Genomic DNA, 57671 nt, shown 5'->3' with positions numbered 1-57671 from the left:
CCAGATGTGAAATCAGTGCGCCTTCAATTGACTTTTTTGGTTATTTCGGTAGTATTTTTATCAATGTTTGTGAAAAACATCGGTGCTTTGGCTATCATGCTTCCTATTGCTTTTCAATTTGCTCGCCGTTCTCAAGTTTCACCTTCTGTTTTTTTGATGCCTATGGCATTTGGTTCCTTGTTGGGTGGTCTTATGACACAGATAGGAACTTCTCCCAATGTTGTTATTTCAGCGATGCAAGAGCGTTTAGCGGGGGTTCCTTTTACTATGTTTGATTTTACGCCGGTTGGTGCAGCGGTTGCCACTGTTGGAGTATTATATGTGGTATTTTTTTCTTGGCGTTTACCTGTTCGTGTTCGTTCCGGTGTATCGTTTGATGATGCTATTGATATTCGTAACTATGTTTCAGAAGTACATATTCCCGCAAATTCACCGATTGTAGGAAAAACCATCGTTGATTTGGTTAAGCCATCAGGTGGTGATGTCATGGTGCTTCAAATCATCAGAAACAAAGTATCTATTTCACCACTACCAGATTTTGTTTTGTCTGAAAACGATATTGTTTTGCTGGAAGGTTCGCACACAGGGTTAGATAGTGTGATGAATTCTGCTCGTTTAGAATTTTCTACGGATAGAACTCTTTCTACGGGAGATAAGGACAGTGACATTGATATTATTGAGGCAGTCATCACACATAATTCTCCTCTTATTGGTTTCAGTACAAAAGAGTTTTCACTCTTTGATCGCTATAATGTCAATTTTCTTGCGTTAAGTCGTCAGCATGAAAGGATACGGGGAAGGCTTAGTGATATTGTTTTTCATTTTGGTGATGTGATTGTTTTGCAAGGGCAAGATATGATTATTCCAAATTTGTTACGGGAATTGAAATGTTTGCCCTTAGCCAAACGTAATATTGTGTTTGGTAATTTGCGACATGGTTTTATTTCTTTAGCTATTCTGTTTATAGCGATTATTTTTACAGCTTTTCATATCGTTCCTGTTGCCTTTGCCTTTTTTTCTGCTGCTGCAGCAATGGTTATCTTTCGTGTTTTGCCAGCCCGTGATTTGTATCAAGCATTAGATGGCCAAATATTAGTCTTATTAGCAACTCTTATTCCAGTAAGTGAGGCGCTAGAGAAGACAGGATGTACAGATCTTATAGGGCAATGGCTCAGTGAATTGGCAGTATTTTTTCCACCATCTGGTGCTTTAGCACTTATGCTTGTTACAGCTATGTTGGTAACACCATTTTTGAATAATGCAGCCACAGTCATGATGGTAGCACCAATCGCCTCAAGTTTTGCTCATTCTCTTCATTATAAGCCTGAAGCTTTTCTGATGGCAGTTGCCATTGGTGCAGGGTGTGAGTTTCTTACACCTATTGGACATCAAAGTAATATGCTGGTGATGGCGCCAGGGGGATATCGTTTTAGTGATTACCCACGCTTTGGGGCACCACTAGCGGTCTTGATAGTCATTGTTGCTGTTCCAATGCTGATGTGGATTTGGCCATTACAATGAAATGCTTTTAGAAATTGTAAGTATCAAACACAAAATTTTATCAATCGGATGAAGATTAAGTTGAAACAATATCATGTACATAAAGAGCTTTATGTGAAGTTTAAATCTTTAGTGAACTTCTCTTATGGGCTTCCAATATTTTTTATCTTGGATAACAGAATTTGTTTATCGGGTTATTAGTTTTTTCAAACATGAAAATAAAACAATGTTTTGTTCAGGATTTTGTAAGAGATTGCTTTCCCATTATCATTGTACAATCAAGAGTTTTGAAAAATGTAATAGAACTGTTGCTTTGAAGTTTTTAAAGTGGTCGTATATATAGGGAGGGAGATACAAATAACTCTTGATATAATGGGCGAATATAGAATGATGGTTAAGGTAATCATCATTTCTCTAAAAAATTTAAAGAGGCAAAAAAACGTAATATGAACGAAAAGGCAGTTACAGTATTTTTTATTGAGACCGTTGCAAAAGTCCAAATAATTCGGATAGATATTGTTTTGAGACTCATGGGTGGGAAATTTTAAATTTTTTAGCTAATGAGGGCTATTATCTTTAGTTTATTTATGCGTAAAAGCACAAAGAAGGTAATTTTCCAAGGTATGATATATGTCGTATGATAGTTTTATTGCTGAAGTTAACGCGGAATTTCGTCAGGAAAAGGCGCTTGCCTTTTGGAAACGTTATGGTTTCTGGATTATTGGGACGGTTATTCTTTTTATACTCATGATAGTTGCTTATCAAGTTTATCATCATGAGCAAATAAAAAAAGCCGGTTATATTGGTGATGCATTTGTAAAAAGCCTTGATTTTGCAGATACACGTCAATTTGATGAGGCGATAAAGCAATTGGAGGATGTTAAAGTCTCTCACTTTGGAGGATATCCTTTTCTTGCTCGTTTGCATGAAGCTTCTTTATTCATGGAACAAGGCGATGTTGTTAAATCGGTGGAGGCTTTTGATTCTGTTGCAGCTGATGAAAGAGCACCGCAAATTTTGCGGAAAGTTGCAAAAATTCGTGCTGCCTATATTTTAGTCGATACAGGAACCTTAGAGGATGTCAAAAAGCGTGTCAAAGATATGGCAAATGATATTGATCCTATGCGTATGACAGCAAGAGAGGCTTTAGGGTTAGCCGCATATAAAGCAGATAAGATGGATGAGGCAGTTGATTATTTTCGGAAAATTTCTGCAGAGGGTGCGCTGGGATCAAAAGTAACGGATCGGGCTCGAATTATGCTTGAGCTTATACAAGCTGAGGGCAAGGCAAATAAGGAATAAATTCTATGAGCCTTACCATTGCTATCGTTGGTCGCCCTAATGTTGGGAAATCAACGCTCTTTAACCGGTTGGTTGGGCAGAAATTGGCGTTGGTTGATGATAAGCCAGGCGTTACCCGTGATCGGCGTATTCATGCGGCGAAACTTCAAGATTTGCGTTTTGATGTGATTGATACAGCTGGGTTGGAAGAGGCAGCTGATCATACCCTTGAAGGGCGTATGTGTTCTCAAACAAAAGTAGCTATTGATGAAGCAGATCTTATTTTATTTATGTTTGATGCGAAAAGTGGAATAACACCGACTGATTTAAATTTTGCTTCGTTGGTGCGCAAATCGGGAAAACCAATTGTACTTGTTGCCAATAAGTCTGAGGCAAGAGCGGCAAAAGGGGGGGAGTATGAAGCATGGTCATTAGGTTTAGGGGAGCCTTGTTCAATATCTGCTGAACATGGTGTTGGGCTTACAGATCTTCGTGATGCAATTGTAGACGCTGTCGGCACAGAGCATTCTTTTAAAAATAATAACGAAGAGGAATCTATTGCTGTCGCGCCAGCATCTGTTGGTGATGATGTGGAAGAGTTGGAGGAAGAGGGGGGTATTTACGATGAAAATAAGCCCATTCGGATTGCAGTTGCAGGGCGTCCCAATACAGGAAAATCAACCCTCATCAATGGTATGTTAAAACAAGATCGGTTATTAACAGGACCTGAAGCGGGGCTTACGCGTGATTCTATTTCTGTAGATTGGCAATGGCGTGATCGACATATTAAACTTTTTGATACTGCAGGTTTGCGTCGAAAATCAAAAATTCAAGAAAAATTAGAAAAACTTTCTGTCGCTGATACTTTACGTGCTATTCGTTTTGCAGAGGTAGTCGTGATTGTTTTTGATGCAACGGCACCTTTTGAAAAGCAAGATTTGCAAATTACTGATCTTGTGATTCGTGAAGGACGTGTTCCGCTTATTGCTTTTAATAAGTGGGATCTTATCGAAAATAGTCAAGAAACACTAATTGATTTGCATGAAAAATGTAGCCGTCTTCTCCCTCAGGTTCGTGGTTTAAGAGCTGTTCCTTTATCAGGTCAATACGGTCAAGGTATTGATAAACTTATGGAAAATGTCATGATGATGCATCGTGTATGGAATCGTCGTATTTCTACAGGTAAATTGAATCGATGGCTTGAGACTGTCGTTGCGCATCATCCTCCACCAGCCATTTCAGGGCGTCGACTTAAGATTAAATATATAACACAGGTTAAGACACGTCCTCCTGGATTTATGATTGCCTGTTCGCGACCAAAGGTAATGCCTCAATCATATTTACGTTATCTTTCCAACGGATTACGCGATACGTTTGATATGCCTGGTGTTCCAATTCGCATATCGTTACGAGCAGCTGATAATCCTTTTGCAGAACGTTCTAAAAAGAAATAATCCTTCTTTGAGTTAAGTAAAAACACATTGAAAAGTTAATTTTTTCATAAATTATAATGTGTTAGGATCAATAATGAATTGATCAATTTAACAGATAACCGCGTTATTTTTAATAAAAGAAAAAATATTTCTTTATTGAGAAATAGATTGATTCAGTTTGTTGTAGCGCAAAACGTCAGCCTTTAGGATGGTGATATAAGGTATATAAAACTGTAAATATGTGAGTTTTTTTGTTGTGTGACGAATATTCAGAGCAGAGTTTATTCAAAGAGCCTATAAGGAATCGTGTGCGTGGTCAACAATAAGCCACTTTCGAGAAATGTCAGATTGTTTACAGATAGCTACTTGTAAGAATCCTCGTATTTTAGGGAAGTAAAAATTAATTTATCATGATAGTGACGTATCGTAATATTCCTATTTCAACTGTTCTTACTTAGAAAAAAGAAAATTGTTTACAGATATTATTGTGAGAGGAAGAAATCTGTAAAACAAAATCATTTTTGGAAAACATGTCATCCTTTTAATAAATTATTTCTAAGGCAGCATAAGTATGATAGCAGAATAAACGCAGTAATGAGAGGTGGAAAGGCATATTACAGTGTCGGTTTGTGTAAAGCGAACTGCTAACATTTATCATTGTTGGATGGAAAAACATATTTACAGCGGTCTATTCAAATAAAAAGCAAAAATATTTTTTAGTTTGTTACTCCAACTGTAAAGAGATCATAAAAGAAGCGGTTACAGCTGTAGCCGTTATATTGAAGGTTCTGTTTTATAGTCCTAATTTACGCAATAGTTCATAATTATTGTCGAAGTATTATATCTTTAAATAAGAAATTTCTAGACTATGTTTTATTTGCTAATGACAGATGAAATGCACAATAAATTTATATTTGAAGGTTGTGCTATAAGAAGGGATGAAGTTCGTTTAGGTGAGGTAGAAACGCATTATTCGCAGATGAGAGATCATTATTTTAAGATGTACAAGTGATTGAGATTGATAAAACGGGAAGGCATATCATTTATTACGATAAATTGTGATAGATTTCTTTTAGCGTCTTGACGAATAAATTCGCGAACAATATGATGCTCACAATTTTGTAGAGTGTGTTTTAACTTTGCTTTTTAACGAAGGAGCTGATGATGGCAAAGGGCGACAAACCCGTCGTGCCAAGAGAGGAAGCTGAAGGAAAAAAGCAAGGAGATTGTTTTCATTCAGAGGATTTGGGATGTCGTAGTCAGAAGTTAGGTTTAGCTTTAATGCGTAAACAGGCATTAAGGAGACGAGAGTATCAGAAAAAGGGGGAAGAGAAGCAAAGTGGGATTGCACGTGCAGTTAAGCTTTCCAGTGAGTTTTTGGCGAGTATTATTGTAGGTGTTGTTTTGGGGTTGGGGTTTGATAAGATAGCAGGTTCATTGCCATGGGGGTTGGTATTTTTTCTTTTTCTTGGATTTGCTGCTGGTATATTAAATATTCTTCGGTCTGTGGGTTATATCTCCCCCAGTCAATTAGAGCAAAAAGGCGGATTGCGCCAAGATAAAGGGACCAATAAAAGGTCAGATAAATGAGGTTGAAGTGACATCGCACGCTCCAGATCCTATTCATCAGTTTGAGGTTTCGCGACTGATTAAGATTTCCATAGGAAATATGGATTTTTCATTTACAAATGTATCACTTTTTACAGTGGCGACGGTTGTTGTAACGTCAATTTTTCTTTTCATGTCATCATCAAGTCGTGGATTAGTTCCAACACGGATACAGTCTCTTTCAGAGATGGCGTATGAGTTTGTTGCATCAACTTTGCGAGAATCATCTGGGGTACAGGGAATGCAGTTTTTTCCTTTGGTTTTTTCCCTATTTAGTTTTATTTTGGTTGCTAATTTTATTGGTCTTTTTCCTTATTTTTATACGGTTACTTCTCAGATTATGATCACGTTTTCACTGGCGATGTTGGTTATTTTGACGGTGATAGGTTATGGCTTTTATAAACATGGGATTGGTTTTTTAAAGCTGTTTGTTCCCAGTGGTGTTCCTGTTATGATTTTGCCTCTTGTGACAATGATTGAGGTTATTTCTTTTCTCTCTCGTCCTATCAGTCTTTCGCTTCGTCTTTTTGCTAATATGCTTGCTGGTCATATTACTCTCAAAGTATTTTCTGGTTTTGTAGTTTCAATGATTGGGGTAGGAGTCATAGGCATTGGCGGTTCGGTTTTACCGCTTATTATGACCGTAGCGATTACTGCTCTTGAATTTTTAGTTGCATTTCTTCAAGCTTATGTCTTTACAGTTTTAACTTGTATGTATCTTAATGATGCAGTTCATCCAGGACATTAATAAAACTGGCGGTTTTCCGTCGAATGGTATAATTTCGCTTTAAAGGAGAATAACATGGAATTGGTGCTTGCAGCAAAATATATTGGTGCTGGTCTTGCTTGCTTTGGTATGGCGGGCACAGCTTTAGGTCTGGGTAATATCTTTGGTAGCTATCTTTCTGGTGCGTTACGCAATCCATCTGCTGCCGATAGTCAGTTTGGCCGCCTCGTTTTTGGTTTTGCTGTAACAGAGGCTTTGGGTATTTTTTCATTGCTCATTGCTTTGTTGCTTCTTTTTGCAGTTTAATTAGCTTAAAGGAGGGTGTGTCGGTTTTTCTTAAAAGGCAGACATACCCTTTTAGCTTTTAGCAGAAGGAATATGGATGAATTGTCGTCAGTATCAAGAGCTTTTAAGTAAGTTGTTTGAAGGATAAAAGAGGATGTTTTTTTCCAGCGCTTATGCACAGACCACTGAAACATCGATAGAGCATATCAAGAATGCAGCAGGGCATGGAGATCGTGTATTCCCGCCTTTTGATTTTGTGCATTTTGGTTCACATCTTTTTTGGTTGGCAATTTCTTTTGGGCTTTTTTATCTCTTCATCTCTCGTGTGATTGTACCGCGTATTGGTGGGGTTATTGAAACACGTCGAGATCGAATCGCATCTGATTTGGATCAGGCCATGCGTATGAAGCAAGAAGCAGATACCGTGGTTGAAACTTACGAGCGCAAATTGGCAGAAGCACGTTCAAAGGCGTATGTTATTGCACAGGCCGCTAGTGAGGAGATAAAGGAAAAGGCTGAACTTGAACGAAAAGAAATTGAAGCAAGCTTAGAGAAAAAGCTAGCAGATGCTGAGAGAAAAATAGCAAAAATACGAGATAAAGCTATGCAAAATGTTGGCTCAATTGCTGAAGAAGTGGCTTCTGAAATTGTGAAAAAATTGATTGATGTTGATGTTAACAAAGAGGTTATTCATTCAACTGTTAAAGCTGCGGATTGCTAAAGGATACAGAGATGACTGATACTTTTTGGGCTTTTGTTGGATTAGTTCTTTTTTTGGCTCTTTTGGTCTATTTCAAAATTCCGCAGATGGCTGTGAGCCATCTTGATGCACGCGCAAAACGTATCAAAGATGAGCTTGATGAAGCTCTACGCCTTCGTGAAGAAGCGCAGGAATTGCTGGCTGAATATCAGCGCAAACATGCGGAAGCAGAGAAGGATGCACAAGAAATTATTGCAGCAGCCAAGCATGAAGTTGCATCTGTGGTTGCTGAGGCGCGTGCAAAAGCCGAAGAATATGTGAGAAACCGCAATAAGTTGGCAGAGCAAAAAATTGCTCAAGCAGAAGCCGATGCGATAAGGATGGTTTCTTCATCTGCTATTGATTTAGCCGTTTCTGTTGCTCGTATGCTTATCGTCAAAGAATTAACTTCTAGCAAAGAGAATGAACTTATTGAAGAGGCTCTTTGTGAAGAATCCCTTACTAAAATGAAAACATATCTTAATTAATAGCTAGAGGTTTTTAGAGAATTGGTTCGTTGCAGTGCAATTACTTTTGAGGAATTGAGTATTTCGTGCCTTTCGAATTTATTTGGCGGTATTGATGAATATGCTTTATTGAGGAGTGTCTCTGCAGCTTTCAGGCTTATTTTGGAATGCTGCTCATGAAGGGGATAACATAACGATCTATAAGGGACTGTTATCTTTACCTTTATGAAAACACCGAGATTTTTTTGTTTTGTTTATAATCTCAGGATGCTGCAACTGTTCTTGTATTAAGACGCTTATAAGAAGCATATTTATCTTCTTATCAAAGAGTTTTTTCCGTATATTTATTTTCTTTGTGAAGGATAAGAAAGTCTCTTTTCATCATGAAGAGAGATATTCTTACTTGTTTTATATTTTCATTTAAATATCTAAAATATTATTATTATTAATTCATTCGTTGTCTTTTGAAGAATTACTAAAATTTTTAATCAATTGTATTCTCTTATGCTATCAAACGCTATCATTTAAGGCTGTAATATAATGTATATGAAATTTTATACATGAGATGTTTGTATGAGGTATAGAGATGAATGTTCAGTATGTAGATTGTTTTGTAGAACTTATGAAGTGAATCGCTAAGTGAAATTCGTCAAAAGAAGCTGAAGTGTTGACAGATAGGCACTGATAAAAAACTTGGTCGTTTAAAGCATAAAATAGGTCAAAGGTTCATTTCATTACAAATTTTACAATGAATGAAATTTTCTCAAACCTTATACTAAAACTTTTCCATAATATTTTTTTGAATGTTTAATAAAAAAACTCTTCAAAAAGAGGTAAGCTTTACTTTAGCATTTTCTCAGTTGAGAAAGTGTTTAAATTTTAGACTACAAGTTTTGAAAAGTCCACGACCGCTTTTGTAGTGGTATAGATACGTCCAAGAAGGGCGAGGCGATTAGTACGAATATTGGGATTTTTATCATTCACCAATACTTTTTCGAAAAATCTATCAATCAATTTTCCTAGTGGCGTTAGTATATTGAGTGTGTGTGATAAGTTTGTTGCACTAATGTCATCACAAATTTTATCTTCTATTTCAGTGATTGCTTGATAGAGTTGTCTTTCTTCTGTTTCAATAAAGAGTTCAGGGTTAATTTCATTTGTTATGATTGTATTTTTTTGAAATTCATTCTCAAGAATGTTTACGGTGCGTTTCATAGCGGCTAAAAAACTGCTTCCATGACTTGTATTGATAAAAACGATGAGTGCTTCAACACGACGTGTGACGCACAAAAAATCATCAGCACCTTTACTTAAGACTGCTTCGATAGCATCATAGCGCGCACCTTCCTCTTTGAGATAGATTTTCAAACGCTCATGAAAAAAGACCAACAGATCTGATAAAATATATTCTACTTTTTCTAGAAAGTGAATTGGTGATTGTGTATCTTCCCTTTGAAATATTGCATATTTGTTTTTTTGTTGTAAAAAAAGATTTGCAGCCAAATGAAACAATGGCATAAGATTAATTTTCCAGTCATGCAAAAGAACAAGTCTAATAATTCCCAATGCCGCTCGTCTTAATGCGTAGGGATCCTTCGATCCAGTTGGTTTTTCATGAATCAGCCAAAAACCAACCAGCATGTCAATTTTATCAGCCAGTGCAATTGTTATAGCAAGAGGTTCTTGCGGAATACGATCTGTTGGACCAAGAGGTTTGTAGTGGTCTTCAATTGCTTCAGCTACGCGGGGATTTTCTCCTTGAAGAAGAGCGTATTTATGTCCCATGATACCTTGTAGTTCAGGAAATTCGCCAACGATTTCTGTTTGCAAATCAGCTTTTGCAAGTACTGCTGCTCGTTTCGCTAGCAAAGGATCTGCTTGCATCAAAGGGGCAATTTTTTGTGCGAGTGCAGCAATACGTTCGACTCTTGCACCTTGCGTACCCAATTTTGCATGGAAAGTTACATTTAAATGATCGAGTCGTGCCATTCTTTGGTCGAGAGGCTTTTGTAAATCAAGATCAAATTTTTTTACAGAAGCTTCTAAGTTTTTAATATCAGGTAAATCATGCTGGTCTGTTTGCCAAAAATAGAGGGCATCAGAAAGACGAGCACGAACAACTTTGCTATTTCCTTTGGAAATTTCCTTACCCTCATCACGAGCAAGGATATTAGAAACAAGAATAAAATGATGAGAAAGCTTGTTTGTTTCACCTTGTTTTCGAGTTACAAAACATTTTTGATTAGCCCGAATGGTTAAGCGAATAATTTCTGCAGGAATATCGAGGAAAGATTTGTCAAAATCCCCCATAAGCACCACAGGCCACTCAACGAGTCCTGCGACTTCTTCTAAAAGGGCACTATCCTGAACCAGTTCTAAGCCATTTGCAAAGCAAAGATTTTGGGCATCTGCCAAAATAATATTCTTTCGCCTTTCAGCGTCAAGGATAACTTTATGAGCCTCGAGCTTGGCGATATAATCTTCAAAGCGGCGTATTTGGATTGGTTTCTCATCACTTAAAAAACGATGCCCGTAGGTCAGATTATTGCTTTTAAGGGAACCAACAGTAAAGGGAACAACATGTGTTTCACCAATTTCTGGTCCAAAGATGCAAAGGATATTCTGTAAAGAGCGAATCCATTTCAATGCACCACTTTTTTCTGAATCTTTTCCCCAGCGCATAGATTTCGGCCATGGGAAGTTGCGAATAATATTCGGTACAATATCAGCAATAATTTCCTCTGCATTCCGGCCTTTTTTTATGATTTTAGCAATATAAAAATCACCTTTTTTACTATCATGCGCAATATGTGCTTCAGAAATATCACTTAGTCCTGTTGAGCGTAGAAAGCCATCAATCACATGTTGTGGTGATTTTGTACTGGGTCCTCTACGTTCTTCATGGATATCTTTTGAACGCAGTGAAAGACTACGGATGTCTAATGTTAACCGACGTGGGGTCCAATATTCACGGGCCGCTTTATAGGTTAAGCCTGCATTGACAAGTTGATCTGTTACAGATTTCTTGAGATCAGTGGCAGCTTTTTGTTGCATACGTGCAGGAATTTCTTCGCTGAAAAGTTCAAGAAGAAGATCAGACATCAGGCTTCTCCTTTGATATGGCTTGTCCTGCTTTAGTGCATAAAAAGGCTTCTCCACAGCGGCGTGCGAGATCACGAACACGCAATATGTAGCTTTGTCGCTCAGTTACAGAAATAGCGCCACGTGCCTGTAAAAGATTAAAGATATGGCTTGCCTTAATACATTGATCATAAGCTGGAAAAACACACAAGTGCAAGCCGTTTTCACAATTTGGTTTTCCTGCCTCAAGAAGTGCAATACATTCGCGTTCTGCATCGATAAAATGTTGATGGAGGAGATTGGTATCAGCAAATTCGAAATTATAGTATGAATATTCTTGTTCTGCTTGTAAAAAAATATCTCCATAACTTATTTTGTCTTTTCCATCTAAGCCATTAAAGTTGAGATCATAAACATTATCAACACCTTGGATATACATTGCTAAGCGCTCAAGCCCATAGGTGAGTTCTCCTGAAACTGGAGCGCATTCAATCCCGCACACTTGTTGAAAATAAGTAAATTGAGAAATTTCCATTCCATCACACCAACACTCCCATCCAAGTCCCCAAGCTCCAAGCGTTGGACTTTCCCAATCATCTTCAACAAAACGAATATCATGAAGTTTTGTATCAAGACCAATAGCTTGTAGCGACTTGATATAAAGTTCTTGTAAATTGGCAGGAGAGGGTTTTAGAAGGACTTGAAATTGATAATAGTGCTGTAAGCGATTTGGGTTTTTACCATATCGCCCATCTGTTGGGCGTCGAGAAGGTTGGACGTAAGCCACTTTCCAAGGGCGTGGTCCAAGAGAGCGCAGTGTGGTGGATGGATGAAAAGTTCCAGCTCCAACTTCCATATCGTAAGGTTGCAAAATTGCGCATCCATAATGAGCCCAATAATTTTGCAAAGCTAAGATAAGTCCCTGAAAAGAACGTTTTGGATTAAGATGTTCAGGCAGTTTCACACTTTATACTCTTTAAAATACTTTATACTCTCTAATATTTAAGCAATAGACAGAAATCAAAAGAATTTCAGCCTCTGTTATTGTCTATTATTTCATGAGCTTGTGGTCAAGCATCGTTGTTTATTGCAAGCCAAATTTCAATTTTTTTTCGATTTTTTGGGAGTCTTTTGCTTCGCTATCAATTGCATGATTCCACTGAAAGATTGCTTCACGTTTTCTCCCCACTTGCCAATAGGCATCGCCTAAATGATCATTTAATGTTGGATCTTCAGGTTGTAATTTAACAGCATTTTCTAATATTTGCACAGCTTTGTTATATTGCTTAAGCTTGTAATAGGCCCATCCTAGAGAGTCTAGAATATAACTATTTTGCGGCTGTAAAGCAGAAGCTTTCTGTAGCATGTGGAGCGATTCTTCAAGTTTTTGACCACGATCAACAAGGGAATAGGCTAGATAATTAAGAACTTGTGGTTGATTTGGAACAAATTCAAGTGCTTTTCGCAGGTCAATCTCAGCTTTTGGCCATTGATCTAGATGCTCAAAGGCAATACCACGCTGATAAAAAAGCTTCCAATCATCTCGTTGAAAATTTTTTATCTGCGCAATAGCATGATTTAGAACTTGAGTAGCTTCTAAAAATTTATGATCTTGCATATAGAAAGCAGCCAACGTTATCAGCATGGCACGATCATTGGGGAATTTTTTATTTAACGCGTTAAGTAATTTGATAGCTTCATTGTAATTATTATGATTTGCCAGAAGAAATGCAAGATGGAGCTGTCCATCTTTATAATAAGGGGACTTAGGCGGTAAGGCGCGGTAAAGTTTCATTGCTTGATAAGGATTATCTAATTTAGCAGAAATATGCGCAAGTTGAAACAACGTTGCATCATTTTGAGGATATAAGGTAAAAGATAACTGTTTGAAAATACGTGCAATTTGTCCTGAGTTTTTGTAATTGAGAGCTGTTCCAAAGTTATACAATACCTCACCAGCTCCTTGTTGAGGTGTTTTAACTAACCTTTCTAAAGAAGCGCCTTTTTCAATTTTTTTTCGGATATTTGTAAGGGCCTCTCGGCCAGACAACATTTGTTCTCCATATTTGATAGTTTGAAGAGCCTGATTGCGCATATTATGGCGTAATTGAAATGAGGCGTAGGCTATAATAATACGCTCATAGGTATTAGGGGCTATAAGATTCCCTTGTTTGTTATTGAGTGCTCGTATGAAATATTTTTTTGCTTCTTCTCTACGTTCTGCAAGGTCGTTCATAAGCGCAAGATGATAATGTATAAAAAGGTCATACCAGACAGGTCCTTTGATTTTTTCAAGATGAGCAATCGCTTGAGTTTTTTGTCCAGAACCGAATGTGACCCATGCACCGATGAGTTCAGGTATTGGATTATTGAGTGCAGGAGGTTCTTTCAATTGCAAAAGAAGTTGGGCATTTTTGTAATCTTTTTTGATAAGACTTTCTATCGACAACGTCAAAGAAACAAAGGGAGTTATAATGTTTTTATCTTTAAGCTTTATTGCTTGCTGAACAGCTTCTTTAAAGTTTCCCACAGAGAGCATAGCCTCAAGGAGCTCTTTTTGTGTTTCAATGTTATCAGGTTTATAAGAGAGTGCTTGTTTAAAATAATTGATGGCAAGATCTATTTGATTTTCATGATTTGCGACCCTTCCAGCTAAATATGCTCCTGTAAACGATGTCGCATTTATGGTGGTGTTTATTTTGCTAAAGGTGGCTGATGGCACCAGCATGATACCCGCGATGATAAAGAACGTTAAAAAGCGGGATATTTTTGCATTGCACATAGAGCTAATCCTTTTCAAGATAATCGATGGATTGTATGGTTTATAGATCATGTCCAATTACTTTGTTGAAAAATATTATGTTTCTTGCGAACTATCAGTTTACACGTGCAATACAAAAATCAACAGCCTCAACGAGAGCATTGTGAGCAGGATTTTTGTCTATGGAAGAAAGAGCCTCAATTGCACGGGTTCCATAAAGACATGCTTGTTCTATTGTGTCTGTAAGGCTATCATATTTTTCGATCAAGTGCCGTGCGTGTGAAAAGGATTCATTATTATTATTACCATCTTCAAGAGCTTGTTTCCAGAATGTTTTCTCTACCGTATTACTCCGTGCATATGCGAGGATAACAGGCATTGTGATTTTTCCTTCTCTAAAATCATCTCCTATATTTTTTCCCAAATTTTGAGCAGAACCACCATAATCAAGTGCATCATCAATCAATTGGAAAGCTAGTCCTAGCAATGTTCCATATTCGCGCAATGCAGAACGCTCTTTATCTCCGTAGCCAGCAATAATTGGTCCGACTTCAGCGGCAGCTGAAAAAAGTGCGGCTGTTTTCGCATTGATGACTTTGAGATAGTCTGAAGCACTGGTTTCGATATTTTTTGCAGCAGAAAGTTGCATTACCTCTCCCTCAGCAATAATTGCAGCAGCATTTGCAAGGACAGAGAGTGCTTTTATAGAACCAACATCAACCATCATTTTAAAAGCTTGTCCCAATAGAAAATCACCAACAAGTACGCTTGCTTGATTTCCCCAAATCATTCGCGCAGTAGACTTCCCTCGTCGTAACTCACTCTCATCAATTACATCATCATGTAATAAGGTTGCTGTATGCATAAATTCAACGGCTGTTGCAAGTTTTATATGCCCATCATTTTGATAACCAAACAGATGAGCGGAAGCTAATGTGATCATTGGACGTAACCGTTTTCCACCTGATGAAATAAGATGGTTGGAAATTTCAGGGATCATTTCAACCTCTGATTTTGCCATAGAGAGGATCAATTGGTTGACGCACTCCATATCATTTTGAGTAAGACTCATGAGAGATTGAAGGGATATTTGATTATTTTTTGTTTGATCTAGTTTTGTAGCTACACGCAATATGTTTACTCCCAGAGTATTGCAATGGACATATATGAATTCTATTTTGCCCCCTAACATAAAGGGGGTTTTGTTTTGACACAAGCTTTGGATGATATTGCAAGAAATGTTTTTAAGTTTGTGTAATGTTGTTGTGATGAGATTCAAGAGTAAAAGTTGGCGACAGCTTTGTTTAAAGCACTGAATAAGAAAAATGCAATTTAATAAACCTTAGGCTTTAATAAATGGATAAAACAACGAATCAGAATGATGAAACCATAGACAGTTTTCATCGTGGGAAATTTTATTTGGTTCAACCACGCATCCAAGGTCATCGTTCAGGGATGGATGCTATGTTATTAGCCAGTTTGGTTCCCAGTAATTTAAAGGGCAAAGTTGTTGATTTAGGAGCGGGGGCTGGTGCAGCAGGGTTAGCAGTTGCGGCGCGTTGTCCACAAGTTCATGTTACATTGGTTGAACGCTCAGCTTTTATGGTATCTTATGCACACAAAACGCTTATGCTTAAACAGAATGAAAGACTAGCTGAGCGAATTTGTTTATTAGAAGCAGATGTTACTTTGAAAGGGAAGAATCGTTTAGAAGTAGGATTGGTGGACAATTCTTTTGATTTTGCGATTATAAATCCACCTTTTAACAATCCTGCCGATCGTAAAACACCTGATAAACAAAAGTCTGAGGCACATGTTATGTCTGAAGACATGTTTGATCATTGGTTACGAAGTGCAGCAGCAATTGTTAAGCCAGGTGGATATTTAGGGTTAATTGCACGTCCGCGATCACTAAATGATATTCTCTACGCTTTAAAAGGACGCTTTGGTGGTATCTGTATCATTCCCGTTCATGCACGTGCAACAACACCAGCAATTCGTGTTTTATTTTATGCAAAACGAGGAAGTAGAGCGGCTCTGTCTATATTACCAGCATTGATTATGCATGAGGATAACAGACACGCTTTTTCACCGCAGATTGATGCAATCAATAATGGATGTATAAGTTTTTGGGAACTTTTTAAATGATATCTTGTATTTTTCAAGTTATTATTTAAATTCAAACTTAACCTTTAACCCTCTAAAGGAGATTTAGATTTTGAGTGAAGTGGGATGTGATACTATATTTTGGACTTGTGTAGCCAATTTTGTGTTTAGTTATGTTGTTCCCTTTTTATTACTTTATCTTTTCTCCTAGCTTATAAGGAAGTTTTGTTTTGATGGAAGTTATCAAAAATCTTATTCCGCATCGTTTTTATTCTAGTAAACTTGAAATCCCTGTGGTGCGCCTTCATGGGGCGATTATGGATTCAACGACACTGATGTCACGGACGCTTTCCTTGGGGAGGTGTGCGAATCTTTTAGACAAAGCTTTTTCATACAAAAAAGCACCAGCTGTTGCACTTGTTCTTAATTCTCCTGGTGGTTCTCCTGTGCAATCACGTTTTATTTTTAAGCGTATCCGTGATTTAGCAGAGGAAAAAAAGAAACAGGTTTTTGTATTTATTGAAGATGTAGCTGCATCGGGTGGCTATATGATTGCTTGTGCGGGGGATGAAATTTTTGCTGACCCTTCTTCGATTGTGGGCTCTATAGGGGTTGTTTCAACATCCTTTGGTTTTCCTGAACTTTTGAAGAAAGTTGGTATTGAGCGGCGTGTTTATACGGCAGGAAAGAATAAGGTTACGTTGGATCCATTTCAGCCTGAAAAGAAAGCAGATATTGAGCATTTGAAATCTCTACAGCTCGAGGTTCATCAAACTTTTATTGATTTAGTCAAAGAGCGGCGTGCAGCGAAGTTATCAAATGATCCAGATATTTTTACAGGAATGTTTTGGAGTGGAAAAAAGGGAGTTGAGCTTGGCCTTGTTGATGGATTGAATGATATACGATCTGTTATTAAGGAACGATTTGGGGATGATACAAAACTTCGATTAATTACACCTCCAAAAAGTCTTTTGGGACCTAAAGCGCCTGCTGGAGTTACAGCACATGCGGTTTCTACCGCAGTTGATTGTGCTTTTATAGCAGTACAAGAGCGTGCACTTTGGCAACGTTATGGTTTGTAATGAGGGAGGTAATTTAAAGAGAGACTTAAGAGAGGTAGTAATTTTGTCTAAAGGCAGTTGTGAGAAAGAACAAACTTGAAATGATACGAATGATTGCATTCAGTTTATTATTTATGGCAGCGTTTCATATTTATTATTTAATGAAGAAGCGATTGCAGAAAATATTACGAGGGGGGGAAATAGAAGAGGCTGAGTCTAGTGCAAAAAAACGAGGCACATTGGTAAAGAATACCTATACCGGTGAATATTACGTCAGATAATATTGGATGTGCGAGCTTTTTCAAAGGTCATTTGTATTTACCCCCATTAAGCTAAATTTAGCTTTGCATGTTGTTGGACAGCGTACGGATGGTTATCATTTAATAGAAAGTTTGGTTTATTTTAGTCTTAGTGGTGATTGTTTAAGTTATGTCCCATGTGAAAAAGATCGCTTTGTTTTATCCGGTCCGTTTGCAAAAAGACTTATTGCTGATTCAGACAATTTGGTTATTCGTGCACGTGATTTTATGCGCAATACATTTCCTGAAAGTGCTAGACCAGCTTTTTTAAAACTTGTTAAAACATTGCCTGTTGCTTCAGGTATTGGAGGTGGTTCAGGTGATGCAGCTGCTGTTGTAAGTATATTGCGTCAACAGTGGAATGTTGATTTTTCTTATGAAAAATTAGCAGAAATGAGCTTAGTTCTTGGTGCTGATGTGCCAATGTGTCTTTTGGCATTGGAATATCAGCAGCCACTTTTTGTAAAAGGAATTGGTCAGGATATTACACGAATAAAGGAAGCTTGCGCTCTTGCAATGGTGTTAGTGAATCATGGCCAACAGATTGAAACGAAAGCTGTTTTTAAGGCTTTAGAAAAGCGCAACCATTCTCCTTTGAAAATTGATCCAGCAGCTTTGAAGACAGTTGAAACATTGGTTGAGGCTTTACAAGAAACGCGCAATGATCTTTTGGCTCCTGCCTTAAAAATTGCACCTCAATTAAAGGAGGTGTTATCTATATTAGATGAGTGTGGGTCTCTTTTTTCTCGTATGTCGGGGACGGGGGCAACTTGTTTTGGTATTTTTAAGAATCAGCAAGCAGCACAAAAAGCAGCTGTTTTTATCAAATTGATGCATCCAAATTGGTTTGTGCAACCTCTTATGACATTAGGAAAGATTTAAGAGATAAAGGTAAAGAGGGATTTATTTGATAAAGGTTTTATCATGTACAATGGAAAGATGAGGTAAGAAAATAGGTATTTTTTGTTTTCTCGCTCAGATAAGCACATGCTAGACTAGTATTTCAGCGAAGGAATTAGAGAGTAGTGCAGAAGATTCCATAATTAAGCTCTGTTATTTTTGTATTTGCGCAAGAGTTTACGGTGATGATTGGAAAGTTATTTTTACTATAAGGTGTGCAGAAAAAGCAGGCTGTAAAATCGATATGTTTCTTTGTATTTGTGATTTATAAAAAATGTCTAATCTATCATTTCAACCAGATTTTTCATATGAGCTAGCTTTGCAAAGCCGAGGTTTTTTTCATATTGCGGGTGTTGATGAGGTAGGACGTGGACCTCTTGCTGGTCCTATAGTAACTGCGGCAGTTATTTTGGATAAAGATCATATTCCTCATGGGCTAAATGATTCAAAAAAACTATCTTTTCTACAACGTGAGAGATTGTACAATGAGATTTTACAAAATGCATTAGCAATTTCAATTGCTAGTCTTTGCGCTCATACGATTGATCAGTCTAATATTAGAAAAGCAACTTTAGAAGCAATGCGTCGCTGTCTTACAGGATTAGCAGTTCAAGTTCATTATGCACTCATTGATGGACGCGATACTCCTTCTGAGTTACCATGCCCAGCAACTGCTTTGATTAAAGGCGACCAACGTTCGGTTTCAATTGCAGCAGCATCTATTATTGCTAAAGTAACACGGGATCGGATGATGGAACAGGCAGGGCAAATTTATAAAGGCTATGGTTTAGAAAAGCATGTAGGTTATGCAACGCTAGCTCATCGTACTGCTCTTGATAAATATGGGCCAATTGTAGGATTGCATCGTTATAGTTTTGCACCTCTCAAGGGGCGTTATAGGAATGATGTTTTATGACAATTCTACCTCTCAATAGCGCTTCAATAAAGGAGGCTGTTACACTTCTTAAACAGGGAAAGTTAGTCGCTCTACCAACAGAAACGGTCTACGGATTGGCAGGTGATGCAACCAATGGGAAGGCAGTAGCTTCTATCTTTTTGACGAAGAGGCGTCCGCAGTTTAATCCTCTTATTGCTCATGTCAGTAGCATTGACATGGCACAACACTATGTTGAAATTGATTGTCTTTCGCGTCGATTAATGGAGGTATTTTGGCCAGGACCTTTAACATTCGTTCTCCCTTTAAAGGCACAGCATAATATCCATCCTTTAACGACTACTGGTTTGGATACACTGGCTATTCGTTTTCCAAATAGTCGTTTTGCAGAGATTGTAGAATATGTTGGTCGACCTCTTGCTGCTCCTAGTGCAAATCAATCAGGACGTCTTAGTCCCACGTCTGCTGAAGCTGTTTTTGCATCTTTAGGGACATCTGTTCCTTTGATACTTAACGGAGGATTTTGTAAAATAGGGATTGAATCAACAATTATTAAGGTTTGTGATGAAAATATTTACCTTTTGCGTCCTGGCGGGCTTGTGGCGCAAGAGATTGAAGAAGTTGCTGGAAGATCGTTAAAACGAATAGATCAGCGGGCTGCAATTGAAGCACCAGGCATGTTAAAGTCGCATTATGCGCCAAACGCTGCAATTCGTTTAAATGTGGATAAGGTTGAAAGTGATGAAGCCCTTTTAGCATTTGGTAAAAAACGTATTATGGGGGCTGAAAATGCTATTTCTGTTTTAAATCTGAGCGAGAGTGGGCAGTTGGAAGAGGCTGCCTCACATTTATTTCAGTATATGAGGGAATTGGATTCATTAAGGGTGAGATCTATTGCAGTAGAACCTATTCCAGCACATGGATTAGGTGAAGCTATTAATGAGCGTCTCATGCGTGCAGCAGCTCCAAGGGAGGAATGAAGATGGAGCACGAGTTAATTGAGAAATTTACAAAAATTGTTGGTATTGGGCATGCTATAACGGATCAGGCATTGATTGCACCCTATTTACTTGAAGAACGCGGACGATTTCATGGAAAGACCCCATTACTTTTACGGCCATCTTCTATTACAGAAGTATCGACGATTATGCAGCTTGCTAGCCAATCACGTACACCAATTGTGCCTCAGGGGGGAAATACAGGTCTTGTAGGCGGTCAACAACCAGATGAAAGTGGGAACAGCATTCTTTTATCGATGGAACGAGTAAACAAGATAAGATGCATAGATCTTGAGGGAAATTTTGCTGTGGTGGAGGCTGGAGTTATTTTACAAGACTTACAGAAAAAAGCAGATGAAGCAGATCGTTTTTTCCCTCTTTCTTTGGCTTCAGAAGGTTCTTGCCAGATAGGGGGAAATCTTTCATCTAACGCTGGAGGGACAGCTGTTTTAGCTTATGGCAATATGCGTGAACTTTGTCTTGGTTTGGAAGTTGTTTTGCCTGACGGTCGTATTTTGGATGATTTGCGTTTTGTTAAGAAAGACAATAGTGGTTATGATTTAAAAAATCTTTTTATTGGTGCCGAAGGTACTTTAGGAGTTATAACAGCAGCAGTCTTAAAACTTTTTCCAAGACCTAAAGGAAAAGCAGTTGCTTTGGTTGGTTTATGTAGTCCAGCTAAGGCTCTTGAGTTTTTATCTCTTGCGCAATGTCATGGAGGGAGGATGTTGACGGGTTTTGAACTCATGGGAAAACTAAGTTTACAGATGGCTTTAGACTACAAGATGTGTGAGAGGTCTCCTCTTGAACATGAGTATGAATGGTATGTATTGATTAATATTTCATCATTACAGGGTGATGATGAGGCATCATCAGTGCTTAGCATTATTTTGGAAGAGTCTTTAAAGGATGCTGTGATAGAAGATGCAGTTGTTGCACAATCATTAAAGCAGCAAGATTTTTTTTGGCAATTGCGTGAAAGTATATCACCTGCACAGAAATTAGTGGGAGCATCCATTAAGCACGATATTGCGGTACCTGTTGCGTCCATTCCTCATTTTATCTCCGAGGCAGCACGTATTGTTGAAGAGATCGTTCCAGGTGCGCGGGTTGTTTGTTTTGGTCACATGGGCGATGGAAATTTGCATTATAATATTACCCAACCTATTGGATCTGATCCTGCAGTATTTTTGCAATTATGGTCACCAATGAACCATAGGATTCATAGTTTAGTGATGCACTATCAAGGAGCATTTTCTGCTGAGCATGGAATTGGGCAACTTAAGCGCGAGGAACTTCGCGCTTTCAAATCACCTATTGCTTTGGATATTATGCGAGGGATTAAGAAAATACTCGATCCTTTAGGAATTATGAATCCTGGAAAAGTCTTATAATTCAAAAGAAGTGAATTTTATCATGTGGGTTTATTTAGATTTCAATAACCAAAAAAGAAACCAGTTGTTTTTTATTCAATCTTTTAATAATCCAATGAGAAAAAGCTGTTAAAGGGTGTAATATTATTAAAATAAATTGGGACACTATGTATGGCTAATCAATGCTTTAATCAGGCAAAAGCGGTGCTTGAATTTCGATTGGATCCGTGCCATTTGCCACAAACAACAACATATTTGTCATCAAAAACGGGCAATAAAATAATTTGTTCGTTAAGTGAGCGCGGTGTTTTCTTTAAAACAGACACTCCTTCAAGCTTATCGCATTTAATGCCATCCTATCATTTCAAAGGAATTGCGGCACGCACTGTAAAAACCCATTCAGGAGAGAGAGCTGTTACATTAGAACTGCTTCATACAGATGAGGAAGTTTGCATTCCACTTTTAGTTTCTAGAGATTTAAATAATGTTCTTCTAGATTGGCGATTATGGGCAGATACTTATGATCTTCCGATGCTTATGATCAATGAGGATCGTCGTGTTATGGTTGTTAAAGATCGTTTTGATTTACGCCGCTTCTTTTATACAACACTGCATTCTAAGAAAAAGCGTTTTTCACTTCGTTATAGTCATCCGTTAGGTTTGCGTTTGGTGATCGCGAATCGAATTGCACTACAGTAGATTTTATGTGCTTTTATTGTTTATAATCGTGCTATCATAGGTATTTATTCTGCTGTATTTTGCACTTTATTGATTACTAATGGGAGATTTTTTGATAACATTTATTTATAGTGGATATTTGCATTAGATATTTTTACCATTTTGTTTACAAAAACAAGTTTTTTCCAAAATGATTGCGTTATTGGTCTTAATGACAACAACAACCTATTGATAAATATAAACTTTGATTTTACGGTAACTATTAAAACATATTGTTAAGTGAAAAGAGAAAAATTTCAGGGCTTTTTTGTACAAACCAATGATAAGAGATGATACTTTTTATGCTTTGCTACAAGGTTATTTATAAAAATGGCTGGCAAGTGAATTTCAAATAAACACAAACATTAAGATAATGATATAATTCCAATCATAATTTCATAAAGGGGATTCTTGCTCTATCTATTTTGCGATGGGAGCGAGTTTCTTATTTATAATTTTTATTTTTCAAAAAAACTGATATTTTTTTAATCACGAGAGACGTGAAACGGTTTGCGGGTTTATACTTCATGTTATCTACGTGAAATTATGAAATCATAAAAAGGAACTCTCAAAGGATTAATCTTTGTGTGCAATGGCTCTCCATCCAATATCGCGGCGAACAAAGCCTTCGGGCCAATCAATACAATCGACAGCTTCATAGGCACGTTTTTGCGCATCCATAACGGTTTTGCCCGTTGCTGTTATATTTAAAACACGTCCACTATTGGCAATGAGTTCTCCATTGTGCAATAGAGTACCGGCTTGAAAAACTTTCACATGAGGGAGAGCATTTACCTTATCAAGATTGCGGATAACAGTACCTTTTTGGGGAGATTCTGGATAACCTTTTGCGGCCATAACAACAGTTAGAGCAGTTTTTTCAGACCATTGAAGAGATTTTTGTTCAAGATTTCCCTGAGCAGCGGCAAAAAGAATCGGCAGAATATCATCTTCAAGACGCATCATTAGCACTTGGCATTCAGGATCGCCAAATCGTACATTAAATTCAATGAGTTCAGGACCTTTTTGTGTTATCATCAATCCTACAAAGAGAATACCTTTAAAGGGAGCTCCCATTGCATTCATACTGTGTAAAGCTGGTTCAACAATCTCTCTAAGGGTACGATCAACCATTTCTTTGGTCATGATAGAAGCTGGCGAATAAGCTCCCATTCCACCGGTATTTGCTCCAGTATCACCATCACCTACACGTTTATGATCTTGTGCTGATCCAAAGGGCAGAGCAATTTTACCATCACAAAGACAAAAGAAGCTTGCTTCTTCACCTTCAAGAAAAGACTCTATAACAACTTTTTTTTCTGTATTGCAGGAGGTATTTGGGAAGCAGGCATCAACAGCATTCAATGCTTCTTCCATGGTTGTTGCAACAACAACACCTTTACCAGCAGCTAAGCCATCATCTTTAATAACAATGGGAACACCTTGTTGATGAATGTAGGCTTTAGCTTTTGCAGAATCATCAAAGCATTGATAGGAGGCTGTAGGAATGTTATTTTTACGGCATAGATCTTTTGTAAAAGCTTTTGAACCCTCTAACTGAGCAGCTTTTTGAGTCGGTCCAAATACACAGATATCAGCCTTATTAAGGGCATCTGTTATACCAGCAACAAGCGGTGCTTCTGGTCCAACAACCACAAGATCAATAGAATGCGTTTTACAAAAGTCAACGACGAGAGAATGATCATCAATGTTTAAATCAATATTTTCACCAAGTTCCATTGTTGCAGGATTTCCAGGAGAACAATATAATTTTGTTAGCAGTGGTGATGCTGCTATTTTCCATGCTAAAGCATGCTCTCGTCCGCCTGAGCCGATAAGAAGGATGTTCATAGCTTGCTCCTATCATAGAAGATAATTAAATTGATTCTTGTCATAAGAATGAAATGCCTCTATCGCAAGACTAAAGGTAAGATTATTTGATGAAAAAAAATAAAAATATTGCACATATTCAATCCAGCGAAAGTCAGGGACGGGTGATGGATGCGTCTTCTAAACAGTGGGTCTATCGTTTTTTGCCGCCTTCTGTGTGGTTCTATGCTCAATTAGCACGTTGGGACCGTCCTATTGGGTGGCAGTTGTTGATGTGGCCTTGTTTTTGGTCAACAACAATGGCTTTTCTCTCTTATGAAATGCACCAATTACCTCTTTTATCAATGTTGTTTCATTGGTGTTGGTATCTCTTTCTTTTCTTTTTAGGTTCTGTCGCCATGCGAGGAGCAGGATGTACTTGGAACGATCTTATCGATCATCAAATTGATTCTCAGGTAGAGAGAACACGTTCTCGTCCATTGCCAACAGGCCATGTGAGTCGGTTTCAAGCAAAGCTTTTTATATTGGTGCAATGTTTGGTTGGTTTGGGCATTCTATCACAGTTTAATAGCTACAGCTTTTTTCTAGGTATCTCGTCATTGGTAGCGGTTGCACTTTATCCTTTTATGAAACGAGTAACATATTGGCCCCAGTTTTTTTTAGGTATTGCCTTTAATTGGGGGGCATTATTGGGGTGGGCTGTTGTATATGGAAGTCTGAATTGGTCACCAATTTTACTTTATATAGGATCCATCTTATGGACTATAGGATACGATACAATTTACGCGCATCAAGATAAAGAGGATGATGCTACAGTTGGAGTACGTTCTACAGCACTGCTCTTTGGTGAAGGAACCAAGGTTGCTTTAGTATTTTTATATAGTGGTTTTGTGATACTCATCAGCTTGGCATTTTATTTAGCAGAAGTCCCTCTTATTAGCTTTTTGGGGATTTGGGTGGCTAGTGTCCACATGTTTGTTCAAATCAAAGTCATTGATATCAATGACAGTTCACAGTGTCTCAAGCTATTCAAATCGAATTCGTTTATTGGTTTTGCGGTTTTCGCTGGTTTAATATGTGGTGTTATATGGATGGTACTTTATCCTGCAATTTAATAGCATTAAAAAGTAATATCATCTGTTATGTAATGCTACCATGAATGTGTGTTGTATGATCTTTATAACATAATGATTTATCATGATAAAGCATTGTTATTCATATTGAATAACAACTCTGAATACAATAGGATTGTCTTATCTTAAACCCTTTCATATTAAAACAATTAGAATCATTTCCTTGCATGTTTATAAAAGTGGCTCGTGTGTAGGTAAAAGCATTTAAAAAGAGGAATAAAAGTATTTCTTAAAACACTCTTCAATGTAAGAGTTGTCGTAACCTTGAGAGTTAGAAAAAAGTATGATGTTGTTAAAGCGCATCTTACATAAGTGTAAAGATAATGGTGCATAATGTTTTTTTACATTACATTCATGGGAACTGTCGCGAAATGGGTTTGAGTGCATTGAGGAGAATTTCTTTAAAGACAGTGCCTGAATCTGCAATACAATGGCATTCTGTTTTGCATGAGAGGCGTGATGCTATTAAAGAATGAGAGGAACAAAAAGCGTGAAGCAATGCGTAATCGTCATGATTTAAAGTGAAGGAAACGAAAATTGAAGGGTTCTTTCTTTGATTTTAAAATTTCTTGTCCTTTACAATTTTTCTACTTTGTCAGCATCTCCTAGTTAAGCTTTGTTTTTCCAGTCTTAGAAATCTTTCCCATATAAAACTACAACTTTGTCGGATTTTACTTCTTTTTATGATAAACTGAAGACAGATTTAAATGAGGATATTCGAATTAATTTCTTTTGTCTTGATATAAATTGTATATTCTAATTTACGTCATTGAAGTTGAAATATGCAAAATTATTTCATCTTACTATACTCCATTTGAGTATTACTGATAAGCTCATTTAAGGTTAGTTGAATAGAGCTCTTTATGCTTGAATAAATTTTTATCACTGTAACTTTTTTCAAGTTATGCCGTAAGAAAGAGATTGTTATCAACCAAGTTTTTCAGTGAAGATGTGATCTTCTAATTTAAATCAATGATCTCATCTTCAATTTTGCAAAGGATTATTTCATGATGTAGGAAGAAGTATGAGGATAAAATACGCATAACGATGTTTGGATGAATTAAGGATAAAGTTTTTGCTTTTGCCAATTATCATGTTCAACGGAATCGCGTGTAAAGAGTAAGCGGTCATGTAAACGAAACGGGCGATCACGCCAGAATTCGATAGAAAGGGGTTTAACACGAAATCCAGACCAATAAGAAGGCCGTGGGATATTCCCTATCGCATAACGTGTTGTATATTGGGCAATGGATTTTTCGAGGACAAAACGATCTTCTAATGGTCGAGATTGTTTGGATGCCCACGCCCCAATTCGGCTACCACGTGGACGAGATTGAAAATAGGCATCTGCTTCTTGAACACTGACTTTTTCAACAATGCCGCGAATTCTGACTTGCCGGCGCAGCGACTTCCAATGAAAACCTAAAGATGCTTTCATTGATTTTAAAATTTCTTTTCCCTTTTGGCTTTCATAGTTGGTATAGAAAACAAAGCCTTGAGAACTGTGATCTTTGAGAAGCACCATACGAACATTAGGTAATCCTGTTTCATCAACTGTTGCTAATGCCATAGCATTAGGATCATTTACTTCACTCATGGTTGCTTCTTCAAGCCACTTTGCAAAAAGTGCAAAAGGTTTTTGCATTTGGATAAGATCGTCATCTGTTTGTACTTTAGTGCTCATAATATCTCCGGATCCATGAGTAGGAGTAAAAAACGTTATCATTAAAAAATAAAGTGCTATTTTTTCCTATTTCAAAAAGCCAATGCCGTCATGTACTATTATGGTACTTTAATCATTTTTATCTTTAGCATAGACTGCCATGAGCTATATCAAATAAAATATCTCTTTTATCTGGTATTTTGGTTTCTTTATAGACATATAAAGAAATGAAAAATCATTCTTGAGAAAAGATTGATGAAGCTAAGAGGAATATTGAACAACCTATCATTTGATGTTTTGAAAATAGAAAAATTGAAAAGAGGGCAATATGCGTGATCCCTACACAATTCTGGGTGTGGCACGTACCGCAAAACCGCAAGAAATTAAATCGGCATTTAGGAAATTAGCAAAGAAATATCATCCAGACCACAATATGGATGATGCAAGGGCTAAAGAGAAGTTTTCTGAAATTAATCAGGCTTACGAGATCATAGGTGATAAAGATAAAAGAGCACAATTTGACCGTGGTGAAATTGATATGGAAGGAAAACCACTTTATCAAGCTTATGGTGCTGGTGAAAATTTTGGCAATAGTCACAATCCTTTTTCAGGGAGGGCAAAAGGTTTTGATTTTGCTTCTTCAGGAAGCACAGGCTTTGACGCGAGTGATATTTTTCGAGATTTGTTTGGGAGAGGAGGGGGATTTTCAAATTCTGCACGGTATAATCGACCACAACAAGGGGCGCATGTTCGTGCCAATCTTTCTATCACATTGGAGCAGATGGTTGGTGCAGAAAAGGTTGAAGCCGTTTTCCCTAATGGAAAAAGATTAAAAATTAAGCTTCCAGACTATGTTGAAGATGGTCAAACCATTCGTTTAAAGGGCCAAGGAGAAGAAGTGACTTATGGGCAAGCAGGGGATGCGTTGATAACCATCCAAATTCAAAAACATTCTCGTTTTCGGGTTGAAGGAAGAGCGCTCCATCTTGATTTACCAGTTTCCTTAAAACATGCTGTTTTGGGAGCAAAAGAAGAAGTTGAGACTTTAGAAGGGCGTGTGGTTTTAACGATTCCTGCGTGGTCAAGCTCTGATCGTGTTTTACGGTTGAAGGGAAAAGGCCTTCGTTTAAAAAATGGTACAAGAGACGATCTTTATGTGCATGTTCGTATTATGTTGCCAGAAGGTGGAGATGCTGGGTTAGAACAGTTTTTACAAATGCAGAAAAGCTAATATTTAAGTGATATAAAAGCATAGTTTTTGTTTGATTTGAAAGCAATTGCTTGAAGAAAAAGTTGACCTATGCCATAGGCAGATAAATAATATTAATTTTAAGTAACAATGGGGCAGTGCTAATGGCTAAGGGTAATGGTTTATTGTACGGCAAGCGTGGTTTAATTTTGGGATTGGCCAATAATCGTTCTATCGCTTGGGGGATAGCTAAAGCGGCGAGTAATGCAGGGGCGGAGCTTGCTTTTACCTATCAGGGTGAGGCGATGAAAAAACGTGTTGAGCCTTTGGCTGAGGAAGTAGAAGGGTTTGTTTGCGGTCATTGTGATGTTTCTGATAGTGCATCTATGGATGCGGTTTTTAGCGAAATAGAGAAGAAATGGGGCAAACTCGATTTTTTAGTTCATGCTATTGGTTTTTCTGATAAAGATGAATTAAGCGGTCGTTATATTGATATAAGCGAATCGAATTTTATGATGACCATGAATATTTCTGTTTATTCTTTAACGGCTTTGGCAAAGCGTGCAGAGAAATTAATGCCAGATGGTGGTTCAATTTTAACACTGAGTTATTATGGTGCAGAAAAGGTTGTACCCAACTATAATGTGATGGGAATTGCAAAAGCAGCTCTTGAAGCGAGCGTGAAATATCTAGCAGTGGATTTAGGGCCTCAACATATTCGTGTTAATGCTATATCTGCAGGACCAATCAAAACTTTAGCGGCTTCTGGCATTGGTGATTTCCGTTATATTTTAAAATGGAATGAGTATAATGCCCCTTTGCGTCGTACGGTAACAATTGAAGAAGTAGGTGATTCTGCTCTTTATTTTCTTTCAGATTTGTCTCGTTCTGTTACGGGTGAAGTACATCATGTGGATTCAGGCTATAATATTATAGGGATGAAAGCTGTTGATGCGCCAGACATTTCTGTTGTTAAAGAGTAAAGTTATCATTTGATAAAAGTGCTTTGATTGGATTTAAAATGGCTAATGGTATTTTTAGATAGAAATTGTTTTTATACGATACAACATAGACTGTAGTTGCCTATATTTTTGACAGAGAAACGAGGCATTTTTTATGTCGCATAATACATTTGGTCATTTGTTTCGTGTAACAACATGGGGTGAAAGCCATGGAGCTGCTCTTGGCTGTGTCATTGATGGTTGTCCTCCAGGGATTGTTTTTACCCTTTCAGATATTCAATCTTATCTTGATAAACGCAGACCAGGACAATCTCGATATACAACGCAACGTGGAGAGTTAGATCAAGTAGAGATACTTTCAGGAATTGTTGTTCAGGATGATGGGACAACGTTGATAACGACGGGGACGCCGATTTCTCTATTGATTCGAAATACGGATCAGCGTTCTAAGGATTATGGTTCCATTGCTCATCAGTATCGTCCTAGTCATGCGGATTATACCTATGATGTTAAATATGGTATTCGTGATTTTCGTGGTGGAGGACGTGCTTCAGCACGCGAGACGGTTGCACGTGTTGCAGCCGGCGCCGTCGCTCGTAAAGTTGTTCCTGATTTGATTGTACGAGGAGCTGTCATAGCGATTGGTCCCCATACGATCAATCGCGATCATTGGAACTGGTCAGAGGTTGATAATAATCCTTTTTTTACGCCTGATGCAGAAATGGTGCAGGTTTTTAGTGATTATATCAATAAAGTACGCAAAGATGGTTCATCTGTTGGTGCTGTTATTGAGATTGTTGCAGAAAATGTTCCGGCAGGTTTAGGGGCACCTATTTATGCAAAACTTGATCAGGACATCGCATCATTACTCATGTCGATTAATGCGGTGAAAGGTGTAGAAATAGGTGATGGTTTTGCAGCAGCGCGCCTGAAAGGAGAAGAAAATGCAGATGAGATACGGATGGGAAGTGATGGAAAACCATTTTTTTTGTCCAATCACGCAGGTGGTATTTTAGGTGGAATATCAAGTGGACAGCCAATTGTGGCTCGTTTTGCTGTGAAACCTACCCCATCAATTTTAACCCCTCGTCGTTCAATTGACGTTGATGGTAATGAAATAAGTGTTGTAACAAAGGGACGCCATGATCCCTGTGTTGGAATTCGTGCTGTTCCTGTTGGTGAAGCAATGATCGCTTGTGTTATTGCTGATCATTATCTAAGACATCGCGGTCAGGTTGGATAATTTGAAAGGTGAATAATGGCGTATGACGAAAAAAAAATTGTTTCAGCACTTCAAGCTTTTGAACGTGGTGAAATTGTCGTGGTTACCGATGATGATGATCGTGAAAATGAAGGTGATTTAACACTTTCTGCTGCCCATTGTACAGAAGAAAAGATGGCATTTATTATTCGTCATACAACAGGCATTGTTTGTGCTCCTATGCTAAAAGAAGAAGCGCAACGGTTTAATCTTGTTCCTATGGTATCCGATAATAATTCAGCGCATCGTACCCAATTTACTGTGACTGTTGATTTTAAACATGGAACAACGACAGGGATTTCAGCGTACGACCGTACATTAGCAGTGCGTAATCTTGCTAATTCAAATGCTAGCGCAAGCGATTTTATTCGTCCAGGACATATTTTCCCGTTGATTGCGCATGAAGGGGGGGTTCTCATGCGTTCAGGTCACACGGAAGCAGCTGTTGATTTATGTAAATTGGTTGGTTTACCACCGGTCGGCGTTATTGGTGAATTGGTCAATGACGATGGTAGCGTAAAACATGGAGATGAAGTCACAAGATTTGCACAAGAGAATCAATTGCACATCATAACCGTTGCAGATTTGATTGCTTACCGCCAACGTAAAGAAATTTTGATCAAACATATTGGAGAAATGCCTATTGAAACATCAATAGGGCCAGCTATTGTTCAAAGCTATCAGCTTCCTTGGGAAGCAGTGCAACATATTGCAGTCATTTTTGGCAATATCTGTGAGGGTGAGAATATTCCTGTATATTTGCATCGTGAAAATATTTTGCAAAATGTTTTTGGACAATCTTCAGATATTACAGTTGTCATGCAGTGTATGATGAAAAAGGAAAAATGTGGCGTGTTTGTTTATTTGCGTGAGGGATCTGTTGGTATACAATCGGGCATTCAAGAGATGGCAAGAAAAGGTTCAGAAAGCCATGTACAGGCCATTGAACGTGAAAAAGAATGGCGCCAAATTGGTTTAGGATCACAAATTTTAAAACATTTAGGAATTCGTTCTATTGTTGTTGATGCTTCTAAAGAGTGCCATTATATGGGTTTAGAAGATTTTGGAATTCGTATATCCAGAACGGGTATTTTATGAGGATTACATGAAACAAGAGATAAAAAAGGGAGATATTACAGCGTTAAGTTTTGAAGAAGCACTTAAGCAACTTGAAGTGATTGTTGAAAATCTAGAGCGTGGTGATGTTCCTTTAGAACAATCAATTGATATTTATGAGCGTGGTGAGTCTCTTAAAAAACATTGTGAGAAACTCTTGAAAGTTGCTGAAGCTAAAGTTGAGAAAATTCAACTTTCAGAGGGAGGTTCTCCAGAAGGTGTAGAACCCCTTGATTCTGAATAATATTTAGTAATTCAGAGATATTTATTGTCAAATCAAGAGATACGATAATTGAGTTTAAGAGCGCGTATTTTATCGTTTTTTTTTATGAAATAAGTGAATAAATGAGAAAAATCATCAATCATCATCAATAGAGTACGTTTTCTAATAAAAATATGTAAAATTACGAATAGAAGAAGAGAAACGGTATATTTTTACCATTACACTCTGTTTTATGAGATAATATTAAGGAGCTTTTTTTGTCTCGAGTATTGACACCATTGCTTGACCGTATTTGTTTACCACATGACTTGAGGTCGTTGCCTGAGTCTGATTTGGTAAGGTTAGCTGATGAGTTACGCGCAGAAACAATAGATGCAGTTTCTATGACAGGAGGTCATCTTGGTGCGGGACTTGGTGTTGTTGAGCTCACTGTTGCATTGCATTATGTTTTTAATACACCTGAGGATAGAATTATTTGGGATGTTGGTCATCAAGCCTACCCACATAAAATTTTAACAGGGCGCAGAGAGAGAATTCGTACATTGCGTCAAGAAGGTGGTTTATCAGGTTTTACCAAGCGTTCAGAGAGTGTATATGATCCATTTGGAGCAGGGCATTCTTCTACTTCTATTTCGGCTGGCCTTGGCATGGCAGTGGCGAGCGCTTTGAAAGCGGAGGAAAGGCGGAATGTCGTTGCTGTCATTGGTGATGGTGCTATGTCTGCTGGTATGGCTTATGAAGCGATGAATAATGCAGGTGCTTTAGATGCACGTTTGATCGTTGTTTTGAATGATAATGATATGTCTATTGCACCGCCTACGGGTGCTATGAGTGCGCATCTTGCTAGGTTAGTTTCTCGTCCTGCTTACCGTAGTTTACGCGAACGGATAAAGATACTGGGTGAAAAATTGCCTAAGTTCTTTTTAGATAAAGCACGTCTTTCAGAGGAATTTGCACGTGGACTTTTGGTTGGAGGGACTTTGTTTGAAGAGCTTGGTTTTTACTATGTTGGACCAATAGATGGTCATAATTTAAAGCATTTATTACCTGTTTTAAAAAATGTTCGCCAATATCCGCATGGTCCTGTTTTGGTACATGTCGTGACGCATAAAGGCAAAGGATATCCTCCTGCTGAAGAAGCATCTGATAAATATCATGGTGTTAACCGTTTTGATATTATAACAGGCAAACAGGTTAAAGCATCAAGTAACGCTCTTCCCTATACTAAAGTATTTTCTAGGGCTTTAATAGAAGAAGCTACACATGATGATAAGATTGTGGGTATAACTGCAGCAATGCCAACGGGGACAGGTCTTGATGCTTTTGCTGAAAAATTTCCTGAAAGAATGTTTGATGTTGGTATTGCTGAGCAGCATGCAGTTACTTTTGCTGCGGGTCTTGCTTGTGAAGGATATAAGCCTTTTGTTGCGATCTACTCTACTTTTTTACAGCGCGCTTATGATCAGATTATTCATGATGTATCGATTCAAAAATTACCCGTGCGTTTTGCTATTGATCGAGCAGGCTTTGTAGGGGCAGATGGTGCAACACACGCTGGCAGTTTTGATATTGTATTTTTGGCTACTCTTCCTGAATTTGTTGTAATGGCGCCTTCTGATGAAGTAGAACTTATGCATATGGTGCGCACTGCGGCAGCTTATGATCAGGGGCCTATCTCTTTTCGTTATCCGCGTGGTGAAGGTGTTGGTGTGGATTTGCCACAGCGTGGTACGTTATTAGAGATCGGAAAAGGGCGTATTTTGCGTGAAGGAAACAAGATAGCATTAGTTTGTTTTGGAACACGTATGTCAGAAGTATTGGTGGCTGCTGATACATTGGATGCAGAAGGATTATCTACAACGGTAGCAGATGCGCGGTTTGCAAAGCCTTTGGATAAGGATTTAATGTGTCATTTGGCTCGTGAGCATGAAGTCTTAGTCACAATTGAAGAAGGTGCGATGGGTGGATTTGGAGCACATTTATTACAATTTTTGGCACAAGAAGGGCTCTTAGAACGTGGTTTGAAAATTCGTACATTAAAACTTCCTGATGAATATTTAAATCATGGTTCACCAGAGAAAGTTCTTTCGCGTATGGGACTTGATGCTGTTGGTATTATCAACACGGTTTTTTCTGCTTTGAGACGTAAGATTCGGACAGTACAAGATAGTCGAGTATGAGATGACTGCCGGAAAAAGGCTCGATATTCTTTTAGTTGAAAAAAACTTTTTTAAAACGCGTTCGCGGGCACGTGATGCTATTATACGTCAGACTGTTAAGGTTAATGGTGAGATCATTTTCAAAGCGGGACAAATCATTTCTGATGATGCACAGATTATTGTCTGCGATCCAGCACAGAATTACGTTTCGCGTGCAGCATTAAAATTAATCAGTGCACTTGATGTTTTTCCGATTGTCACAAATAAAGCGACTGCTCTTGATATTGGTGCGTCGACTGGTGGTTTTACACAAGTTCTCTTAGAACGTGGAGCCGATCATGTGATTGCTGTAGATGTTGGTCATCATCAATTGGATGCACGTTTATTGAACAACAGTGCGATAACCTTATTAGAAGGTTTAAATGTGAGAGATTTAAAACAGGAACATTTGAACGGACGAAAAATTGATCTCATTGTTTCAGATGTTAGCTTTATTTCTCTCACACTTGCATTGCCTTCTGCTTTGTCTTTAGCAAAAAAAGGCGCACAAGCCGTTTTATTGGTAAAGCCTCAATTTGAGGTTGGACGTCAACATCTTGGTAAGGGCGGGATATTGAAAGATCCAGCAATGGCTCAAAAAACTGCTGACAGACTTTTAAATTGGCTCAATACGCAAAAAGGCTGGAATGCAAAAGGTTTGATCCCTTCACCTATTGCAGGTGGTGATGGTAATTTGGAATATTTGTTATTCGGAGAAAAACAACAGTGAATAACAATGTCATAATAGATCATATTGGAGAGAATGGTCATGGTGTTATAAAAACATTACATGGCCTCATTTATGTTCCTTTTACTTTACCAGGAGAGAGCGCTGAAATCGCCGTTCATGGAAAATACGCGACACTGATAGCATTAAAAGAAAAATCACCAGAGCGCATTGAAGCTCTTTGCCGGCATTTTGGAGAATGTGGAGGCTGTGCGCTTCAACATTGGCATGCTGATGCTTATCGCATATGGAAACAACAGTTGGTTGTAAATGCGTTGAAAGAATATGGACTTAATATTGTTGTTTCACCTTTAATCGAAGGTAAGCCTTATAGCCGTCGGCGTATTATTCTCACAGCCTCTATGACATCACAAGGTTATAAGGTAGGTTTTAATCGTCATATTTCTCATGAGATTGTAGCTGTTGAGGAATGTCCAGTAAGCTGTTTAGAGATTATATCTAAACTAAGAGATATTAGGAAACTCTGTACTCTTCTAAGCAATGATTCCAAACGATTTCATATTACCATAACACGCATTGCAAATGGTTTAGATGTTGCTTTCAGCGGTTGTATTATACGCCATGAGTCAGTTCGTCAAAAAATGGTTCATATAGCTTTAGCATGTGGAATTACGCGTTTATCTGTCGAAGGGGAAGTTTTGATTGAACGAGAAAAACCGTTGATTTACTTTGGAGATATCTGTGTTGAGTTTCCTGCTGGTGGTTTTCTCCAAGCAACATCTGAAGCAGAAAATATGATGGGCAATATTATTTTGGCTCATGTAAAAAAAGCAAGGAATGCTCTTGATTTATTTTCAGGGGTAGGAACATTTACTTTACGTATGGCCAAAAAGATGAATGTTCATGCGGTAGAAAATAATGAAACAGCATTAGCAAATTTAGCTTCAGCAGCGCGTTCTGCAACCGGCTTGAAAACAGTAACTTATGAAAAACGGGATCTTTTTCGCCGCCCACTTTCTATAAAAGAACTTGAGTGTTTTGACGCTGTTGTTTTCGATCCTCCACGCGCTGGTGCAGAAGAACAAGTGCGTGAATTGGCGAAGATAACAATTCCTTATGTTGTGGCTATTTCATGCAATCCTATGACCCTTGCTCGTGATTTATCTTTCCTCGTTGCGGGGGGATATACGATAGAACAAGTCATACCAATTGATCAATTTTTATGGTCACCCCATGTTGAAATTGTTGCTCTTTTAAGCAAGCGCAAAGCAAAGACAGGCTGGAAGCTTTAACCTAAATGAAAAAGCTCTCTTAAATTTTATTTGAGATTTTTTAAACCAAATTGCTTTTGTTATTTTTTCAAATAACGCATAAATTGGTTTACAAGAAGAGTTTGTCTCTTTTCAAATTGAACGAGAGTACTGATACAATAGAATTCCTTATTTATTTCGTTTTGTGATGAAACACAAAAAATATCTATTTGCTTCTCATAAGAGGAGAGAACGTACAAATAAAAACTGTTCGAGAAAAGATGAATACATCTCTTCTCGAAATCACCTTAATGCAAAAGGAAGGGGCAACATTTTGAGATGATAAAGATAAATACTGCTGCCAGCTTATTACGTCATAAGTGCTGTTCCACCAATTGTCATATTATTAATGCGCAAATGAGGCTGTCCGACACCAACAGGAACATTTTGTCCAGCTTTCCCACACATACCAATACCATTATCAAGTTTGCTATCATTGCCAATCATGGTGATACGTTTCATAGCATCTGGTCCGTTTCCGATAAGGGTTGCACCTTTAATGGGAGAAACAATTTTGCCATTTTCTATTCTGTAAGCTTCGGTACATTCAAAAACGAATTTTCCAGAAGTGATATCAACTTGTCCTCCGCCAAACGAAACAGCATAAATACCATTTTTGAGTGAAGATAGAATCTCTTCAGGTGTTTTATCTCCTCCTAACATCATTGTATTGGTCATTCTTGGCATTGGTGCATGCGCATAGGATTCTCGTCGCCCATTTCCTGTTGGCTTCATCCCCATAAGTCGAGCATTCAGCCTGTCTTGCATAAAACCAATGAGTTTTCCATCTTCAATAAGAACGTTATATCCTGATGGGGTTCCTTCATCATCAATGGTGAGTGAACCACGGCACTGGGGAATTGTACCATCATCCACAACTGTAACACCTTTTGCGGCAACTTGTTGTCCCAAAAGTTCAGAAAAAGCAGAGGTTTTTTTGCGGTTAAAATCACCTTCTAAACCATGGCCTACGGCTTCATGAAGCATAACGCCAGGCCATCCATTAGCTAAGACAACATCAAATGTTCCTGCTGGAGCAGCTTCTGCTTCTAAGTTGATGAGAGCCATACGCAAGGCTTCATCCGCAGCTTTTTTCCAATTTTCTTCGCGAATAAATTGGCTAAATGCTTGCCGCCCACCACATCCATAAAAACCATTTTCTCTCCGACTACCTTCGGCAGCAACCACAGATATGGCAAGTCGTACAAGAGGACGTACATCACGAACTAAATACCCATCTGCTCGTAAAATTTCAACATGCTGTAGTAAACCAGAAAGAGAAACGGTCACTTGATGCAATTTATCATTTTTAGCCCGTAAATAGGTATCAATTTTTTGCAAAAGTGTACTTTTTTCTTCAAATGATGGGGCATCAAGGGGATTATGTGGTTGATAAAGCCTTTTATTGGTTTTTTGAGGTGCTACACTATAGGGGCCTGCATGATTATGATAGGTAACAGCTTTTGCAGCTTCACTAGCACGTTTAAGTGCAGCAGCTGATAATTCACTAGAATGTGCATATCCAGTTGCTTCTCCAGCAACCACGCGCAAACCAAATCCCATATCTTGATGAAATGAGCCATTTTTAAGCTGTCCATTATCAAATAAAAGAGATTCGCTTTCTGTATATTCTAGGTAAAGCTCACCATCATCAGCATGATGAAGCGTTTCTTGTACAAGTGATTGCACTTTAGATGCTGCAATATCAAAATGATCAATAAGCGATTTCATAAGAATTATCCTATTTTCAGGGGCACCAAGAAGGTTTCCACTTATTTTATTTAAAAAGCTGTGAAGTGTATTATAAAATTTTCATTATTGAATGTGCACAGATTCTATTATGTTGGTAGAGTTGCATAGGCATCACTCAGACCATGAAGATCAACAACTCCTCCAACTGCTTGCTCAGGGGTTGTAAAAATGAAGTAGGTTGCTTTTTTGCCTTTAAAAAAGCGCTGTAAGATGTCTTCTTTGAGAACAGCTTCAGCAACACAATTATCACCAAGACACCGACGATATTCTAATCTTCCCATATTTTTATCATCAATTTTAAGTCCCACACCAGGGCGCAATTCAACACGGCTTGGAACAAAAACGCGCATCAGAGTTCCTTGATTTTTAGGGAGTTTGTAAAATGTAACACGGAGCGTAATATCGTGACGATTTTGTGTGTGTACATTTTGTACAACTTCACATTGCATATTAGGTGTGCCTGGTGGTAGAGAGCAAACCTTTGTCCATGCACCATAGGTTTGTGGAGCAGGGGCATTTTGCACATGAGATGTCTGTGCAGTAGCATGATGGAGAAAGGCATTATAAAGTGTGCAAATAACAGCAACAACAAAGAATTTTTTATAAAGTATCACAGGAAACCCTAACTACCTCACCACTATACCTTTTTTGTGTATAGCTCTGCATAAAAATAAATTTTTGAACCGAAATCATGACATTATAACACAAAACCAATGTTTACGAAAACATATTAATCTATATATACAACTATGAGAAATAAAAGCAAAAATAGAAAAAGCAAGATAGCACAGAAGGTAGAGTGTTTAGCGTTGCTTTATGGTATTTGGTATGCTGTACTTTTTATGATACGTTTGTAATGTAGAAAAATAATATATGTTAGAAAATATGTTTTTTTGCAAATATTTTCATCTATTTTTAGGGGATACAAATAGGAGAGGTGTCTTAATATGTTCTCTAAAAACACAGTGATATTAATGAGTCATTCCCATATGCTAGACAATGTTTGTTTGTGGATGACAAAAATGAAAAAGGTCTTTGAGTGGAATGTCTGTTTCAGGAGAATTATCGGCTGCAGTTGATAAATCAATGCCGCCAAAATCTGGTATTGGTGATTATATTGCATTATTAAAACCACGAGTTATGTCTCTTGTTGTCTTTACAGCTTTAGTTGGATTAGTGGTGTCACCTGTTTCAATGAATCCATTTTGTAGTTTTTTGGCAATTTTTTGTATTGCTGTGGGTGCTGGTAGTGCGGGAGCACTTAATATGTGGTATGATGCGGATATTGATGCCGTGATGGAACGTACCAAAAATCGTCCCATTCCTATGGGTAAGATCACCCCCAAGACGGCGTTTATTTTTGGCATGATGCTTTCGATGCTTTCTGTATTGATGATGGGGAGCTTCATTAATTGGTTTTCAGCACTTTTTCTTGCTTTTACAATTTTCTTTTATGTCGTTATCTATACGATTTTGCTAAAGCGTACAACGCCACAAAATATTGTTATTGGTGGTGCCTCTGGAGCTTTCCCACCAATGATTGGATGGGCTGCCACAACAGGGACTGTGAGTCTTGACAGTTTCTTGTTATTTTTAATCATTTTCATGTGGACACCACCACATTTTTGGTCCCTTTCTCTTTTTTCATCTCTTGATTATGAGGCAGCAGGCATTCCTATGATGCCTAATGTACGAGGTGAGTATTCGACAAAAAAACAGATCTTATTTTACACTATTCTTATGGCTATATCTGCAATAGGGCCTTACATTACTGGTCTTGGGGGAATCTTTTATGGCATTTTTTCAACCATTTTAAGCATTATCTTCATCTACTTCTCTTATCGTTTGTGGAAAACTGATACGCATGATACAACCATTGTAATGGCAAGAAAAGTGTTTTTCTTTTCATTGCTTTATTTGGCAGTTCTCTTTGGAATTCTTTTAATTGAATCTCTTGTATGGTCCTTTATTGCCCTCTAATACAATAGAGTGAAAGTGCAAACTTAAAAGAGTTTTATCTTAAAATAAAATAAGTGCTATAGAAATAGGCTATATGGTACAGGTCATTATATGAAGAGGGGTGTATTACCTTTCCTCTTTATACTGTTTGTATAATACATATGGGTTGTTGATTCGAACATATGGTCAAAGTTAGAGATATTAGGGATGGTCTATGTCTATACTTCCTCCTTTAACAATGCGTCTTTGCGGTCCACGTGGATTTTGTGCAGGAGTTGATCGTGCTATTCAGATTGTTTTGCTTGCATTAAAAAAATATGGTGCACCAGTTTATGTTCGTCATGAAATTGTACATAACCGCTATGTGGTTGAAGGATTGCAGCAACGTGGAGCAATTTTTGTTGAAGAACTTGATGAGATTCCAGAAGAACACCGTAGTCAACCTGTTGTATTTTCTGCCCATGGTGTACCAAAATCTGTACTAGAAGAGGCTCGTCGCTATAATTTGTTTTATCTTGATGCTACATGTCCGTTGGTTTCTAAAGTTCATAAACAAGCGATACGGCATCAACGTCATGGCCGTCATGTTATATTAATTGGCCATTCTGGTCATCCTGAGGTGATAGGAACAATGGGACAGCTAGAAAAAGGGGCTGTGACATTAATTGAAACAATTGAAGATGCTCTACATTATCAGCCAGATGAACCCGATAAATTAGGGTTTGTCACACAAACAACGCTTTCAGTTGAAGATACAGCAGAGGTTCTCGATGTGTTGCAGCGACGTTTTCCTACATTAGAAGCTCCAGCTGCTGAATCAATTTGCTATGCAACCACAAACCGACAAGAAGCCGTGAAGGCAGCAGCAATGGGAAGTGATTTATTTTTGATTGTTGGAGCACCAAATTCTTCTAATTCACGACGTTTAGTAGAAGTTGCTGAGAGATTTGGTGCACGGCAGTCTATTTTAGTTCAGCGTGTTGATGAAATTGATTTTGATAGCCTTAGAGCTCTTTCTGTTGTGAGTCTTTCAGCTGGGGCTTCTGCTCCCGAAATTATTATTGATGAAATTATTTCAGCGTTTCGTGAACGTTATAACGTTACAATAGAATTAGCAGAAACAGCAGTAGAGACAGAGGCATTTTTGGTGAGTCGCGAATTACGTGATATCACTTTAACGCCTCAAGATATGGCGTTTGTTAATGGTCGAGCTGAGACGCAGAAAAATAAAAATCGAGATACAATTATGCCTATAACGAAAGCAAAATAATGGCGGTTTATACAGACATTCAACGGGATGATTTGAAGATATTTTTAACACGCTATTCGATAGGTTCGCTTGTATCCTATAAAGGTATAGAAGAAGGGATCGAAAATTCTAATTTTATGCTCCATACAACAGAAGGTAGGTTTATTCTGACGCTTTATGAAAAACGTATTTCAAAAGATGATTTACCTTTTTTTTGCAGTCTTATGCAGCATTTAAACCAGCGGGGCATTCTTTGCCCTCAACCGGTGGTGCAAAATGACGGGACAATGATTGGTGAATTAGCAGGGCGCCCTGCTGCTATTATTACTTTTTTGGAAGGAATATGGATTCGCCAACCTGATATAGATCATTGTGGTGAAGTGGGAACTGGTTTAGCACAATTGCATTTAGCAGGGCGGGATTTTACACTTAGTCGTAAAAATACTCTTTCTGTTATGGACTGGAGATTATTATGGGAACATTGCCAAACGAGCAAAGATGCGTTGTTAAGAGAGTTCGGGCAAAAAATTGATATGGAATTAGCTTTTTTGCAAGAAAATTGGCCGTCTAATTTACCAACAGGCATTATTCATGCTGATTTATTTAATGATAATGTGTTTTTTTTGAATCATCGTCTTTCTGGTATTATAGATTTCTATTTTGCTTGTAGTGATTTTTTTGCTTATGATTTAGCTATATGCTTAAATGCTTGGTGTTTTGAACCAGACCATTCCTATAACCTTACCAAAGCGCGTAGGCTATTAGAAAATTATCAAAAAATAAGACCATTGCTCTCTTTAGAATTGAATGCAATGATTCTGTTAGCGCGTGGTGCATCTTTACGTTTTTTACTCACGCGCCTTTATGATTGGTTTAATACACCGCCAAAGAGCCTTGTCATTAAGAAAGATCCACGAGAATATTGGCATAAGCTTTGTTTTTTTAGTCGTGTAGGTTCACGGAGTGAGTTGGGTTTTTAAAGTCTATGTTAAGTCAACAAAAAATCGTTGAAATTTATACAGATGGTGCTTGTTCCGGTAATCCTGGAGTTGGAGGATGGGGAGCGATTTTGCGCTGGAATGGCCATGAACGTGAACTTTATGGTGGAGAGGCGCACACCACCAATAACCAGATGGAACTGATGGCAGCGATTTCTGCCTTAAAAGCGCTTAAAGAGCCTTGCTTAGTCGATCTTTATACGGACTCGATTTATGTACGCAACGGTATCTCCACATGGCTTGAAGGTTGGAAGAAAAATAATTGGCGTACGACATCAAAAAGCCCTGTAAAAAATATAGAGTTATGGCAAGCTCTTGAAGATGTCTGTTCTCGTCATACTGTGAGATGGCATTGGGTAAAAGGTCATGCTGGCCATCCAGACAATGAGCGCGCGGATGCACTTGCTCGTAAAGCAATCACTAAATATCGTGAAAATGGATATTTTTCAAAATAGTTTTTTGTAAGCTTTGCTCTTTTATCACGAAGTAGAAAAGAGTGAGATTCTATAAGAAATAGCTCTGTATTTGCAAATTTATTTCACAACGGTATCTGTGAATAAGCCATAATGCATTACTATATTATACCTTTATAAGCGTCATCTCATATTATTTTTAGTTCAAAATGTTACAACAGTCCTTGCTTAAAGGTGGTTTATAAAAACTATCTTTATTCTTTTCTCCAATGGTTTTTACCCACATGTGATTTCTTCTTACTGATACGCAACACAATAATGTTGATTGATTCATCATAAGTATGCTTAAAATGAGAGAAATTTGCAATATTCGCTTCTCTCATTCAAGTTATGAAAATATTAATTATTATTGTAAATCAATATATTGACTATAAGATTTCTAACGTTCCACTAAACGTATGCTCTTTAAAAGAAATTGTATAAAAAATGGTGTATTTTTCCCCATCTGGTATGAAATAGAGTGGAGCGCTAAAGAGTGTGTATTCCGCATTCTCACGGACTTTTTTTGCTGGTCCAATTTGCATTTCCCCTCCATCTAAAAAGAGAGAAGAAGGTGTAGCTTTGTTTTTACTTTGTATTTTGATGAAGAGGGCATTTGCGTCTTTTTCGGCACTTATTTTAAATTCATGATGTGTGGTAAGGGGTAAGGCATTTTGAGCCTTTTTTAATAAGGATAAAGGGAGAGGAATGATTTTTTCAACAGAAGGAGAAAAATCAAAGTTAACAGTGAGTGGAAGACAAATTTTATGACATAATCCAAGTGTTAAAGCACCACTTAAATTTTTGTCTGAACCAAAAACACTGAAGGGTAATACCACTTTATCTTTATAGCCTAGTGACCAGTCATTTTCTGTTTCATAGAGTTGTGGTGTGGGATAAAAGATTTCATAAGAAACCTGTTGATTGAAGTTAAAAGATGGTATTATGCCCGAATTACCTGGATTACGCCAGTATGTTTTCCATCCTTGTTTCAGAACAATTTCAATAAAGCCCTCTCTTATTCCAGAAGGAGAGGGATTGGTAATAGCTAATCTGATACGGCCACCATCTGATTCATACCAAGATGTTGCAAAAAGATATGTATTTTGTTGTATTTGAGCACTGACAGGGATGTTAAATAATCCTAAAATTACGCATGTTAAGCTTAAAGTAACGAAAAGTTTTTTATAAAGGCGAATGATAATATTTTTAAAACTTATAAATATTTGATTTTTTTTCATTGGAACTTTATTTTCCTATTGTACTAACTAAAGTGAACCTTATCATGTAAATTATGGAGAATAACAGATTGATGAAGCAATGTAATAGCTTTTTGGGTGGACAGTTGCTTATAGCAATGCCAGGGATGAATGATAAACGCTTTATTCGTTCTGTTATTTATGTTTGTGCGCATTCTGATGCTGGTGCTATGGGAATTATTCTCAATCAATTGCATCATATTGACTTTCCAGAGCTTTTACTTCATCTTGGGGTTATAAACAGTGGCCAAAAAAAATGTCTTTCTGAACCAATAAAAAAATTTCCAGTACGTTATGGTGGACCAGTTGATCCTTCACGTGGTTTTGTACTGCATTCTGATGATTATGCCTGTGAAGAAACTGTTTTTATTGCAGATAAGATCTGCTTCACTGCAACTATTGATATTTTAAAAGCAATCAGTTGTGAAAAAGGCCCTCAACATGCACTTATAGCCTTAGGTTATGCCGGATGGAAAGCCGGGCAGCTTGAAGCAGAAATCTCTACAAATGGTTGGTTGATAAGTCCTACATCGCCTAGCTTTCTTTTTGAAAGTAATTTAAATCGCAAATATGATGAAAGCTTGGTTCGCATGGGGATTAACCCAGCCTATCTCGTTTCTGAAATGGGGCATGCGTAGAACTTTATTATTCTCTAAGTTTTTGATTTTACATAATATCCTATCCATTATGTTTCATTATATAAGGGAAATGATTTTGAACGAGAATAATTAATTCTTCGATGGCGATTGGTTTAGTAACAAGTGTACTTTGAACATATTTGCAGCCTTCTTGGCGTAGGAAGAGTGCTTCTTTTTCATTTTCAACACCTTCTGCAATGATCTGCAAATTAAGATCAGTTGCCATATTAATAATGGACTTGAGAACAAGTTTTTTCTTGACAGAATCGATTGAGATAAACGAACGATCCAATTTAACCATGTCGAATGGATAACGCACGAGATAAGCAAGTGAAGAATAACCGGTCCCAAAATTATCAAGTGCAAGATTTATTCCAAGAGCTTTAATTTGTTCAAGAAAGTGTGCTGATTGTTCAGGGTTTTTTCTTAAGACAAATTCAGAGATTTCTATCATTAAGCTCTCTTTTTTTAGTGGGTGACGAAGCAGTACGGAGCGTAATTGACTGATGACGCGAGGATGAACCATTTCTGCGCTTGGCAAATTGATTGAAATAAAGAACGACTGTTGAGAAAATTTTTCTTGTATATTTGTAAGATCAATCACGACATTTTCAATGATAAATTGTGCCAAATCCATAATGATTTGTTCATTTTCTACGATCTTGATAAAATCAGAGACATTGAGATTACCGTAATTTGGATGATGCCATTCTACAATTGTTTCAAAACCAATAATGTGTCCATCTGATAAATTAAGAATAGGATGATAGAGGATTTTTATTTCATTACGTTTTATGGCGTAATGAATATCTTTTGTCATGGTATTATGTTCAATGCTTAAAGTGCGAAAATTAGGACGAAAAGGCTCAATATGGTTTCCACCCATTTGTTTTGCGCGGATCATTGCCAGTTCGCTATCATTTAGAATATCCTTAGCGGTTGATCTACTTTCACTCCAAGTGACCAAGCCAATTGATGTTGAAAGTGTGATTTGTTTTTCTGTAAGTGAAATAGGTGCCGAGATTGTTTTATGTAGATGATTTGCAAATGCGGCAATTTTCTGTGGTTCAGTTTCACTGAGTAAAATGATTGCAAAACGGTCTGCAGAAAGTCGTGATAAAGTATCCTGAAAGTTAATAAGACGGCTCAAACGTCGTGCTATGACAAGTAGTACAGTATCACCAACAGCTATACCCAATTTGCGATTAATTTGACGAAAATTATCAAAATCAATCATAAAGACGGTTGGCCTAATTTTGATATTTGCTTTAGCCAAAGCGGTATAATTTTGTAATCTGTCGAAAAAAATTTGTTGGTTAGGAAGTCCCGTTAAGCTATCATGAATAGCATCATGCAATAAGCGTTCTTCGGCTTTTTTGTGGTTGGTAATATTGACAATAGTTCCAATGACACGTGTAATTTTCCCATCTTTTTGCATAGCAGGGCGTGCGCGAAGAGAGAACCAATGATAATAGCCACCACCAGAAGACAGTCGAAAAATTTGATCAATTCGTCCTTTTTTATTTTTAAGAATGATATCCAATACGGCTTGAAAACGCTCACGATCATCATAATGCAAGGCCGAAATCCAGTTACGCATAGAACCATTGAGTTTATGAGCTTCAGTGCCAAAAAGGGTTGTCATATTAGGGTGTACGACAATACGATCACGCTCAACATTCCAGTCCCAAATAATATTTCCAGCTCCTTTTGCGGCAAGTACTTGTTGCTCAAGATCGGAAAATATTCCTTCATGGAAAGCATCATTGGAAAAAGTTTGTTGTAAGACAGTAAAACTGATAAGAAGGACAATGAGTACTAATCCTCCAGCTAACGCTGGCTGAATAATATCGTTGTTTAAATAGCCTTCTATGCAAGCATAAGCTCCAACACACCAGAAGCTAATGAGAAGCCATGTTGGTATAAGCATGATAGCGCGGTCATAGTTTCGGAGTGAAAAATAACTAATTAAAATGATACCAAGCACAGCGGTGAGGCCAAATGACAAACGGGCGATACCAGCTGCTTTGGTTGGATCATAAATAGCAAATGCTCCAAGACCACAAAAAGCAATAGTCCATAGAATTGCACCATAGCTGAAGTGATAGTGCCAACGGTTAAGGCATAGATAGGTAAAAAGAAAAATAAAGAGTGTAGCAACAAGCGCTACTTCTGTAGCAGCACGCCAGATTGGTTGCGTTGTGAGCGTCACAGCAAAGAATTTATTTAAAAAGTTAAAGTCGATGCCAATATAAAAGAGGACTGCCCAAGCGACAGCAGCTGTTGCAGGAAAAAGTCCTGTTCCACGAACAACGAAGAGAACCGTTAATAAAAGAGCTAAAAAACCTGATATACCGAGAAGAATACCATGATAAAGCGTATAAGAATTGATTGTATCCTTATAGGCTTCAGGCTGCCATAAATAGATTTGCGGTAGATTTGCGGAGTTAAGTTCGGCAACAAAGGTAACGACAGCACCAGGATTAAGCGTAATACGAAAGATATCAGAGTTTGCACTAGGTTGACGGTCAAGAGAAAAACCTTCACTTGGAGTGATAGACTGAATTCGTGCTGATCCAAGGTCTGGCCAAAGAAAGCCTGAAAGAGCCATGCGATAATGGGGAGCAACGATAAGACGGTCTATTTGTTCATCTGTTGGGTTTGCCAGAGAAAACACCGCCCAGTTTCCAGAAAATTTTTCACTTTTTGCCTGCACTTCAATGCGCCATACGATACCATCTGGTCCTGGTGCTGTACTTGTTTGAAAGATAGAGTTATTTGTACGGTGGATTTCTATTGCGTTTGAAAGATCAAGAGCAGCATCTTGAGAAGAAATTTTAACGGGTTCAATTGCTTGTGCTGATGTAAGGTGAACAAAAGAACTGATGACTATAACGAAAATGATATTAATGATTTTACGCAAACTCTTCACAATGTCCCACTCTCAGTATTTTAGGATATTTAATTTTAATTTTCGAGAAAAAAACATTCACCCTTTTATAATTCATGTTAGATAACAAGCGGTTATTATTTTCTTTTGAAAAGTTGTACTATTTGATACAAGGATAAACTCTTCTTTATTTACTTCAAAAAATCTCGAAGCTAACGGAGATTCACATTTTTGTAGGGCAAAATAAACTATGTTTTCTCAGATTACATAGATATATTTTTGCTTATTGAACACTTTATCACATGAAGTGGGAGTTGTGTAGTTTTGTACAGCTGTTTGATAAATATTTCCAAAACTTATTTAGCAAGAAGAATTTGAATGGCAAATTTTATCATAAAATCCATGTATGTTACTACACTGCAGCGTTTAAAAGTCATTTTTATATCTCTCATATGCGCGAAAGCATTTGTTTTTTTAATCTTACTTTATTTTGTAGGAAAGCAGTGATGTTAAATCATCAAAATGCATGAGGGTGCCAACAGGACCTACAGCAGCTAATGTTGGAGTGGAATTGATAAAAAGGCGTTGCGCTAAATCAGTCAATCTTGCAGGAGTAATAAGATCTAAGCGTTCAATTGTTTCAGATATGGGAATTGGTCGACCGTAAAGAAGCATTTGGCGGGCAATGAGATGTGCTTGACTAGACGGGTTCTCCTGCGACATTGTAAGGTTTGCACGATATTGCGCTTGTGCGCGTTGGAGTTCATTAGCATGAATATTTTTGCTTGCCTGAGAGAGCTCATCAAGAATTACAGGTAGAAGTTCTTTTAGTCCTTTTTCTCCCGTAGCAGCATGAACGCCAAACAATCCAGTATCTGAAAATCCCCAATGAAAAGCATAAATAGAATAGCATAGTCCACGTTTTTCTCTTACTTCTTGGAAAAGGCGTGATGACATGCCACCGCCAAGAATAATGGAAAGAATTTGGGTAGCATAAAAATCACGTGCATGATAAGCACGTCCCTCAAATCCTAGAACAATTTGTGTATCCATTAAATTGCGATATTCGCGAAAGTCGCCGCCAACATAATTGGCAAGATTGGTAAGGGGTGCTGTTGAATGGGGGCGAAAAGTGCTAAGACGACTTTCAACTTCTCGCAAGAAACTTTCGTGTTGCACAGCTCCTGCCGCCACGATGATCATACGGTCTGCACTATATTGTTTGTTCATAAAATTATGAAGATCAGCAGATGTAAATGATTGGATTGTTTTAGGTGTTCCTAAAATCGAGCGCCCAAGCGATTGGTGACGAAAGGCTGTTTCAGTAAAGTAGTCAAAAACAATATCATCAGGAACATCATGAGCGGCACCAATTTCTTGAAGAATAACTTGTTTTTCTCGTTCTAATTCTTCTTCGTCAAATTTTGAATGCATTAAAATATCGGCTAGAATGTCAATAGCAAGTGGTATATCGCCTTTGAGTACGCGCGCAAAATAGGCTGTTGTCTCTGTACTGGTTGTGGCATTTATTTCACCACCAACATCTTCAATATTACTTGCAATTTGGAAAGCTGTACGATTTTCTGTTCCTTTGAAAGCCATATGTTCAAGGAGATGGGCAATCCCATGCTGTGTGAAAGTTTCATTGCGTGAGCCAACTTTAACCCATATCCCGAGTGCTACACTCTCAATTTGTGGCATTGTATGTGTGGCGATAGTCAAACCATTACTAAGGCGACTGATATCTACACCCATTTGTTCATTACTCCATTAAACAGGACCAATACCTTATTTAAAGGCTATTGGAATATTGTTGATTTGAATTAATGCAGCTAAATTTAATAAGATGCACGCGATTTTAGGGAAATATAATCTTTTATTATTTTTTCATCATTAGCAAGACCTATAAAATGTTCTTCGCCTTCCATGACATCGTTGAGACAAGGAGGCTGAGGGGTATTAAGTCCGCAGGCGCTTTTGATAGCATCAGGAAATTTAGCAGGATGTGCGGTAGCAAGAACGATCATAGGAATATGTGGTTGTTTATTTTCACGAGCCACCTTAAGCGCGACAGCAGTATGAGGATCAACGAGATAACCGCTTTCTTTATAAACACTGTCAATTGTTTTTGCTGTTTCCATTATACTACTTTTCCCAGCAGAAAAAAGAGAACGAATATTTTTTAGTTGCTTTTCGTTAAGATTAAAACGCCCTGTTTTTTTCAAGCTTTTCATTGCATTGCAAATCCACAATGGATCACGCTCACCACTCTCAAACAGCAAACGTTCAAAATTAGAAGAGACTTGAATATCCATAGAAGGTGATGTTGTGTGGGTTATTGGTTGTATTTCATAAGTACCACTGGTTAATGTGCGTACGAGAATATCATTATCATTTGTTGCAATGACGAGTTTGGCAATGGGTAATCCCATACGGGCAGCAACATAACCTGCAAAAATATCACCGAAATTTCCGGTAGGAACAGTAAAGGAGACAGCTCTATCAGGAGCTCCTAAGGAAAGTGCGGATGAAAAATAATAAACAATTTGCGCTATAATACGCGCCCAATTTATAGAATTAACTCCTGAAAGTGCTTTTTTTTGTCGGAAGTTATGGTCATTAAACATTGCTTTGACAAGCGCTTGGCAATCATCAAAATTTCCTTCAATGGCAATGGCATAAACATTTGTACTTTGATTGGTTGTCATTTGTTTTTGTTGAACAGGAGATACGCATCCTTTAGGAAATAAAATAAAAACATCTGAATTTTCTCTTCCAGCAAAAGCTTGTATTGCTGCTCCACCTGTATCACCTGATGTAGCAGCAATAATTGTGGCGCGTCTCTTTTTTTTAGTTAGAATATTATCCATCAATCGAGAGAGAAACTGCATTGCGACATCTTTAAATGCTAGAGTAGGGCCGTAAAAAAGCTCAAGGATGAATTCATTCGTTCCAGTTTGTCGTAACGGGCAAATTACTGGATGACGAAAGGAAGCATAAGATTCAGCAATCATATTTTCAAAAGAGTTATATTCGATTTCGTTATTCACAAAAGGCCAAAGAATAGTTTTAGCAATTGTTGTATAGGACTGACCGCGAAGCGCTCGTAATGCATCAAATGACAATTGGGGAAATTTTTCTGGAAGATAGAGCCCTCCATCACTTGCCAGCCCAGTCATGATAGTTTCAGTAAAGCCTAAAGCAGGAGCCTCACCTCTCGTGCTAATATATTTCATAGTTTTTTTCCTTCATTTACTCCCAGAAATTTGGTAAATTTATTTGTTTCATGTTTTTAATAATATTTAAATTATAAAATGAATAGAAGTTTGTTTTCTTATTTTTATAAAGAAATTAATAGTATAGACTCTTTTTTATATTAGACGCAATACATTGAATGTTCACGAATTTTTTATCATAGACAAGAAATATTTTTCTATTTTCCTTTGTTTGTTTCACACTAACCATCACACTTACCAGCATAAGATCAATATTCAGGAGAGAGTTTATCGAGAACTTGTCTTGCCAAAATGCACTTGTTCTTAATTATTTTTTATTCTTACTTTAATCAATAATTCATATGAAATTAATTTTCTCAAATAATATCCTATGATTTATTTTGGAAGCTTTATAAGGTCATTTCATGGCATTCTATATAATAAATTGTGCACTTACAGCAGTTTTTTTCATCTAAATATCAGTTTTATATGAAAAGATATGATATTTTACTACACAATATTATTGGTAATCTATTATGCCGTATCTAGAAAACACAAAAACAGCCTGCCTAATTATATAAGACAGACTGCAATTTAATTGCTACTTTAAAAGTATAAAAAGTAAGCAAATAACTTTTACTTATACTTAATTAAGCTTTCGTTTTGCCTATTGCCCATCCGATTATCGCGCTCAATACGGACATAATAAATCCGGTTGCAAAACCAAAACCAAGAGCTCCTGCCTCAGTAAAAATTCCTAATGTATAAGAACCAAGAACCTTTTCAATTTTTCCTTCAGCTGCAACGTCATTTTTTGTTTCATGAAAGGCATTTGGCACGAAGAGAGTGGCGATATTGATAGCTTTCTGCTTTCCTTGTTCTATAACAGAAACGGCAATATTTTCTTTCTGATGGTCAATATTTAAATGATTGGCATGAACATTTACAACTTGTGAAAGAAAAAAAGCAACCACTATAAAAATATTTAGCAAGTTATTTTTAAATATTTTGATCATAACTTTACCTCGATTTATAATTTATTATTAAACTATTATCACAAAATAAATGAGTAAAATTATAACTTATATAATTAATTCTAAATATATATTTTATTTATAATTTACTTTTTATCACAGATAATGAATGAATAGTTTAAGTTATTTATTTCTTACGATTTATATTTAAGTTTTGATTTTAATGAGATCATTTAAAAAGAGTTATTATTTTATTTATCATAAAACCTAATAACAATCCTACTGTACTTACTGTATATCCAATCGCCATTCCTATATCAAAAACTCCCATTGTAACAAATTCAGCTACATTTTCAATTTTTCCTTTGTTGCTTTCAGAAATAACGTTATTTTTTGGTTTATGATTTAAATTTGAGTCATAAAATAGGGAGCGAAAAGCAGTTATACTGATCAGGTTATTCTTTTCCTTTCCTGTTATGCGATCGATAATAATCTCTTTTGTAAGGGTGTTTTGTAGATAATTTGCATTAACATTTACAATTTGCGAAAGAAAAAAAACGGCTACGATAAAAACGTTTAGTATATAATTTTTAAACAATTTTGTCATAATTTTACCTCGAAAACATTCTATCCTCGCAACTGGTAAAGTGATCTATCAGTATCATAATGAATACAGAGGATAGAATGTCCTTTCTAACGTTTTGCTATTTAGAGCGAAAGAAAATTACTCTATTATGTATTCATAAACCTCAATAAAAAACATAATAAATCATTTCTGAAGCTTGATCGTGGGAATTATTATCTAAAGATTGATATTATATCCTTTATCCATCCTATTACTGCACTAATGGTATTTATTGCGAATCCAAATGCCATAATCCCTGCTGTGACGGTCAATGGATCGACTACCTTTTCAAAACTCCCTTCATTGGCGGTGTCTTCTGTTATCGTTCCATAACTTACCGCAGGAATATGGAGCGCGGCCACATTAACTGCTGTGGATGTAGTGTCTTTTACTTGTTCCACTACATAATTTACAGGTTCCTCTTTGTGAGAAGCATTTCTTAAATGACTTGCATTTACACTCACAACTTGTGAAAGAAAGAAAGTAGCTGCTATAAAAAGATTGAATACTTTTACCATATTTTTTTACCTCAAATATTTTCTACTACCATAAATATGAATAGATAAGTGCATCTGAAGATGTCAGCTAAGTATAGCACAATAAATACAAAGCGTTCATACAAATCTCACTATCTCGGATAGTATAATTCACTATGAATTTATAGTCAACAATAAAATACGTATGTTTTATATATTTTATTATAAATATATAAGAATTTTATGAGCTGTATTTTATTTTACATAAGTATGTTATAAAATTTATTTAAAATATGTTATGTATTTAATGGTATATAACTTACAAAAATATGAATTATTAAACTCAATATCTATAATAAAGAATTGAGATATTATAGTTCTTCTTATAGATAAATTTTTGATAATATTTTTTAACTCATATAAAATATATAATAAATTGTATGGTTATAATATAGTATTAAAATGGTGATTATATTATAATAACGAATACGTCTTTACCATAAATTATAAAGGCATATGTAAAGCGTATTATAAGAAAACTAATTGTGAATTTATAATTCATTGTCTTATTGTTTAATGTATATCAAGAAAGAATCTAAAAACTTTTATAAACCGATTAACATAATATATCTTATAATTAATATATAATCTTTTTTGATGATATTTTATTTAATATAATAGTTATGCTGTTTATATATATTCTAAATTTTATGTTTAGATTGTCTAGTCATTGTGTTTAATTATAATATTATTATAGATGATTTAATTTTAAATTGTATAAATTATGTTTTATTATAAATATTAAGAAAAATTTGTATTTTTCTATAATAAGCAGAATATATATTGAATAGAGTAATTTTTCATAACTTATGATAATGACATATACGAGTTCTTTATCATACTGAGCTAAGTTGTATTATAGCTTTTGTAGATCTATCTTAATAGAGCTAAGAGCATCTTGATAAGATGTTACGGAGAGAGTTTATTTATTAAGGTGCGTTCATAAGATCTTTTATGATAAATCTCTCCATACAGCCATTGCCTCTAAAACTTCTCTTAAATGGCCATGTTTGGCGATAACTGTTTCAGCACCGGCTTCTGCAAGTGCGTTAGAGTGGCCAAGATAACTGTGGGATCCCCCAGTAAAGCCAATGATGCGCATGCCTGCTGCTGATGCAGCATGTACACCATGGAGTGAATCTTCTATAACAATAGTGTTTTCCGGTTTTGCATGTAATTGTTGTGCGGCAAAAAGGAAAACATCAGGGGCTGGTTTTGTTTTTTTTGTTCCAACCTCAGGGGCAGAAAATATTTTATTATGAAAAAGATCATAAAGATCAACGGCAGTGAGCATCTCTTTTATATTTTCGCTTTTTGCATTAGAGCAAATGCAGTAGGGATAGCGTGTCCGAATGGTTTCTATTGCTTCTCTAATACCATCAATAGCACGTAGTTCAGTTTTTATTTGTGCTCGAAAAAGATTTGACATTTGATCTATGAGCTGAGCAGAAATTGGTTTTTCTGTTTCCTGTTCAACTCGTTGAAGAATATCGCGAAAGATGAGTCCCGTATAACGTTTACTTAATTCTTCAGGTGATATTTCATATCCTGTTTGTTTCAGTAGTTGAGATCCAATTTTTGCTGCGAGATATTCAGAGTCTACCAGAACTCCATCACAGTCAAAAATAATGAGATCTATTTGAGGCATGAGATATTCCTTTATATTTAATTGATAGATTGAAAAATTTTATAAGAATGCCATTGAGAAAATTTTATTTCATAAAAAGACGCTTTGAAAGTGATTCTTATTTATTTTATGTAGAAAAGTAGAAAAGAAGTATGGAAACGGTACATTGAAGGAAAGAAAAGAAGGATTTGTCAATATAAAAATTCTTTACTTTTCTAAAAAAAATAAGAATGTGTATCAATTTTCTAGAAATTTAACGATACGTTTACTCTATTTTGTAAATATGCACTGACAATGCGGGCCTATAAATCAATTTGATTGATTGTAGGGTAAATTCAGTTCATTTTGTTGGGTTTTTCATGACAGTTATTCATCTTCAAAAAGATTTCATTCGTACTCCCTCACAGATGCCATGGCGCAATAAAATTTTCAAAGGAGATTGTGTTGCAGTACTGGAAAAACTTCCAAAACATTCCGTTGATGTGATTTTTGCCGATCCTCCTTATAATTTGCAATTGGATGGCGCTCTATATCGTCCAGATCATTCACTTGTGGATGCAGTTGATGATGCATGGGACCAGTTTGAGAGTTTTTCTGCTTATGATGCTTTTACGCGTGCATGGTTGCTTGCCTGTCGTCGTGTATTAAAACCCAATGGAACGCTTTGGGTTATAGGGTCTTATCATAATATTTTTCGGGTTGGTGCGGCATTACAGGATTTAGGTTTTTGGGTGCTTAATGATATTATTTGGCGCAAAAATAATCCCATGCCTAATTTTCGAGGACGTCGTTTTCAAAATGCTCATGAGACGCTTATTTGGGCTGTTAGAGATCAAAAAGATAAAAAGTATACATTTAATTATGATGCTTTAAAAGCTGCCAATGAGGATCTACAAATGCGTTCAGATTGGCTTTTTCCTCTCTGCACGGGAGCTGAACGTTTAAAAGATCGGGCAGGGCGCAAATTGCATCCAACACAAAAGCCACAAGCATTATTAGCTCGTATTATTATGGCTTCTAGTAAGCTTGGTGATGTTATTCTTGATCCATTTTTTGGTTCTGGAACAACAGGTGCTGTGGCAAAACTCTTGGGACGTGATTTTGTGGGGATTGAACGTGAGCAGGATTATATTGATGCGGCATGTGAAAGGATTGCAGCGGTAAAACCTTTAGACAAACCAGAATTGGCAATTTTGGACAGAAAAAAAGCCGAACCACGTGTAGCATTTAACAGTTTGCTTGAAGCAGGTTTACTCTATCCTGGAGAAGTGCTTTATGATCGCAAGAAGCAAGTATCTGCTATTGTAAGGGCTGATGGTACAATCATGCATGGTGGTGAAGCTGGTTCTATTCATGCAATGGGCAGAAAGGCTCAAGATTCACAAAGCTGTAACGGTTGGACCTTTTGGTATTATGAGGAAAACGGGCGCTTGAAACCTATCGATAATTTAAGAATGATCATACGCTCACAGATGTTAAAAACGGGTGTTTTGTAAACCGAGCAGGCAATATTGTTATATTGATTAAGTTCTTAAATGTCACGTTTTTATATTGAGATGATTTATAAAGAGGTATATTTTTTTCGTTATGTATACCATTCTGCTTGTGACGCATGAGCGAGCGTTTTTTTATTCATCTAATAGGTTTTTGATGTCATTCTTGATTCGTTAATTAGGGAATAGCAGGTATTGTTGCCAAACTTTTAGAACGTGGTTTTGTAGATATTGAACACGAGCAAGGCTCACTCTATTTGAGGTTCTCATTCAAGTGATAAAACGATAGATTATTGTTATAAATAGCTTTAACAAGATAAAATACAGCATATTAAACTAAAAAATTCATTTTTTAAGTGATAAGAATTATTTTAATCTAAAGGAATGAGGAATCGCTATGGAAATAGCTTTTTTCATAACAGTAGGAAGTGCTTCTTCGCCGAGATTTTGGATGTCGCACCACCAGCCATTTTCATAATTCATTTCGTGAACAGTTTTAGTATAGTAAACATCGAGTTTCAGAGAAAAGTGGGTAAAGACATGTGTAACTTGTCCTTTAAATTGCCAGTTGGCAGTGAAGGGGGCATTGTGCAGTCCATTTTCGTTATTTTTTCCGATATTATTAGGAATTTGTGTCATGCCTCCAAGGAGTTTTTTACCTTGTCGTTTTTCCAAATATATTTGTCGATTTTCATTAAGGACCACAAACGCAATACCCGTTTTTGAAGGACGCTTTTTTTTAGGTGTTTTGACTGGAAAAAACTCTGTTCTTTGCATCTTTTCTGCTTGGCAAAGAGTTTGAAGAGGACAGAGATAACAAAATGGTTTGCGTGGTGTACAAATGGTTGCACCTAGATCCATCATTGCTTGAGCAAAATCACCAGGGCGATTTAAAGCAGTAATTTCTTGTGTTTTTTCTTTGATTTCAGCTTTTGCTTTTGGTAATATTGAAGCAATAGCAAAGAGGCGGGTTACCACGCGTTCAACGTTACTATCAACAACTGCTACAGGGTGATTAAAAGCAATTGCAGCAATGGCTGCGGCTGTGTAATCCCCAATACCTGGTAGAGTACGCAATGTTTGTACAGATTGTGGAAACTCTCCTCCATAATTTTTTACGAGCTGTTTAGCGCAATTGCTAAGGTTACGTGCGCGTGAATAATAGCCAAGTCCAGCCCATGATTTCATGATATCATCTTGTGAGGCTTTCGCTAACGAAGGAAGGTCAGGCCAAAGTTTTACAAATTTTTGAAAATAAGGTTTTACAGCTTCGACAGTTGTTTGTTGAAGCATGATTTCAGAAAGCCAAACTTGATAGGGATCAGGGCGGATACCTTGAGTTTGTTGTTCAGGGGTAATACGCCATGGTAAATGCCGGTGCTTTTGATCGTACCAAGAAAGAAGGTGCGAAGAAACTTCATGCATGATTGTTTTCAACCATAGAAGGATATAAAATGCAAAAGAAAAAAGCATATATTTTGCAATTCATATTTCATTTGTGCCTCTTTATTATAGAAACTTTGCTGAGGTAAGAATTAGGATTTATTAATATGGGATGAGATGTTTTGAGAAATAGTTTTTAGATGAAAGAAATTTTTGTAATTGAGTACAGAGCTGAATAATGATCTAAGAACATGAGCAAACAATTGAAAAAACGCTATTTTTATTCTCTTTCTGAGACGCTATCCAAAATGCTTGATCCGGTTTTGCGTAAACGGACAGGGCTGAGTGTTGCGCTTATAGAGCATTGGCCACAGATTGTAGGTTATGATATGAGTGAACATACTATACCGCTTAAAATTATCTGGAAATGTCGTGCGGTTCAGGATGAAGTTTTCAGCCCAGCAACACTTGTTATAGCATGTGAAGGATTTGCAGGCTTAAAATTGATGCACGAAACAAATGAATTACTCCATAAAATTAATATTTTTTTTGGCTATATTGCTATTGATCGTATCAAGATTGAGCAGCGATCTATATCTATTCCAGAAGATCACTTAAGGCTAAAATCAAATCTGCATGAAAAAGATAAAAAACATGTAGAAAAAATGCTTGATAAAGTTGAAAATGAAAGTTTACGCCAATCACTTTATGAACTTGGCTGTTGCATTTTCGCAGAAAAAAATAATAAATAACAAGATATTTTATATATTTTCCTTTAATATATGAAAGAGTATTGGATTTTTATTCGTTTAATAAC

The 57671-nt window shown here is 37.0% G+C and carries 48 protein-coding genes (1 of these 48 cut by a window edge); 31 read left to right on the top strand and 17 right to left on the bottom strand.

Translation table 11 applies throughout. The annotated features are described in order from the left end of the window. The 8 genes from ABD917_RS02830 to ABD917_RS02795 form a co-directional block, all read left to right on the top strand. Nucleotides 1-1521, top strand: the 3' portion of a protein-coding gene (locus ABD917_RS02830) for an SLC13 family permease (RefSeq protein WP_345118582.1). 252 nt of this gene lie to the left of the window's left edge; only the last 1521 of its 1773 coding nucleotides appear in the window; its start codon lies beyond the left edge, outside the window; it ends in the stop codon at nucleotides 1519-1521. 609 nt (nucleotides 1522-2130) lie between these two features. After that, on the top strand, nucleotides 2131-2802 hold the full coding sequence (locus ABD917_RS02825) for a DUF2659 family protein (protein ID WP_345118581.1): 672 nt from the start codon (nucleotides 2131-2133) through the stop codon (nucleotides 2800-2802). A 5-nt stretch (nucleotides 2803-2807) separates the two neighbouring features. Continuing rightward, nucleotides 2808-4235 (top strand): ribosome biogenesis GTPase Der, encoded by a 1428-nt coding sequence (gene der / locus ABD917_RS02820; RefSeq protein WP_345118580.1) that lies wholly within the window; start codon nucleotides 2808-2810, stop codon nucleotides 4233-4235. Nucleotides 4236-5378: 1143 nt separating this feature from the next. Then, complete coding sequence (locus ABD917_RS02815) at nucleotides 5379-5804, top strand: AtpZ/AtpI family protein (protein WP_345118579.1); 426 nt, start codon at nucleotides 5379-5381, stop codon at nucleotides 5802-5804. A gap of 7 nt (nucleotides 5805-5811) precedes the next feature. Next, a complete protein-coding gene (locus tag ABD917_RS02810; protein ID WP_345118578.1) occupies nucleotides 5812-6570 on the top strand; it encodes a F0F1 ATP synthase subunit A in 759 nt (252 codons plus the stop codon). Nucleotides 6571-6624: 54 nt separating this feature from the next. Further along, complete coding sequence (locus ABD917_RS02805; protein ID WP_006589457.1) at nucleotides 6625-6855, top strand: F0F1 ATP synthase subunit C; 231 nt, start codon at nucleotides 6625-6627, stop codon at nucleotides 6853-6855. A gap of 133 nt (nucleotides 6856-6988) precedes the next feature. Then, entirely contained in the window at nucleotides 6989-7555 is a 567-nt protein-coding gene (locus ABD917_RS02800; RefSeq protein WP_345118577.1) for a F0F1 ATP synthase subunit B, read from the top strand. Between the two features lie 11 nt (nucleotides 7556-7566). After that, nucleotides 7567-8061 carry a F0F1 ATP synthase subunit B gene (locus ABD917_RS02795; RefSeq protein WP_345118576.1) on the top strand — a complete coding sequence of 165 codons (495 nt, stop codon included), beginning with the start codon at nucleotides 7567-7569 and terminating at the stop codon, nucleotides 8059-8061. Nucleotides 8062-8919: 858 nt separating this feature from the next. On the opposite strand, the gene glyS is transcribed toward ABD917_RS02795, so the two are convergent. The 4 genes from glyS to ABD917_RS02775 all read right to left on the bottom strand — a co-directional run bounded on the left by glyS (nucleotide 8920) and on the right by ABD917_RS02775 (nucleotide 15074). Then, nucleotides 8920-11142, bottom strand: coding sequence for a glycine--tRNA ligase subunit beta (gene glyS / locus ABD917_RS02790; protein WP_345118575.1), 2223 nt, complete (start codon nucleotides 11140-11142; stop codon nucleotides 8920-8922). After that, nucleotides 11135-12085, bottom strand: a complete 951-nt coding sequence (locus ABD917_RS02785; RefSeq protein ID WP_345118574.1) for a glycine--tRNA ligase subunit alpha — start codon at nucleotides 12083-12085, stop codon at nucleotides 11135-11137. The genes glyS and ABD917_RS02785 overlap by 8 nt, the downstream gene beginning before the upstream one ends. A 120-nt stretch (nucleotides 12086-12205) precedes the next feature. After that, nucleotides 12206-13903 (bottom strand): tetratricopeptide repeat protein, encoded by a 1698-nt coding sequence (locus tag ABD917_RS02780; protein WP_345118573.1) that lies wholly within the window; start codon nucleotides 13901-13903, stop codon nucleotides 12206-12208. Nucleotides 13904-13997: 94 nt separating this feature from the next. After that, nucleotides 13998-15074, bottom strand: coding sequence for a polyprenyl synthetase family protein (locus ABD917_RS02775; protein WP_345118572.1), 1077 nt, complete (start codon nucleotides 15072-15074; stop codon nucleotides 13998-14000). 164 nt (nucleotides 15075-15238) lie between these two features. Between ABD917_RS02775 and ABD917_RS02770 the strand changes: the two genes are divergently transcribed. The 7 genes from ABD917_RS02770 to ABD917_RS02740 all read left to right on the top strand — a co-directional run bounded on the left by ABD917_RS02770 (nucleotide 15239) and on the right by ABD917_RS02740 (nucleotide 22213). Next, nucleotides 15239-16030, top strand: coding sequence for a tRNA1(Val) (adenine(37)-N6)-methyltransferase (locus ABD917_RS02770; protein ID WP_345118571.1), 792 nt, complete (start codon nucleotides 15239-15241; stop codon nucleotides 16028-16030). Nucleotides 16031-16221: 191 nt separating this feature from the next. Further along, nucleotides 16222-17070, top strand: a complete 849-nt coding sequence (locus tag ABD917_RS02765; protein ID WP_345118570.1) for a S49 family peptidase — start codon at nucleotides 16222-16224, stop codon at nucleotides 17068-17070. Nucleotides 17071-17336: 266 nt separating this feature from the next. Then, entirely contained in the window at nucleotides 17337-18230 is an 894-nt protein-coding gene (locus tag ABD917_RS02760; RefSeq protein WP_345118569.1) for a 4-(cytidine 5'-diphospho)-2-C-methyl-D-erythritol kinase, read from the top strand. Nucleotides 18231-18522: 292 nt separating this feature from the next. Next, entirely contained in the window at nucleotides 18523-19164 is a 642-nt protein-coding gene (locus ABD917_RS02755) for a ribonuclease HII (protein WP_345118568.1), read from the top strand. Continuing rightward, nucleotides 19161-20123: an L-threonylcarbamoyladenylate synthase gene (locus tag ABD917_RS02750; protein ID WP_345118567.1), complete on the top strand. Its 963-nt coding sequence runs from the start codon at nucleotides 19161-19163 to the stop codon at nucleotides 20121-20123. Before ABD917_RS02755 ends, ABD917_RS02750 begins: the two co-directional genes overlap by 4 nt. A gap of 2 nt (nucleotides 20124-20125) precedes the next feature. Continuing rightward, entirely contained in the window at nucleotides 20126-21535 is a 1410-nt protein-coding gene (locus ABD917_RS02745; protein WP_345118566.1) for an FAD-binding oxidoreductase, read from the top strand. 150 nt (nucleotides 21536-21685) lie between these two features. Then, on the top strand, nucleotides 21686-22213 hold the full coding sequence (locus ABD917_RS02740; protein WP_345118565.1) for a DUF6101 family protein: 528 nt from the start codon (nucleotides 21686-21688) through the stop codon (nucleotides 22211-22213). Nucleotides 22214-22807: 594 nt separating this feature from the next. On the opposite strand, the gene purD is transcribed toward ABD917_RS02740, so the two are convergent. Next, nucleotides 22808-24082: a phosphoribosylamine--glycine ligase gene (purD, locus tag ABD917_RS02735; protein WP_345118564.1), complete on the bottom strand. Its 1275-nt coding sequence runs from the start codon at nucleotides 24080-24082 to the stop codon at nucleotides 22808-22810. An 89-nt stretch (nucleotides 24083-24171) separates the two neighbouring features. Between purD and ubiA the strand changes: the two genes are divergently transcribed. Beyond that, nucleotides 24172-25176 carry a 4-hydroxybenzoate octaprenyltransferase gene (gene ubiA, locus ABD917_RS02730; protein ID WP_345118563.1) on the top strand — a complete coding sequence of 335 codons (1005 nt, stop codon included), beginning with the start codon at nucleotides 24172-24174 and terminating at the stop codon, nucleotides 25174-25176. A gap of 1078 nt (nucleotides 25177-26254) precedes the next feature. Here the strand turns inward: ubiA and pdxH are convergent. Next, nucleotides 26255-26878 carry a pyridoxamine 5'-phosphate oxidase gene (pdxH, locus tag ABD917_RS02725; protein WP_345118562.1) on the bottom strand — a complete coding sequence of 208 codons (624 nt, stop codon included), beginning with the start codon at nucleotides 26876-26878 and terminating at the stop codon, nucleotides 26255-26257. A 307-nt stretch (nucleotides 26879-27185) separates the two neighbouring features. Here pdxH and ABD917_RS02720 point away from each other — a divergent pair, with 307 nt between their 5' ends. From ABD917_RS02720 to ABD917_RS02685, 8 genes are all read left to right on the top strand, one after another. Continuing rightward, nucleotides 27186-28088: a DnaJ C-terminal domain-containing protein gene (locus ABD917_RS02720; RefSeq protein WP_345118561.1), complete on the top strand. Its 903-nt coding sequence runs from the start codon at nucleotides 27186-27188 to the stop codon at nucleotides 28086-28088. Between the two features lie 122 nt (nucleotides 28089-28210). Next, entirely contained in the window at nucleotides 28211-29029 is an 819-nt protein-coding gene (fabI, locus tag ABD917_RS02715) for an enoyl-ACP reductase FabI (RefSeq protein WP_345118560.1), read from the top strand. A gap of 133 nt (nucleotides 29030-29162) precedes the next feature. Further along, nucleotides 29163-30251: a chorismate synthase gene (gene aroC / locus ABD917_RS02710; RefSeq protein WP_345118559.1), complete on the top strand. Its 1089-nt coding sequence runs from the start codon at nucleotides 29163-29165 to the stop codon at nucleotides 30249-30251. Between the two features lie 15 nt (nucleotides 30252-30266). Beyond that, nucleotides 30267-31367 (top strand): 3,4-dihydroxy-2-butanone-4-phosphate synthase, encoded by a 1101-nt coding sequence (gene ribB, locus ABD917_RS02705; protein ID WP_345118558.1) that lies wholly within the window; start codon nucleotides 30267-30269, stop codon nucleotides 31365-31367. Nucleotides 31368-31374: 7 nt separating this feature from the next. Then, nucleotides 31375-31629, top strand: a complete 255-nt coding sequence (locus tag ABD917_RS02700) for an exodeoxyribonuclease VII small subunit (protein WP_345118557.1) — start codon at nucleotides 31375-31377, stop codon at nucleotides 31627-31629. 236 nt (nucleotides 31630-31865) lie between these two features. Continuing rightward, nucleotides 31866-33788: a 1-deoxy-D-xylulose-5-phosphate synthase gene (dxs, locus tag ABD917_RS02695; protein WP_345118556.1), complete on the top strand. Its 1923-nt coding sequence runs from the start codon at nucleotides 31866-31868 to the stop codon at nucleotides 33786-33788. A 1-nt stretch (nucleotide 33789) separates the two neighbouring features. Beyond that, nucleotides 33790-34536 carry a TlyA family RNA methyltransferase gene (locus ABD917_RS02690; protein ID WP_345118555.1) on the top strand — a complete coding sequence of 249 codons (747 nt, stop codon included), beginning with the start codon at nucleotides 33790-33792 and terminating at the stop codon, nucleotides 34534-34536. Beyond that, nucleotides 34533-35786, top strand: a complete 1254-nt coding sequence (locus tag ABD917_RS02685) for a class I SAM-dependent RNA methyltransferase (RefSeq protein ID WP_345118554.1) — start codon at nucleotides 34533-34535, stop codon at nucleotides 35784-35786. The genes ABD917_RS02690 and ABD917_RS02685 overlap by 4 nt, the downstream gene beginning before the upstream one ends. 327 nt (nucleotides 35787-36113) lie before the next feature. On the opposite strand, the gene tldD is transcribed toward ABD917_RS02685, so the two are convergent. Next, nucleotides 36114-37535, bottom strand: coding sequence for a metalloprotease TldD (gene tldD, locus ABD917_RS02680; protein WP_345118553.1), 1422 nt, complete (start codon nucleotides 37533-37535; stop codon nucleotides 36114-36116). 107 nt (nucleotides 37536-37642) lie between these two features. Further along, nucleotides 37643-38170, bottom strand: coding sequence for an invasion associated locus B family protein (locus ABD917_RS02675; protein ID WP_345118552.1), 528 nt, complete (start codon nucleotides 38168-38170; stop codon nucleotides 37643-37645). 430 nt (nucleotides 38171-38600) lie between these two features. Between ABD917_RS02675 and cyoE the strand changes: the two genes are divergently transcribed. The 4 genes from cyoE (at nucleotide 38601) to rnhA (ending at nucleotide 42217) form a co-directional block, all read left to right on the top strand. After that, the gene (cyoE, locus tag ABD917_RS02670) at nucleotides 38601-39536 is read left to right on the top strand and encodes a heme o synthase (RefSeq protein WP_345118551.1); all 936 of its coding nucleotides are present in this window, start codon (nucleotides 38601-38603) and stop codon (nucleotides 39534-39536) included. Nucleotides 39537-39729: 193 nt separating this feature from the next. Next, a complete protein-coding gene (gene ispH / locus ABD917_RS02665) occupies nucleotides 39730-40785 on the top strand; it encodes a 4-hydroxy-3-methylbut-2-enyl diphosphate reductase (protein ID WP_345118550.1) in 1056 nt (351 codons plus the stop codon). Further along, the gene (locus ABD917_RS02660) at nucleotides 40785-41744 is read left to right on the top strand and encodes a homoserine kinase (RefSeq protein ID WP_345118549.1); all 960 of its coding nucleotides are present in this window, start codon (nucleotides 40785-40787) and stop codon (nucleotides 41742-41744) included. The genes ispH and ABD917_RS02660 overlap by 1 nt, the downstream gene beginning before the upstream one ends. A gap of 5 nt (nucleotides 41745-41749) precedes the next feature. Further along, nucleotides 41750-42217, top strand: a complete 468-nt coding sequence (gene rnhA, locus ABD917_RS02655) for a ribonuclease HI (RefSeq protein WP_345118548.1) — start codon at nucleotides 41750-41752, stop codon at nucleotides 42215-42217. Nucleotides 42218-42603: 386 nt separating this feature from the next. Here rnhA and ABD917_RS02650 read toward each other — a convergent pair whose 3' ends face one another. Beyond that, complete coding sequence (locus tag ABD917_RS02650; RefSeq protein ID WP_345118547.1) at nucleotides 42604-43455, bottom strand: protein-disulfide reductase DsbD domain-containing protein; 852 nt, start codon at nucleotides 43453-43455, stop codon at nucleotides 42604-42606. Between the two features lie 71 nt (nucleotides 43456-43526). On the opposite strand from ABD917_RS02650, the gene ABD917_RS02645 reads away from it, so the two are divergent. Beyond that, nucleotides 43527-44111 (top strand): YqgE/AlgH family protein, encoded by a 585-nt coding sequence (locus ABD917_RS02645; RefSeq protein ID WP_345118546.1) that lies wholly within the window; start codon nucleotides 43527-43529, stop codon nucleotides 44109-44111. A 40-nt stretch (nucleotides 44112-44151) separates the two neighbouring features. On the opposite strand, the gene ABD917_RS02640 is transcribed toward ABD917_RS02645, so the two are convergent. The 7 genes from ABD917_RS02640 to ABD917_RS02610 form a co-directional block, all read right to left on the bottom strand. After that, nucleotides 44152-47043 carry an EAL domain-containing protein gene (locus tag ABD917_RS02640; protein WP_345118545.1) on the bottom strand — a complete coding sequence of 964 codons (2892 nt, stop codon included), beginning with the start codon at nucleotides 47041-47043 and terminating at the stop codon, nucleotides 44152-44154. A gap of 438 nt (nucleotides 47044-47481) precedes the next feature. After that, nucleotides 47482-48756, bottom strand: a complete 1275-nt coding sequence (locus tag ABD917_RS02635; RefSeq protein ID WP_345118544.1) for a M16 family metallopeptidase — start codon at nucleotides 48754-48756, stop codon at nucleotides 47482-47484. Nucleotides 48757-48839: 83 nt separating this feature from the next. After that, a complete protein-coding gene (gene thrC, locus ABD917_RS02630; RefSeq protein WP_345118543.1) occupies nucleotides 48840-50237 on the bottom strand; it encodes a threonine synthase in 1398 nt (465 codons plus the stop codon). Nucleotides 50238-50866: 629 nt separating this feature from the next. Further along, on the bottom strand, nucleotides 50867-51232 hold the full coding sequence (locus ABD917_RS02625; RefSeq protein ID WP_345118542.1) for a hypothetical protein: 366 nt from the start codon (nucleotides 51230-51232) through the stop codon (nucleotides 50867-50869). 187 nt (nucleotides 51233-51419) lie between these two features. Continuing rightward, nucleotides 51420-51797: a hypothetical protein gene (locus tag ABD917_RS02620; RefSeq protein ID WP_345118541.1), complete on the bottom strand. Its 378-nt coding sequence runs from the start codon at nucleotides 51795-51797 to the stop codon at nucleotides 51420-51422. Between the two features lie 191 nt (nucleotides 51798-51988). After that, the gene (locus ABD917_RS02615; protein ID WP_345118539.1) at nucleotides 51989-52333 is read right to left on the bottom strand and encodes a hypothetical protein; all 345 of its coding nucleotides are present in this window, start codon (nucleotides 52331-52333) and stop codon (nucleotides 51989-51991) included. A gap of 970 nt (nucleotides 52334-53303) precedes the next feature. Next, nucleotides 53304-53999 carry an HAD family hydrolase gene (locus tag ABD917_RS02610; RefSeq protein WP_345118538.1) on the bottom strand — a complete coding sequence of 232 codons (696 nt, stop codon included), beginning with the start codon at nucleotides 53997-53999 and terminating at the stop codon, nucleotides 53304-53306. A gap of 386 nt (nucleotides 54000-54385) precedes the next feature. On the opposite strand from ABD917_RS02610, the gene ABD917_RS02605 reads away from it, so the two are divergent. Beyond that, complete coding sequence (locus ABD917_RS02605) at nucleotides 54386-55474, top strand: site-specific DNA-methyltransferase (protein ID WP_425548541.1); 1089 nt, start codon at nucleotides 54386-54388, stop codon at nucleotides 55472-55474. A gap of 363 nt (nucleotides 55475-55837) precedes the next feature. On the opposite strand, the gene mutY is transcribed toward ABD917_RS02605, so the two are convergent. Further along, nucleotides 55838-56944, bottom strand: a complete 1107-nt coding sequence (gene mutY / locus ABD917_RS02600) for an A/G-specific adenine glycosylase (protein WP_345118536.1) — start codon at nucleotides 56942-56944, stop codon at nucleotides 55838-55840. Between the two features lie 161 nt (nucleotides 56945-57105). On the opposite strand from mutY, the gene ABD917_RS02595 reads away from it, so the two are divergent. Next, nucleotides 57106-57606, top strand: a complete 501-nt coding sequence (locus ABD917_RS02595; RefSeq protein WP_345118535.1) for a DUF721 domain-containing protein — start codon at nucleotides 57106-57108, stop codon at nucleotides 57604-57606. Nucleotides 57607-57671 lie beyond the last annotated feature (65 nt).

It is taken from the genome of Bartonella pachyuromydis (assembly GCF_039543065.1).
Classification (GTDB): domain Bacteria; phylum Pseudomonadota; class Alphaproteobacteria; order Rhizobiales; family Rhizobiaceae; genus Bartonella; species Bartonella pachyuromydis.
This window is presented reverse-complemented; position numbering and strand designations above follow the sequence as displayed.

Coding starts and splice junctions, on each gene's coding strand:
- ABD917_RS02825 (WP_345118581.1), top strand. CDS start 2,131: ATGTCGTATGATAGTTTTATTGCTGAAGTTAACGCGGAATTTCGTCAG.
- der (WP_345118580.1), top strand. CDS start 2,808: ATGAGCCTTACCATTGCTATCGTTGGTCGCCCTAATGTTGGGAAATCA.
- ABD917_RS02815 (WP_345118579.1), top strand. CDS start 5,379: ATGGCAAAGGGCGACAAACCCGTCGTGCCAAGAGAGGAAGCTGAAGGA.
- ABD917_RS02805 (WP_006589457.1), top strand. CDS start 6,625: ATGGAATTGGTGCTTGCAGCAAAATATATTGGTGCTGGTCTTGCTTGC.
- ABD917_RS02800 (WP_345118577.1), top strand. CDS start 6,989: ATGTTTTTTTCCAGCGCTTATGCACAGACCACTGAAACATCGATAGAG.
- ABD917_RS02795 (WP_345118576.1), top strand. CDS start 7,567: ATGACTGATACTTTTTGGGCTTTTGTTGGATTAGTTCTTTTTTTGGCT.
- glyS (WP_345118575.1), bottom strand. CDS start 11,142: ATGTCTGATCTTCTTCTTGAACTTTTCAGCGAAGAAATTCCTGCACGT.
- ABD917_RS02780 (WP_345118573.1), bottom strand. CDS start 13,903: ATGTGCAATGCAAAAATATCCCGCTTTTTAACGTTCTTTATCATCGCG.
- ABD917_RS02775 (WP_345118572.1), bottom strand. CDS start 15,074: ATGTTAGGGGGCAAAATAGAATTCATATATGTCCATTGCAATACTCTG.
- ABD917_RS02770 (WP_345118571.1), top strand. CDS start 15,239: ATGGATAAAACAACGAATCAGAATGATGAAACCATAGACAGTTTTCAT.
- ABD917_RS02765 (WP_345118570.1), top strand. CDS start 16,222: ATGGAAGTTATCAAAAATCTTATTCCGCATCGTTTTTATTCTAGTAAA.
- ABD917_RS02760 (WP_345118569.1), top strand. CDS start 17,337: ATGTGCGAGCTTTTTCAAAGGTCATTTGTATTTACCCCCATTAAGCTA.
- ABD917_RS02755 (WP_345118568.1), top strand. CDS start 18,523: ATGTCTAATCTATCATTTCAACCAGATTTTTCATATGAGCTAGCTTTG.
- ABD917_RS02750 (WP_345118567.1), top strand. CDS start 19,161: ATGACAATTCTACCTCTCAATAGCGCTTCAATAAAGGAGGCTGTTACA.
- ABD917_RS02745 (WP_345118566.1), top strand. CDS start 20,126: ATGGAGCACGAGTTAATTGAGAAATTTACAAAAATTGTTGGTATTGGG.
- ABD917_RS02740 (WP_345118565.1), top strand. CDS start 21,686: ATGGCTAATCAATGCTTTAATCAGGCAAAAGCGGTGCTTGAATTTCGA.
- purD (WP_345118564.1), bottom strand. CDS start 24,082: ATGAACATCCTTCTTATCGGCTCAGGCGGACGAGAGCATGCTTTAGCA.
- ubiA (WP_345118563.1), top strand. CDS start 24,172: ATGAAAAAAAATAAAAATATTGCACATATTCAATCCAGCGAAAGTCAG.
- pdxH (WP_345118562.1), bottom strand. CDS start 26,878: ATGAGCACTAAAGTACAAACAGATGACGATCTTATCCAAATGCAAAAA.
- ABD917_RS02720 (WP_345118561.1), top strand. CDS start 27,186: ATGCGTGATCCCTACACAATTCTGGGTGTGGCACGTACCGCAAAACCG.
- fabI (WP_345118560.1), top strand. CDS start 28,211: ATGGCTAAGGGTAATGGTTTATTGTACGGCAAGCGTGGTTTAATTTTG.
- aroC (WP_345118559.1), top strand. CDS start 29,163: ATGTCGCATAATACATTTGGTCATTTGTTTCGTGTAACAACATGGGGT.
- ribB (WP_345118558.1), top strand. CDS start 30,267: ATGGCGTATGACGAAAAAAAAATTGTTTCAGCACTTCAAGCTTTTGAA.
- ABD917_RS02700 (WP_345118557.1), top strand. CDS start 31,375: ATGAAACAAGAGATAAAAAAGGGAGATATTACAGCGTTAAGTTTTGAA.
- ABD917_RS02690 (WP_345118555.1), top strand. CDS start 33,790: ATGACTGCCGGAAAAAGGCTCGATATTCTTTTAGTTGAAAAAAACTTT.
- tldD (WP_345118553.1), bottom strand. CDS start 37,535: ATGAAATCGCTTATTGATCATTTTGATATTGCAGCATCTAAAGTGCAA.
- cyoE (WP_345118551.1), top strand. CDS start 38,601: ATGTCTGTTTCAGGAGAATTATCGGCTGCAGTTGATAAATCAATGCCG.
- ispH (WP_345118550.1), top strand. CDS start 39,730: ATGTCTATACTTCCTCCTTTAACAATGCGTCTTTGCGGTCCACGTGGA.
- ABD917_RS02660 (WP_345118549.1), top strand. CDS start 40,785: ATGGCGGTTTATACAGACATTCAACGGGATGATTTGAAGATATTTTTA.
- rnhA (WP_345118548.1), top strand. CDS start 41,750: ATGTTAAGTCAACAAAAAATCGTTGAAATTTATACAGATGGTGCTTGT.
- ABD917_RS02650 (WP_345118547.1), bottom strand. CDS start 43,455: ATGAAAAAAAATCAAATATTTATAAGTTTTAAAAATATTATCATTCGC.
- ABD917_RS02645 (WP_345118546.1), top strand. CDS start 43,527: ATGAAGCAATGTAATAGCTTTTTGGGTGGACAGTTGCTTATAGCAATG.
- ABD917_RS02635 (WP_345118544.1), bottom strand. CDS start 48,756: ATGGGTGTAGATATCAGTCGCCTTAGTAATGGTTTGACTATCGCCACA.
- thrC (WP_345118543.1), bottom strand. CDS start 50,237: ATGAAATATATTAGCACGAGAGGTGAGGCTCCTGCTTTAGGCTTTACT.
- ABD917_RS02625 (WP_345118542.1), bottom strand. CDS start 51,232: ATGATCAAAATATTTAAAAATAACTTGCTAAATATTTTTATAGTGGTT.
- ABD917_RS02620 (WP_345118541.1), bottom strand. CDS start 51,797: ATGACAAAATTGTTTAAAAATTATATACTAAACGTTTTTATCGTAGCC.
- ABD917_RS02615 (WP_345118539.1), bottom strand. CDS start 52,333: ATGGTAAAAGTATTCAATCTTTTTATAGCAGCTACTTTCTTTCTTTCA.
- ABD917_RS02610 (WP_345118538.1), bottom strand. CDS start 53,999: ATGCCTCAAATAGATCTCATTATTTTTGACTGTGATGGAGTTCTGGTA.
- ABD917_RS02605 (WP_425548541.1), top strand. CDS start 54,386: ATGCCATGGCGCAATAAAATTTTCAAAGGAGATTGTGTTGCAGTACTG.
- mutY (WP_345118536.1), bottom strand. CDS start 56,944: ATGCTTTTTTCTTTTGCATTTTATATCCTTCTATGGTTGAAAACAATC.
- ABD917_RS02595 (WP_345118535.1), top strand. CDS start 57,106: ATGAGCAAACAATTGAAAAAACGCTATTTTTATTCTCTTTCTGAGACG.